The sequence below is a fragment of the Serratia sp. T13T92 genome (genome assembly GCF_047530105.1).
Lineage (GTDB): Bacteria > Pseudomonadota > Gammaproteobacteria > Enterobacterales > Enterobacteriaceae > Chania > Chania fonticola.
In genome coordinates, this window is record NZ_JBLJAK010000040.1 from 1 (window position 1) to 43298 (window position 43298).

A 43298-nucleotide genomic window follows, 5' to 3' on the forward strand; every position below is an offset into this window, starting at 1 on the left:
CAAAGAGAGAGTGTGTGCGGCGATGCGAAAACTGCTGCAACTGGCCTATGGTGTGGTGAAATCAGGAAAGACATTTAATGCGGAAATACCGCTTGCCGGATAGCCGACAAGACGGTATCTCTCCCACTGTAAAGGTTGGAGATCACATTAATACGGGTTTGGGGAGAGGGAGCAAGTCCAGAGCCGCTGTCAGGTACAGGTGCCAAAATGTAGCACGTTTAGTCCCCTCTCAATGATGTTGGGTAAGTGAGGTTTGCCAATTAAGGTTACCGTTGCCCCTCACACCAACCCTCTCCCACTGTAGAGGTTGGAGATCACATCAATACGGGTTTGGGGGAGAGGGAGCAAGTCCAGAGCCGCTGTCAGGTACAGGTGCCAAAATGTAGCACGTTTAGTCCCCTCTCCCTTTGGGAGAGGGTTAGGGTGAGGGGAGATTGCTGCGCGCATTTCTTCGCTTAGCCGACAAAAATCAAGTATGGGGGGAGTTTGCCTCTCCCTGCTTTGTCACGTCTGTAGCACGCCAAACCCCTCAAACTGTGTTGCCGATCACATAATCGCCAGGCTAATTTAACTGACTGTTTTTAAGAGATAATTTCCTAGGCTCCGGCTTTGACTTCGTCCCAACAGCGGTATAGCATTTATTTGAAATGCAATTTCGCATATTGAAATACAAAGAACATAAAACATGCAGTTCACCATAAGGGAGAAGCAGTATGAGAGTGAGCTATACCGAGTTAAAACAGCAATTCAAACGCGTGCTGCTGGCACGAGGCGTGGCGGAACCCACCGCGGATGAGTGTGCCACCCTGTTCGCCGATACCACCGAAAGCGGCGTCTATTCCCACGGGGTCAACCGCTTCCCACGTTTTATTCAGCAGTTGGACGCGGGTGATATCGTGCCTGGCGCCGAACCGAGCAAGCTGCTGTCGTTAGGCGCAATCGAACAGTGGGATGCCCATCAGGGCATTGGCAACCTGACCGCCCGCAAGATGATGGATCGTGCTATGCAGTTGGCGGATCAACACGGAATCGGCCTGGTGGCGTTGCGTAATGCCAACCACTGGATGCGTGGCGGAGGTTACGGCTGGCAAGCGGCAGAAAAAGGTTATATCGGCATTTGCTGGACCAACTCGATCGCCGTCATGCCGCCTTGGGGGGCTAAAGAGTGCCGTATCGGCACTAACCCGCTGATCGTCGCCGTGCCGAGTAATCCCATCACCATGGTAGATATGTCGATGTCGATGTTCTCCTACGGCGCGCTGGAAATGAACCGCCTGGCGGGCAAAAAACTGGCGGTAGACGGCGGTTTCGATAACGACGGCAACCTGACGCGCGATCCGGCCATCATCGAGGAAAATCGGCGTATCTTGCCGATGGGCTATTGGAAGGGGTCTGCGCTGTCGATAGTGCTGGATATGATCGCTACCCTGCTCTCTGGAGGTTCATCGGTCGCTGAAGTTACCGAAGATAACCGCGATGAATACGGCATTTCGCAGGTGTTTATCGCCATTGAGATCGACCGCCTGATCGACGGCAAAACCCGTGATGAAAAACTGCAGCGCATTATGGATTACGTTACCAGCGCCGAGCGTGATAACCCAGAAGTCGCCATTCGCTTGCCGGGCCACCGCTTCCCGCACGTCCGCGCCGAAAATCAACGCGATGGCATCCCGGTAGACGATCGGGTCTGGGCCCGCATTCAGGCACTTTAAGGAGCAGTTATGATCTTCGGCCATATTGCCCATACGGCAGCAGAACACTATCCCCCGGCGATTGCCAAAGCCGTGGCCTATTTGCAGAACACCGACTTTACCGCCCTGTCTGCTGGGCGTTATGAGGATCCTGAAACCGGTTATGTGGTACAGGTGCTGGATCTTCACACGCAACATAAAGATGAGTTGCGCCCTGAAGTACACCGCAAAAATATCGACGTGCAGTTCCTGGTAAGTGGTACTGAATTAATAGGCGTTGCGGCGGACAGAGGAAACAACGTTATTCATCAGGAATTATTAGCGCAGCGCGACATTATTTTCTATCGGGATGTGGAAGACGAATCCTGGTTAACCATGCAGCCCGGTAATTTTGCGGTATTTTATCCGCAAGATGTCCATCGCCCTGCATGTATTAATCAAACGCCCTGCGATATCAGAAAGGTGGTGGTGAAAATACCGATAACATTACTTTCCAGCACGATGAAATAAAGACTGTCTCATAACGTGAATTTAGCCGTTTCATTGATTGCGATAATATCAGGTGAAAAATATGGAAAACACAACGCCGGGCTTTATTATTGGTGCTTATCCTTGCGCCCCTTCATTTCATCAGCTCGAACGTGAAAAGGAAGTTCAATTCTGGGATCGGCTGGCTGAACTGCCGCTGATCCGTGGGCTGGAGCAACCTTGTCTGGACGATCTGCATCCTTATGGTGACGATTTCTTGCTTAAGCAGATCCCCAACCACTGGCAACTGGTGCTTACCGCGGTAATGGGGACTATGCAACGACGCGGCAGCGGGCGGGATTTTGGCCTCGCCGCCCGTAATGAGGAAGAGCGCCAGGCAGCGGTGGATTATATCCGTTCAATACATGACAAAGTTAAGCGAACCAACGATCGCGCCGGTCGCCAACAGGTGGTAGCCCTGGAGCTTCAATCGGCCCCCAACCGGCAGGAAAAAGACAGTGCGGCGGCGCGGCAGGCTTTCATTGCCTCATTGGAAGACATTGCCGGTTTGCACTGGGAATGCGATTTGGTGATTGAGCACTGCGATGCGCTGACCGGGCCCATGCCACGCAAGGGTTTCCTGACGCTGGAAGATGAGATCATCGCGGCGCAGGCGATAAACCGCCACTTTGGCGATACGCTAACCCTGGCCATCAACTGGGGCCGTTCTGCTATTGAGGGGCATAATAACCATCTACCTTTGCAACAGGTGAAACAGTGCCAACAGGCAGGGTTATTAAGCGCCCTGATGTTCTCCGGCACCGCCAGCCACGGTGCTTATGGCGAATGGGAGGATACTCATGCGCCCTTTGCCCCATTCGATGGCAGCCATTATGTTTGCCATGAATCATTAATGACGCTGGACAGTGCGCGGCAATTATTTAATCAGGCTCCGCTGGCAGAATTAAACTATGCCGGTATCAAATTACTGTCCACCTCGGCACAAGAGAGCGTTGAGCAACGGATCGCTATTATCAAGGATGGTATCAACGCCCTGGCGCTAAGCAGTGGCCTGATCACGACACCAATAAAATAGAACATCAAATAATACCCATTAAAACGGTAAACAATAATACGGATTTATTCCGAGCCCCCTACTTATGCGAAGGTATCAATAACATGAATACTGCTTCTGTTGCTGTTAACCAAAGTCAGACCATACCCAAATTACGCTGGCTGAGAATTGTGCCGCCTATTCTGATTACCTGCATTATTTCTTATATGGACCGCGTTAATATCGCCTTCGCCATGCCTGGTGGCATGGACGCCGAATTGGGGATCACCGCCTCAATGGCCGGATTGGCGGGCGGCATCTTCTTTATCGGTTATCTGTTCCTGCAAGTGCCCGGCGGTAAGCTGGCGGTTAACGGTAACGGCAAGAAGTTTATTGGCTGGTCACTGCTGGCCTGGGCGGTGATCTCGGTGCTGACCGGTTTGGTGACCAATCAATACCAACTGCTGTTCCTGCGTTTTGCCCTGGGTGTTTCCGAAGGCGGTATGCTACCGGTGGTGCTGACCATGATCAGCAACTGGTTCCCAGACAAGGAACGGGGCCGTGCCAACGCCATCGTGATCATGTTCGTGCCGATCGCCGGTATCCTCACCGCCCCGCTATCCGGCTGGATCATCACCGCCTGGGACTGGCGCATGCTGTTCCTGGTGGAAGGTGGCCTGTCACTGGTGGTAATGGCGTTATGGTGCTTCACCATCAGCAACCGCCCACAGGAAGCGAAGTGGATTTCGCAGGCAGAAAAAGACTACCTGATCAAAACCCTGCATGACGAACAACTGCTGATCAAAGGCAAAACGGTGCGCAATGCTTCGCTGCGACGCGTGCTGGGCGACCGGATCATGTGGCAACTGATCCTGGTTAACTTCTTCTACCAAACCGGGATCTACGGCTACACCCTGTGGCTGCCCACCATTCTGAAGGGCCTGACCAACGGCAATATGGAACAAGTGGGCTGGCTTGCCGTGCTGCCCTACATTGGTGCCATTTTCGGCATGCTGATCGTTTCCACCTTGTCCGATCGTACCGGTAAACGCAAAGTCTTCGTTGCCCTGCCGCTGGCCTGCTTTGCTATTTGCATGGCGCTTTCCGTGCTGCTGAAAGATCACATCTGGTGGTCTTATGCCGCGTTAGTCGGCTGCGGCGTGTTTATTCAGGCGGCGGCCGGTGTGTTCTGGACTATTCCCCCCAAATTATTCAACGCCGAAGTGGCCGGTGGCGCACGCGGCGTGATCAATGCCTTGGGCAACCTCGGTGGCTTCTGCGGCCCCTATATGGTCGGCGTGCTGATCACTCTGTTCAACAAGGACGTTGGCGTTTATAGCCTGGCTGCCTCACTGGCGATCGCCGCACTGCTGGCGCTGATGTTACCCAACAAATGCGACCAGGTCGCCGGGAGCGAGCAATGAAATACTGGCTAGGGCTCGATTGCGGCGGCACCTTTATCAAGGCCGGATTGTATGACGCCGAGGGTAAAGAACTGGGCATTGCCCGCCGTAATCTGGCAATTGTTGCCCCACAGCCTGGTTGGGCGGAGCGGGATATGCCCGCGCTATGGCAAACCGCCGCCAGCGTGATCCGTGAGGTGTTGGAACACAACGGTATCGCTGCGGCAGCCGTTCAGGGGCTGGGGATTTCGGCCCAGGGCAAAGGCGTGTTCCTGTTAGATAAACAGGGGCAACCGCTGGGTAACGCTATTCTGTCTTCCGATCAGCGGGCACTGGCTCAGGTGATGGCCTGGCAACAAGCGGGCATGCCGCAAGACCTGTACGAGCAAACTCGCCAAACCCTATGGACCGGCCATCCAGTTTCGCTGCTGCGCTGGATCAAGCAGCATCAACCCGAGCGTTACGCCAAGATCGGCAGCGTGCTGATGGCGCATGACTACCTGCGTTACTGCCTAACGGACGAACTGGCCTGTGAAGAAACCAATATCTCCGAATCCAATCTGTATCAGATGGAGCGCGGCTGTTATGACCCGGCGCTGGCACAGCTGCTTGGCATCGGCGAGATCATGTCAGCCCTACCGCCGATTGTCGGTTCTGCCGAGATCGCCGGGCGCGTTAGTGCTGAAGCCGCGGCGTTGACCGGCTTGCAAGTCGGCACCCCGGTGGTAGGCGGTTTGTTTGACGTGGTATCCACCGCACTCTGTGCCGGGCTGCAGGATGAAACCCGACTCAATGCGGTGATGGGCACCTGGTCGGTCACTAGTGGTATCACCGCGACAATCACTTCCGACTCCGGCTATCCGTTCGTTTATGGCCGCCACGCCGAGCAAGGCAAATACATCGTCCACGAAGCCAGCCCTACCTCCGCCGCCAATCTGGAGTGGTTTTGCCAGCAATGGGGCTTGCAAGACTACGCGCAGCTCAACCGTTGGGTGGCTGACCTACCCAAGGCTGGCAGCCAGTTGCTGTTTGCCCCCTTCCTTTATGGCTCCAACGCCGGGCTGGGATTGAGTGCCAGCTTCTACGGTATGCAGGCCTTCCATCAACGAGAACACCTGGTACAGGCGATTTTCGAGGGCGTGGTGTTCTGCCATATGACCCATCTGAATCGTATGCGGCAACGTTTCCCCCAGACCAAGGCGCTGCGCGTCACCGGGGGGCCTGCTAAATCGGCTCCCTGGATGCAAATGTTTGCCGACGTCAGCGGCTTACCGGTTGAGCTCCCGCAGGTGGAGGAAACCGGCTGTTTAGGTGCAGCGATGGCTGCCATGGTGGGCACCGGCGCTTTCAGCGACTTTGCCGCCGCGCAGCGGGCATTGGCTCCACGCATCGAAACCGTTCTGCCAGATCCCGCCGCTCAGGATGCATACCACCGTAAATACCAACGTTATCAGGCGCTGGTTGCCACGCTACAAACGCTGCAACACGGCGACTTTCAGGAGGCTTTATGACCATCAAACCGCGCCTGCAATTGGCGCTCGATCACACCCGGCTGGATGCCGCTCTGCAAACGGTCGACCGCCTACATCCGTACGTCGACATCATCGAGGCGGGCACCATTTTATGCATCAGCGCCGGGATCCAGGCAGTGAGCGCCCTGCGTGAACGTTGCCCGCAACATACGCTGGTCGCCGATCTGAAGGTGGCCGATGCCGGAGCTACCCTGGCCGAACAGGCTTTTTCGCAGGGAGCCAACTGGATGACAGTGATATGCGCAGCCCCCTTGGCCACCATGGCTAGCGCGTTGGAGGTGGCCGAACGCTACCGGGGCGAAATCCAGATCGAACTGTTTGGCCGCTGGACGTTGGAAGATGCCAAAGCCTGGCGCGATCTGGGTATCAAACAGGCGATTTACCACCGGGGCCGCGATGCACAGGCCAGCGGGCAAACCTGGGGCCAACAGGATCTGGACACCATGAAGGCGCTGTCCGATCTGGGGGTTGAGCTTTCGGTTACCGGCGGGATCGTCCCGGCCGATTTGCCGCTGTTTAAAGACATCGCCGTGACGGCGTTTATTGCCGGGCGTGCGCTGGCCGAGGCTGCCGATCCGGTGGTGGCCGCACGTCAGTTCCATACCGCCATTGATGACATTTGGAGATCTTGATATGCGCCAGCATCCGTTGGGAATTTACGAAAAAGCGCTGCCGAAACATCTGAGCTGGCCGGAGCGGCTGGCATTGGCCAAGGCCTGCGGCTTTGATTTTGTCGAGATGTCGGTTGATGAAAGTGATGAACGGCTGGCACGACTGAGCTGGAGCAAAGAGCAGCGGCTTTCGCTGGTCAGCGCCATGTTGGAAACCGGCATCAGCATTCCCTCCATGTGCCTTTCCGGCCATCGCCGCTTTCCTTTCGGCAGCCATGATGAGGCCACGCGGCAACAGGCTTATCTGATCATGGAACAGGCGATCCAGTTGGCCAAAGACGTTGGCATCCGCACCATTCAGTTGGCGGGTTATGACGTGTATTACGAACAGCAGGATGAAGGAACCCTCGCCCGCTTTGCCGAGGGTATGCAATGGGCGGTGGAACGTGCCGCTGCCGCGCAGGTGATGCTGGCGGTCGAAATTATGGATACCGAATTCATGAGTTCCATCAGCAAGTGGAAAAGCTGGGATGCCCTGCTGGCTTCCCCTTGGTTCACGGTATATCCAGACGTTGGCAACCTCAGCGCCTGGGGTAACGACGTAGCGGAAGAATTGCATCTCGGTATTGACCGCATCGCGGCCATTCATCTCAAAGACACCTTCCCGGTCACTGAGACGTCACCGGGCCAGTTCCGCGATGTGCCATTCGGTGAAGGCTGTGTGGATTTTGTCGCCCTGTTCCGCACGCTGAAACAGCTCAACTATCGCGGTGCATTCCTGATAGAGATGTGGACCGAAAAGGCCGACGAACCGGTTGCCGAGATCGTGCAAGCCCGCCGTTGGATTGAACAGCAAATGCAGCAAGGAGGAATGACATGCTAACTCTGCCACAGCTTAAACAGCAGGTATTGGAGGCCAACCTCGACCTACCGCGCCACAAGCTGGTGACCTTTACCTGGGGTAACGTCAGCGCCGTTGACCGTGAACGCGGGTTGGTGGTGATCAAACCTTCCGGCGTGGAATATGCGCATATGCAGGTGGAGGATATGGTGGTGGTCAATCTGGCTGATGGCCAACGCATTAAGGGCAGTAAGAAACCCTCTTCGGATACCGCTACCCATCTGGCCCTATACCGCGAATTTGCCGACATCGGCGGCATCGTGCATACCCATTCACGCCATGCCACTATCTGGGCGCAGGCCGGGTTGGATATCCCTGCCTGGGGCACCACTCATGCCGACTATTTCTACGGTGCGATCCCTTGTACCCGGTTGATGACCGCAGACGAGATCGAGCACGATTATGAACTGGATACCGGCAAGGTGATTATTGAAACCTTCCGCCAGCGCGGCATCAACCCAAGCGCCATCCCGGCGGTGCTGGTCAACGCCCACGGGCCGTTTGCATGGGGCAAGGATGCGCATGACGCAGTTCACAACGCAGTCGTGCTGGAAGAGATTGCCTATATGGGGATTTTTTCACGGCAGTTGACGCCGGGGCTTGGCAACATGCAGCAGGTGTTGTTGGATAAGCATTACCTACGTAAGCACGGCAAGAACGCCTATTACGGCCAATAGCGGGTTGAGTAAATGGGCGCAGCATGCGGCGCCCCTACGGTCGAATATGTGAGAGCTCTAGCTAAAAAAATGCCAGCCACTGTGAAGTGGCTGGCATTGTGTTTTTCCAACAGTGATATTACAGCGCGCGCAGGATCGCTTCCACGCTGGCCTTGGCATCGCCAAACAGCATCTGGGTGTTCTCTTTAAAGAACAGCGGGTTCTGCACACCGGCATAACCGGTATTCATCGAGCGTTTGAACGCGATAACGTTTTGCGCTTTCCACACTTCCAGCACTGGCATACCAGCAATTGGGCTGCGCGGATCTTCCAACGCCGCCGGGTTCACCGTGTCGTTGGCACCAATGACCAGGACGGTATCGGTGTCCGGGAAGTCATCGTTGATTTCGTCCATTTCCAGCACCACATCGTACGGCACACGGGCTTCCGCCAGCAGCACGTTCATGTGGCCCGGTAAACGGCCCGCCACCGGGTGAATACCAAAGCGCACCTTGATACCGCGCGCGCGCAGCTTCTCGGTAATTTCCGCGACCGGATACTGCGCCTGTGCCACCGCCATGCCGTAGCCTGGGGTGATGATCACCGAGGTGGAGTTACGCAGCTGTTCAGCCACTTCTTCCGCCGTGGTTTCGCGGTATTCGCCCATCTCTTCTGCGTCGCCGGTTGAGGAACCATCGGTACCAAAACCACCGGCAATCACGCTGATAAACGAACGGTTCATCGCTTTACACATGATGTACGACAGGATCGCACCGGAAGAACCGACCAGCGCACCGGTCACGATCAGCAGGTCGTTGCTCAGCATAAAGCCTGCCGCCGCTGCTGCCCAACCGGAGTAGGAGTTCAGCATCGACACCACCACCGGCATGTCTGCCCCACCGATTGACGCCACCAGATGCCAGCCGAAGCCAAGAGCAATCACGGTCATGATCAACAGTGCGAACACTTCCCAACCAACGCTGTTGGTACGAACGAACAGCACCATCAGCAGGAAGGAAACCACCAGGGTAGCCAGGTTCAGCTTGTGACGGTTAGGCAACATCAGCGGCTTGGAAGAGATAATGCCGCGCAGTTTGCCAAAGGCCACGATAGAACCGGTAAAGGTCACCGCACCGATGAAGATACCGAGGAACACTTCGGTAAGATGGATATTTTCCATCACCGGTTCCATGGCGATCGTGCCGTGATCCAGGTAGCTGTTGAAGCCGACCAGCACCGCAGCCAGACCCACGAAGCTGTGCAGCACCGCCACCAGCTCTGGCATTTCGGTCATTTCGACCTTCTTGGCCAGATACACGCCGATGGAACCACCGATGATCATCGCGATAATGATCCAGCCCACGTTACCGGAATCCGGCCCGAGGATGGTGGCGATCAGCGCGATCGCCATCCCAGCCACGCCGAACAGGTTACCCTGCTTGGACGTTTCATGGCGCGAAAGACCGGCCAGGCTGAAAATAAACAGAATAGCGGCAACAATGTATGCAGCTGTAACTAATCCACCAGACATTTTTGCTACCCCTTAGTTTTTGCGGAACATCTTCAGCATGCGCTGAGTGACGGTGAATCCACCAAAAATGTTGATGCTGGCGATCAGTACCGCGACAAAGGAGAGGAAACTCACCCAGCCGCCATGACCAATCTGCAACAACGCACCGACCACGATAATCCCTGAGATCGCGTTAGTGACCGACATCAACGGGGTATGCAATGCATGGCTGACGTTCCAGACCACGTAGTAACCCACCACGCAGGCCAGCGCAAACACGGTAAAGTGAGACAGGAACTCTTTCGGCGCCGAATTGGCAAACCAGCCGAACAGGATGATCGCCAGTGCGATCAGGCCGTATTTCACCATTGGTGAGGTTGGTTTCTTTTCAACTTTCTCGATTGGTGCGGCGGCAGCCTGCTTCGGCTGGGCAGATACCTGGATTGGCGGTGCTGGCCAGGTGACTTCGCCATCGCGAACCACGGTCACGCCGCGGATCACGGTGTCTTCGAAGTCGATATCGATTTCGCCGTTTTTCTCTTTCGACAACAGCTTCAGCAGGTTCACCAGGTTGGTGCCGTAAAGCTGTGAGGACTGCGTCGGCAAGCGGCTTGGCAGATCGGTATAGCCGATAATCTTCACGCCGTTTTCGGTGACGGTCACCTGATCGGCCACGGTCAGCTCACAGTTGCCACCGGTTTGCGCGGCCAGATCGACAATCACGCTGCCCGGCTTCATGGAAGCCACCATCTCTTTGGTAATAAGCTTTGGTGCCGGGCGGCCAGGGATCAGCGCGGTGGTCACGATAATGTCCACTTCCTCTGCCTGAGCGGCAAACAACGCCATTTCCGCTTTGATAAAGGCTTCAGACATCACTTTGGCATAGCCATCGCCGCTGCCTGCTTCTTCCTCAAAGTCCAGCTCGAGGAATTCTGCGCCCATACTCTGCACTTGCTCTTTCACTTCCGGGCGGGTGTCGAAGGCGCGAACGATCGCCCCCAGGCTACCAGCCGCACCGATAGCGGCCAAGCCAGCAACCCCAGCACCGATGATCATCACTTTGGCCGGGGGAACTTTACCGGCGGCGGTGATCTGGCCGGTGAAGAAACGCCCGAACTCGTGCGCTGCCTCAACGATAGCGCGATAGCCTGCGATATTGGCCATTGAGCTCAGCGCATCCAGGGACTGCGCACGTGAAATACGTGGCACAGAATCCATGGCCATAGCGGTCACGTTGCGGGCCGCCAGCTTCGCCATCAATTCTGGGTTTTGTGCAGGCCAGATAAAGCTGACTAACGTACTGCCTTCACGCATTAACGCAATTTCTTCCTCAAGAGGTGCGTTAACCTTCAGGATCAGATCCGATTGCCACACATCGGCTGTATCGGTAATTGTCGCCCCTGCAGCTTGATAAGCTGCATCTTCAAAGCTTGCCAGTTTTCCCGCCGCGCTTTCGATCGCAACGGTAAAGCCCAGTTTCAGCAGCTGTTCTACCGTTTTCGGCGTTGCTGCAACTCGGGCTTCATTGGCCAACCGTTCTCTTGGTACACCAATACGCATAATGTTCCCTTCTCACCTGTTCTGATGATGTTTATTATCGTCTTACCCATAGCGATAGCACCGGCTGGCAAGTTTTTTATCAGCCTTGCCTGTCTGCAAATTAAGGTGCCACCTATAACCTACTGAAAATGTGATCGATGATCCATAATTGCTTACGTTTACCCGTCAGTTTTTACATAAAAATTCAGCTAAGGCTATGACAAATCTCAAATCTGGATGCAAAAACTGCCTGGAAGGCCCTTTTCAACGCACTATTGTGCAGAACCAGCCCTAGGCCATTTCCTGTCAGCCGCGGAAAGCGAGCATAAAAGTTATAAAATTGTGAATAATTAACATTAATGAGATTAAACGCTTTATTATTGAAACTTATAACCCGTTGGCCCAATGTGACTCACCTACTGTGGCTCGGCTTTGTCGCATCGCATCACATAAAATGCTGAGACACCTGCCAAGGTTACATGGCATAATCTGCGGCTGAATTACACCTAAACTGTTCAGCACGTTATAAACGTTACTGCGCTTGGCGAAAGGATTTTTTATGAAGCTGAAGACCACGATCATCGCATCAGCCTTGTTATCACTTACTGCGCTGTCTGTGCATGCCGCGCAAGAGTTAACTCCTGAGAAAGCAGCGGCCATCAAGCCGTTTGATCGCATCACCATTACCGGCCGTTTTATTGCCATCAACGAAGCTGCCGATGCCGTATCCCGCCGTGCAGATAAAATGGGGGCCGACGCCTTCTATATCCAGGACATCAACAACAGCAACAATGGCGGCAACTGGCGCGTCACCGCAGACGTCTATCATAAAGATGCCCCAGAAGTCAGCAAAGAGACCAAGTACCGCGTGATTAACGGTGTGAAAGAGCTGCCGAAGGACGAAGCCTTCCTGCTTGAACCTTACGATACCGTGACCGTCAGCGGCTTCTACCGCAGCCAGCCAGACATCAACGACGCCATCTCCAAAGCCGCACAGAAGAAAGGCGCTGCCTCGTTCTTTATCGTGCGTCAGGTGGATGCCAACCAGGGCGGCAACCAGTTCATCACCGCTTATATCTATAAAGCCGATGCGCCGAAACGTGTGGTGCAGAGCCCGGATGCCGTACCTGCCGATTCTGAAGCCGGTAAAGCCATGCTGGCTGCTGGTGGTGCAGAAGCCGCCAAGGTCGAGATCCCAGGCGTTGCCTCTTCCGGCTCACCAGCCCGCGACGTTGGCCGCTTCTTCGAAACTCAGACCTCTACCGGCCAGCGTTACACTGTAACCTTGCCGAACGGCACCAAGATCCAGGAAGTGAATAACGTCACCGCCGCGCAGATGGTGCCGTTTGATTCCGTGACCTTTACCGGCCACTTCAACAGCATGACCGACGTCTCTACCGAAGTGGCCAAACGTGCCGCAGAGAAAGGCGCCAAGTACTACCATGTGACCCGCCAGTGGCAGAACAAGAGCGGCGGCAACCTGACCGTCAGCGCCGATCTGTTCAAATAATCCCTGCTGTCACCTCGATCGAAGGGCTGCCACTGTGCAGCCCTTTTTTATACCGCTGCTGAATAAGTTTTTACTCATCGCGCATAACCAATCATTGCATCCGCAAGCATCTCCCCTTAGAATTTGCGCCAATTTTTAGCTCCATTGCCTGCCCTTGCGGTAATTGCCATGACGTTATGGCTGGCCTGCACGGAACGCATAGTTGTTTATTCTGTCTCGGGATCCATCATTGGAAAGAAAACTTGGTCTTACCGCGTTAACCGCCTTGGTGCTCAGCTCAATGCTGGGCGCAGGCGTCTTTAGCCTGCCGCAGAATATGGCCGAGGTTGCCAGCCCGGCGGCCTTGCTGATTGGTTGGGCCATCACCGGCGTCGGTATTCTGTTCCTGGCCTTTGCCATGTTGCTGCTGACACGCCTACGCCCCGACCTGGACGGTGGCATCTTCACCTACGCCAAAGAAGGCTTTGGCGAACTGGTGGGCTTTTGCTCTGCGTGGGGTTACTGGCTGTGTGCGGTGATCGCCAACGTTTCTTATCTGGTGATCGTGTTTGCCGCACTGAGCCTGTTTACTGACCGCAGCGGCACGGTGATCCTGGGTGATGGCAATACCTGGCAGGCGCTGATCGCCGAATCCTTGTTGCTGTGGATCGTCCATGCCTTGGTATTGCGTGGCGTGCAAACGGCGGCCAGCATCAATCTGGTGGCCACCCTCGCCAAATTGCTGCCCCTTGGCCTGTTTGCCGTGCTGGCCGCTATCGCGTTCCGCATGGAGACCTTCACCCTGGATTTCCACGGCGTTGCTCTTGGTACGCCAGTCTGGCAACAGGTTAAAGACACCATGTTGATCACCCTGTGGGTGTTTATCGGTGTTGAAGGTGCTGTGGTAGTTTCCGCCCGTGCCCGGCAGAAAAAGGACGTTGGCCGCGCCACCATGCTGGCCGTGATTTCCGCTTTGGCGGTGTATCTGGTGATCACCCTGCTTTCGCTCGGCGTAGTGCCACGCAGTGAGCTGGCTGAAATGCGTAACCCGTCAATGGCGGTGCTGATGGTTGACCTGATCGGCCCTTGGGGTGATGTGATCATCGCCACTGGCCTGATCGTTTCGGTGTGCGGGGCCTACCTCAGCTGGACCATCATGGCGGCCGAAGTGCCTCTGCTGGCCGCTCAACACGGCGCATTCCCCAAAATTTTCCGCAAGCAAAACCAGAACCACGCCCCGTCAGCCTCTTTGTGGTTAACCAATGGTGCGGTGCAAATTGCGCTGGTGATTATCTGGCTGACCGGTAGCAACTACAACTCGCTGCTGACCATCGCTTCCGAGATGATTCTGGTGCCGTATTTCCTGGTGGGAGCCTTCCTGTTCAAGGTGGCCCGTCAGCGGCAAGACAAGCGGCTGATTTTCGCCGCCAGCGGTGCCTGCCTGTATGGGCTGTGGCTACTCTATGCTTCAGGTCTGATGCACCTGTTGATGTCGGTGCTGCTGTATGCACCTGGCTTGCTGGTGTTTATGTATGCCCGCAGTGGACATCAGGATGTGAAATTGCTCAACCGACTAGAGAAAAGCACCGTTATGCTGCTGTTGGCCGCAACCCTGCCGGCCGGATGGTTTATGTTGCATTGATCGACCATTAACGGATTGCTGGATTGGCCATAGGGGGCACTGCATACGGCTAACCTACTGATTATTCAGGCGGGCGCAGCATGCAGCGCCCCTACGTTTTGAGCCGGTGCTGAATGTCTGCCTCACCCGGTTAATTGCCAGCCACCGGTTGGGCGTTAATGGTGATCCGCTCACCCACCTGCGTCACTATCACCGATTCGCCGCACTCTTTCTCAATAGCGACCAACTGCTCCGCCGCCAGCGGATACGGCAGTTGAATATCAAACACCACCAACTGCTGCTGCCGGGCCAGATCGATCAGGCGAACAATGTTGACCTCATCGCTGACCTGCGTCGAAACCACCTGTAACGCCAACTCTTTCAACTGATCCTGACGTGAGCGTGAGTCTGCCTCGCGCGATTTCACGACCATGCCAAAAATGGGCATCACGCCATAGATTGCATCGATAAAGCGCCACTGCTTCTTGCAGGAGGCAGATAAAAAATGGGTGTAGTCAAAACAGACTCTCTCACTGCGCGCGACGAATGCAAGATGATCGTTGTTCATCTTCGTTACCCTTCTGGTGGCCAGTGCTGAAATGTCATCGATGGCAAGCGTTATCCGCTTTCTGACGTATAATGGCATAATTACCTTAATGTTTACCAGTTTGCTCTGGAGCTTTACTCGATGGTCTCTCACAACTCGGCCCCTGTGCTGATCACCGGCGGTGCCCGCAGAATTGGGCTGGCTCTGGCCAAGTCGTTCTTACAGCGAGGCGTTCCGGTCATTATTGCCTATCGCAGTGAATACCCGGCTTTAGCCGAACTCCAAGACCTTGGCGCGATCTGCCTGCAGGGCGATTTCTCTGCCCACGAAGGGATTTATCGTTTTGCCGATCAGGTAAAACAGGTTGCTCCCAAGCTGCGTGCCGTGATCCATAACGCCAGTGCCTGGTTGGCAGAATCGGCCGAGACTCCACCTGAACAGGTAATGGCTTCGATGCTTCAGATCCACGTTTACACGCCCTACCTGTTAAACCAACTGCTGGAGCCCTGCCTGCTTGGCCAAGGGCAAGCCGGTGCCGATATCATCCATCTGACGGATTATGTGGTGGAGAAAGGCAGCGACAAGCACATTGCCTATGCAGCCAGCAAGGCCGCGCTGGACAATATGACCCGTTCCTTTGCCCGCAAACTGGCCCCCGACGTCAAAGTCAATGCCATCGCCCCGGCTCTGATTATGTTCAACACCGGCGATGATGAAGCCTATCGCCAGCAGGCGCTGACCAAATCCCTGATGCAGATCGCCCCAGGGGAAAGTGAAGTGGTCAATCTGGTTGATTATCTGATGGGCAGCCGCTACGTCACCGGGCGCACTCACGGCGTGGATGGCGGGCGACCGCTGCGCTGAATAATGGGCATGGCGCAACACCGAGCAGCGCGCTATGCTGGATGCCGTTTTTCCTATAAAACCACCCTATTATGACTAAAATTGTTTTTGTAGAAGACGATCCTGAAGTGGGCAAACTGATTGCCGCCTATCTGGGCAAACATGACATTGACGTCATCATCGAACCCCGTGGCGATACGGCACAGGCCTGTATTGAGCGGGAACAGCCAGACCTGGTGCTGTTGGATATCATGCTGCCCGGCAAGGACGGCATGACGCTATGCCGCGATCTGCGCCCGGTTTATCCTGGCCCGATCGTGTTGCTCACCTCACTGGACAGCGATATGAATCACATCCTGTCATTGGAAATGGGTGCGCATGACTACATCCTCAAGACCACGCCGCCTGCTGTGCTGCTGGCTCGCCTGCGTTTACACCTGCGCCAACACGGTAGCAACCAGCCAAAAGAAGAACAAACCCAGAACATCACCCAACATAATGCCGTGCATTTTGGTTTGCTGTGCATCGATCCGGTCAACCGCCAGGTGACACTGGGGGAAGAGATCGTCACCCTTTCCACCTCGGATTTCGATCTGCTGTGGGAGTTGGCAACCCATGCCGGGCAGATCATGGCCCGTGAAGCGTTGCTGCAAAACCTGCGCGGCGTCAGCTACGACGGTATGGATCGCAGCATCGATGTGGCCATCTCACGCTTGCGCCGCAAGCTGTATGACAATGCCCTGGAGCCGTTTCGCATCAAGACCGTGCGCAACAAAGGCTATCTGTTTGCCCCCAACGCCTGGGCATCGGTGCAACAATGAGAAAACTGTTCGTGCAGTTCTTTTTACTGCTGTTCGTCTGCTTTCTGGTGATGGCGATGCTGGTTGGCCTGGTTTACAAGGTCACCGCCGAACGTGCCGGGCGCCAATCAATGGACGACCTGATGAAGAGTTCGCTGTATCTGATGCGCAGCGAGCTGCGGGAGATCCCGCTAAAGGACTGGAACAAAACCATCGCCACCCTGGATTTAAACCTGTCGTTCAAACTGCATATCGAGCCGCTCGGTAAGCAGAACCTGAATGAAGATCTCACCAAGCGTCTGCACATGGGAGAGATTATTGCGCTGGACGATCGCTACACCTTTATGCAGCGCATTCCCCGTAGCCACTACGTGCTGGTCGTTGGCCCCATCCCTTATCTGTTTTATCTGCACCAGATGCGCATTCTGGATTTGGTGCTGCTGATTTTTATCGGCTTGTCGCTGGCCCTGCCGGTGTTCCTGTGGATGCGCCCGCATTGGCAAGACTTGCTGAAACTGGAAAATGCCGCCCAACGTCTGGGGGCCGGACATCTCGATGAGCGTACACACTTTGTACCCACCTCGAGCCTTTACCGGCTTGGCGTCGCCTTTAATCAGATGGCCGATAACGTCAACACGCTGATCGTCAGTAAAAAACAGCTGATTGACGGTATTGCCCATGAGCTGAGGACTCCGCTGGTACGCCTGCGCTACCGGTTGGCCATGAGCGATAACCTGACCGACGGCGAGCAACAGGCGTTGAATCGGGATATCGGCCAGCTAGAGTCCCTGATCGACGAGCTATTGACCTATGCGCGTCTGGATCGTCCTCAGGTAGCCTTGAATATTGAGCCTATCGATTTGCCCGGCTGGCTACAGGATAAGGTGGCCGATATCCAGTTGATCCACCCAGAGCGCGACATTGAGCTGAACATCCCACATGTCGGTGACTTTGGCGGTGTCGATCTGCGGCTGATGGAACGCGTGTTAGACAACCTGGTCAACAATGGCCTGCGCTATAGCGAACGGCGTTTACGCGTCGGCCTGTGGTTTGACGGTGACGCCGCATGCCTGCAGGTGGAAGACGATGGCCCAGGCATTCCCCCAGAAGAACGCGAACGGGTATTCGAACCCTTCGTCCGCCTCGATCCCAGCCGCGATCGCGCTACCGGCGGCTGCGGGCTTGGATTGGCGATCGTGCATTCCATCGCCGTGGCTTATCAAGGCCAGGTCTTTGTGGAGGCGAGCTCTTTGGGCGGCGCCAGTTTCCGCTTCTGCTGGCCGATTAAACCCCCTTTAGATACCAAAACAGAGCCGGCATAACGATCCGGCCCCGTTGGCTCAACGGATCCACTATGGAGTTGAACAAATGACATCTGCATCATCCTCTACGGCCTACGGCCAACTTCGCGCCCTATTCACCCGCCTTTCGCGTTTTGACCACCTCTCGGCCATCAGCGGCTGGGATATGCAAACCATGATGCCGCCAGGTGGCAATAAGGCGCGTTCCGAAGCCCTGGCGGAATTGAGCGTGTTGAAGCATCAAATCCTGACGGCACAGAAAACGGGTGAACTGCTCGACCGCGCGCAACAAGAAGCGCTGGATGAATTTGACCGTGCCAACCTGCTCGAAATGCGCCGCCAATATGATAATGCCGTGCTGGTGCCAGAAGCGCTGGTCGAAGCCAAATCCCTTGCAGGTGCGCGCTGCGAACATGCCTGGCGAGTACAACGTCCGGCCAATGACTGGGAAGGCTTTAGCGATAACCTACGTCAGGTGGTCAAACTGAGCCGTGAAGAAGCGCAGATCCGCGCACAGGCGGCGGGTGTCAGCCGTTATGATGCGTTGCTCAATCTGTATGAACCTGGCATGCGCAGCAGCGATCTGGACCGTATCTTTGGCGATCTGAAAACCTGGTTGCCCGACCTATTGCAAAAGGTGGTTGCCAAACAGCAGCAGGAGCCTTGCCTGATCCCGCAAGGTCCGTTCGATGTCGACACCCAGCGTAAGCTGAGCCTGAGCGTGATGAAGCTGCTCGGCTTTGACTTCGACGGCGGCCGGGTTGACGTTAGTGCTCATCCGTTCTGCGGCGGCGTGCCGGAAGACGTGCGTATCACCACTCGCTACAACGAGAAAGAGTTCCTTACCGCGCTGCTTGGCATCGTGCATGAAACCGGGCACGCTCGTTACGAACAGAACCTGCCGCGTGAGTGGCTGGGCCAGCCCGTGGCGCAAGCTCGGTCAACGGCGATCCACGAATCACAAAGCCTGTTCTTTGAAATGCAGCTGGCTCGCGGGAGTGATTTCCTGAAAGTTCTGCGGCCGCTGATCGTCAATCAGTTTGGTGAACAACCGGCCCTGGAAGAAAGCAACTTTATTCGCCTTAATCAGCGGGTGAAGCCTGGCCTGATCCGCGTCGATGCCGACGAGGTCAGCTACCCTGCCCATGTGATATTGCGCTATGAAATCGAGCGTGCGTTGATTGAGGGCGAGATCGAGGTAGAAGATATTCCAGCACTATGGAATGAGAAGATGCAAAGCTACCTTGGCCTGGATACCGTGGGCGATTATCGCAACGGTTGTATGCAGGACATCCACTGGACGGACGGTGCCTTTGGTTACTTCCCAACTTACACCTTGGGTGCGATGTATGCGGCCCAACTGTTCGACAGTGCACGCAACGCAATGCCAAAACTGAGCGAAGATATTGCTGCCGGTAATTTAACCGCGCTATTCCATTGGTTACAGCAAAATATCTGGCGTCATGCCAGCCGTTACCCTACCGATACGTTGATCACCAACGCCACGGGTAAGACGTTAGACCCAAGCTATTTCCGCCGGCATCTGGAAAGCCGTTACCTGTAATCTCCGCCCCCTCCGTACGTTAAGGTGTTACTGGTATAGCTTAACGTACGGATTTGAAAAATAGAGTCCACATGACCCTAACCATCAATGTGTTACTTGAAAATCGCCTGGCTGCCGGGGCGGATAAAGCGTTAATCGCCAAAGCTGGATTGAGCCTGTTAGTGCGGGATGAATCCCACAGCGTACTTTTTGATACCGGGCCGGACGGCAGTTTTTTAAAAAATGCTGCTCAAATGGGGATCAGCCTCGACAACCTGACCGCTACCGTGCTCTCTCATGGCCATTACGATCACAGTGGTGGCGTACCCTGGTTGCCCGATAACAGCAGAATAATTTGCCACCCCGGCGTGCAAGACGTGCGCTATGCCGCCGTTAATCTTCTGGGCCGCGTAAAGAAAATCAAACGTCTATCGCCGGAAGTGGATTACTCGCGCCACGCCATGGAGCTGACCCGAACCCCGGTGCAAATCAGTGAGCGATTCATCTGGTCTGGTGAAATCGAGGTAGCAGCCCCAAAAGCCTACGGCATTATTGAAAATGCCCAACAGTCCCCTGATTACATCGCCGATGAAGGAGTGCTGATTTATAAATCCGATCGAGGTTTGATTATCATCACTGGCTGCGGCCACCGCGGAATAATCAATATTGTGCGGCACTGCCAGAAGATCACTGGTATCGATAAGATCCACGCGCTGATTGGCGGCTTTCACCTGAGATATGCCTCACCGCTGCGATTATTGCAGGTACAGCGTTTTCTCAAACAAATCAAACCCGAGAAAGTGATGGGCTGCCATTGCACCGGCCCTTGGGGGCAATTGTGGTTGCCTAATACGATTAGCCCGGCGACGGGGGATAGGATCACGTTAGAGTAATCCTCTAGTTAGGGTCGGAAAGGCGTAATTCCTCTTTACTATCCGAACCGTTAATGATTGATTAGAACTCCGATGATACACTGTATCAGTGGTGAGTCAGGCGGCGAATACTAAGGAGGAGTAATTATGACATGGAGTTACTATTTAAAAAACATAGGCTGGGCCATTTTCTTTCTAGTCTTGGTCATATATGACTGGAATAAAAACCCAGAAAACGACAAGATGCAATTACTACTTGCAGTAAGTATACCAAGTACGCTCCTCTATCCATTCTGTAAGATAGGCGTTGAAACCTTAGCCTTGAGATTCACAAGAAAAGAATTTTGGCACCGAGGTTTGTTTAAAGACACTAGTGGCAAGAGTGGCTTATATGCACTATATTATCTTTTTTGCTTTATTTTCGCCATGCCCATTAGTGTGATATATATCATATATCTACTGGCTATTAAAAAGGTCACATAAGCGACCTTTTTATTGTTATTTAACTTAAATATTTAATGCATTGTTTATTTTACTAACAAATTTATCGTCAACAAAAACACCGACCAACGTCATGATTATAGCATACCCTAAGATTCCAATCGGCGTGCCAAGTATGATACTATACGCAAAGGCGGTTAATATGGATGCTGCAATACCAACCTCAATAGTCTCAACCTTCAAAAAGAAAGGACGCCAGTTATCAGTATTATATCCCTTCTTAAATTCAATGAGTAAGTCATATCCATCCAGTCCTTTAGCGGTAAGATAAAACGCCTTACTAAACTTTGCCAAGTTACGTGCTAATTGATCACGATTAACCGATTCTAGAGCCTTAGCAACCGCCTCACGATCTTTGACACTAAACTTTTTATTTAGCACATCCTTATACTTCTCAAATGCTTTTAACGCCTCATCTGCATTTCTGAGTTTTTTTCCCTTGGCAGCATCAGCCAGTTCCTTTGCAATTTTGGCTGATTGTTCGCCAAATTTTTCAGTGACTTCCTTGTAGAAGTTTGCAGTAGTTTTCAAAGCATCCTTAACACGGTCTTCTTCGGCCTTGGTTTCTGCCTCTTGTTTAGCTTTGGTGTTAGCCTGTTGCTGGTTTTGTACATCCGCCAGCGTTTTTCTGGCGTTATTGAGTACGTTCTCCGCGTTGGCTTTATCCTTTTTTGCCTGTTCAAGGCGGTTTGCCGCGCGATTTGCCGATTCTCTCGCGGCATTCATCTGATTTATTGCAGTATCACGTTCTCTCGTCAAATTTGAGATCAAATCCATCGCGCCATTAAACTCGGCCCACCACGCCTGTTTTCCGTAATCAACCTCGGTGTTCCATTTAACAAAGTTATCCAGCAAATCATCATGTTTTTTCCTTTTAGCTTCGGCCTGAGCCGCTTTAGACTCATAGTCACGGGCACTATTTTCAGCAATCGCTTTATCATTAGCGGCCTGATTAATACGACCATTCGCATCATTCAGCGCATTTTGGGCGGTTTGTTCGTTTTGACGCGCATCATTTACAGTACGTAACAGACCCGCTTCGGTAGTAAGATCTAAATCTTTGAGCCGATTGACTTCATTTTCTTTTTGACGCTGTTCATGTTCCAGTTGCTCTAACCTTTGTTTTGCCGCATCGATATCCGCTTGAATAGTTTTCACCTGTTCCAGCGTTTTTCCCATTTCCTTTCTGTTTAAGGATTGCTGTTCCCTAACCCACGGAGTAGGCTTCTCTCTCGAATAGAACCAATCTTCATTATTCCGTTTCAAGTATTCTTGTTGTACTCTCCTTTTACTGGCTTCATAACGCAGAACGGTTAGGCGTTCTTTACTTACTTTAAGCTTACTGATAATGGCGTTAAGGTTCGCTTTTTCTATTATAGTCTGATTATTTTTCGCTAACTGGCCGTTTAACTCATCAATATCCTGTTGCATTTCCTTAATTTGATTATCAAGATCTTTGACCTTGCTCGCGGCAAACTCAATAGCCTTATCAGAGTCTTGGCGGTAACTTTCTTTGGCTTCATTACTGAATGGGACAACATCATCATCTTCCGGATCAAAAGCGCTTATCGGTTTATTGATATCAGAAATCTTCTGATCCCACAGATGCGTAATGTTACTGAGTTCTTTTTGTCTCTCCGGTAAGCGATTACCAGACCACGCTTCAACCACCATGTTACCATCTGACAGATCAAACCCACGCTGCCAGCCATCACCATTCCAGTAATACCCCATTGAAGTCAAAACATCGCGTTCGTACTGTGTTGTATCTTCATATCGAGCCATCATTAAATTTCCTTTTCAAATAATAGACGGATTTCAGTGATATCAACCGTATTTAAATACGGCCTTATCCACCTTATGGCGCCTCTTTTCGCTCGTCAATATGAATGGAAATCATTCTCATTTATATGCGTACCACTACGCAAAATAAGATATTCATCAAACTGGTGTCAAATTGGCTATGTCACTTAATTAGCCCTTAATAGCCAGCGATGTTCCATAGTGCACCCCCTTCCCCAGAGCACCGGAGTTGCAGGTTGGTGGATTACAATACTCATAATGTATGTTGTAACTAAAGAGTGATAGGACAGACCAATAAAGCTCGCCTAGCCTACCGTTCCACAAGTTCTGCACTCGTACATTAGGTTACACGCCGAAACCAATCACTCACGGAAAGTATTCTTCGGTTTGCATAAGATTATTTCAACGGCCCCGCAGTGGGGTTACAAACCAACAGACATTTGAGGATCTACCGATGAAAAAAGTATTAGCTCTGGTTGTTGCCGCTGCAATGGGCTTGTCATCTATCGCGTTCGCAGCTGAAGCTGCCGCTCCTGCTGCTGCACCAGCTGCCACGACTCAGACAGCACCGGCTAAAACTACTCACGTGAAAAAACATCACGCGAAGAAAACCACCGAGCAAAAAGCTCAGGCAGCCAAAAAGCACCACAAAGCCAGCGGCAAAAAAGCCCCGGCCCAGAAAGCTCAAGCAGCTAAAAAGCATCACAAAAAATCCAGCAAAAAATCAGCAACTCCGGCTGCCTGATAGTCAACCGGCGTGAGGCACCCCTCACCTGTTCTGGTAAGTGTTGTCCAACACCCGGTTCGCCGGGTGTTTTTTCATCGGGGGGTTGTCTATGCTGCGTCGCTATCGGTTCGAAATCATCCTTGGCACCCTGATCGTTTGCGGGCTTATCGCCAGCTTTTTTTATCTGTAATCTCCGATTTTTCTCAGGAAATTATCGGAAAATCAATCACCGACCATCTACACAGCGGCTAAATCAGTCTATAGTTAGCATTCAGTGTGTCTATGGATGATCCGAATTTGTCAGGCAAGAAACCTATGCGCATCTCTGTTTTACTGTTGTTGTGCTCATTTCCTTTGGCTTTATCCCATTCTGCGCATGCTGATAGCCCTTCCGAGGCGTCTGCGGCCGATCAAACCCGTCTGTTTTTTGGCAAAGACGACCGAATTAAAGTCACCGAAACCAGCGGTTGGCCGTGGCAGGCCATTGGTCAGGTAGAAACCGCCAGTGGCAACCTGTGTACCGCTACGCTGATCTCCCCCCATCTGGCGCTCACCGCTGGCCACTGCGTACTGGCCCCTCCCGGCAATCTTGATAAGGCCGTGGCGCTGCGCTTTATTTCCGGTAGCAAAGGCTGGCAATACCAGACGGAAAATATCGAAACGCTGGTCGATAAGTCATTAGGTAAAAAGCTGAAGGCGGATGGTGACGGCTGGATCGTGCCACCGGCGGCGGCAGCGTATGATTTTGCGTTGATCAGGTTAAAAGATAACAAGCCGCTGGCGATTAAACCGTTGCCATTATGGCAAGGTGACGGAAAAGCGTTAACGCAAACCTTAAAGCTGGCAAAGCGCCTGGTCACTCAGGCCGGTTATCCAGAAGATCATCTGGACGATCTGTACAGCCATCAAAATTGTAAAGTCACCGGTTGGGCGCAACAAGGCGTGTTATCACACCAGTGCGACACCTTACCCGGTGACAGCGGCTCCCCATTGATCTTGAAGACCGCCGAAGGCTGGCGACTTATCGCTATCCAAAGTTCTGCACCCGCAGCACAAGACCGCTACCGTGCCGATAACCGCGCGCTGTCAGTTACCGGCATTCGCGATGCATTGGATCTCTTAGCCGCCGGTAAGTGACTCCTCCGAACAGCGCAGGCCACCGTTATCCCACTGGAGGGTAATGGTGGCGGGCAAACTGTGCTGCAATACCCTATCAACGTTTGGCCCATCGGTTTGCTGATAAAAGGTGCTGGCCTGCTCCAGTGATGAACCACCACGCATTTTACGCTCGATCAGCCTTGCCCGCAGTTGCTGTGCTGGTGCCTGAATAAATAGCGTTAAGTCGCTGTGGCGTGCCAGATCGCGCCAACCTGGATCATCAAGTAACAACCAGTTACCTTCTACGATCGTTACCGGTGCGGTCACCTCGATCGCGTTGGGCACCGGATCGTGCAATACGCGATCGTAGGTAGGCCAGAATGGCCGTGGTTGATCGAGTGAAGCCAACGCTAACTCGAGCTGCTGACGATCAAAGGTTTCTGGCATTCCTTTCTTGCTGCGCAACCCTTGTGCATCAAGCCAGGAGTTAGGACGGTGAAAGCCGTCCATCGGCAGAGTTTGCAATGCCGGTAATTCATCATGCTGTGCCGATAAATGCTGCCAGAAGGCCGTCAGCGTCGATTTACCACTGCCGGGAGGTGCCGCCAGGAATACCACCAGGCGCCCTCCCTTTTGCTGCTGCTTTTGGGCCAACAGGCGCAGCAAAGGTAAGTGCACCAGCTCGACCTCCTCATCGGTAAAGAAGGCATCGATCGTCAGCCCATTAACAGTTAGCGCTATTTTCATTGGTCAGTTCCTTTAACAGCGAAGTCACCGCCAGCGTTAATCCGGTTTTAATCATGTTGCCGTAGCGCTCGGTATTAAAAACCTCAAAGCTGGAAAACTTCATCTTTCTTATCGCACTGAAAAGCTGTTCGTTTTCCGTAATGGCGTTAAGGTTGGCAATAAAATCAAAGGTCATTTCATCATGAAAGCTCAGCGAGCTATTTTCCGCCTGCACATGCTGGCTAAATTGTGAAAGACAGATGATATCGGCATAAACGGTTTTTTTGATTTTCCCTAATGCGTACAATAAGCGTAGGGAGACATCCATATTGTCCAATGGGCCGGATTTTGCCAACAATGGCTTTACCGCATATTCGAGTATGTCGGGATCGTTATTGACAAACACCTGTGGCAAATAGGTTTTGACAGCAGAAAATAAAATCTCATTTGCCTTCTGTAACCAACTAAGCAATTGTTCCTGCTCGTCCAGTTGTTCAATTATTTCATCTTCTGTCAACGTTTTCATTCGTCCTACGATACCATCAATGCAAGTGTAATGTATGAATTCTATTACACGATCCGTCGGTACCATTAATCATAAGGGTTTCTGTGCTCAAGTACCCCTCTTTTTGTTTTATTCCGCCGATAATGTCACCTTTGGTTATCCCGGTTGCCGAAAAAATCACCTCATCACTGGCGATCAGAGCATTGAGCGGCAAAATGGTGTTAATCTCAATTCCCATGTTGCTGCAGCGCCGCCGTTCTTCCTGCGCCAGTATTCTGTGCTCTGGCGTATCGCCTTTCGCCTGGCAGAAATCGATCAGCTCGGCTTGCATATCTCCGCCCAGCAGACGCACCGCACAGGCCGATATGACCCCTTCCGGCGCGCCCCCCAAGGTATACATGATGTCGGCTTCACCACCTGGTAGGCAGGTCATCAGGCTGGCGGCCACGTCACCGTCAGGAATGGCAAAAATCTTAACCCCCAGCTCCTGCGCCTGTTGGCGGATCAGTCCATGGCGCGGTTTATCCAGCGTGATCATTCGTAGTTGATGCAATGGCTTACCCAATGCCTGCGCTACTTGCCGCAGATTTTGCTCCAGAGGCAACCGCAAATCTATAGCCCCTTTAGCTCCTGGCCCCACCACCATCTTGCGCATATACATGTCTGGGGCATGCAACAAAGCATTGTGTGGGGCAAAGGCGATCACGGCCAGCGCATTATATTGGCCCATGGCCACCATCCGCGTGCCTTCGATAGGATCAACAGCAATGTCCACTGCCGGGCCATTCCCGCTCCCCAACCGCTCACCGATATACAGCATGGGAGCCTGATCGATTTCGCCTTCACCGATCACAATCTGCCCCTGCATGGCCATACCGCTCAGTTGCTGACGCATGGCCGCGACGGCCACCCCATCAATTTGATTTTTATCACCACAGCCCAGCAGCGGCCAGGCAGCCAATGCAGCCTGTTGAGTGGTGCGTACAATGTCATAAGCCAGCGATTTCATCGGCAGTTATACTCCTGTTTCCACGCCAAAATGTTGCAGCAGGAAACGCTCGGCCTGTTCGTTCCACACGCCGTGGCTTTCAGCCACCAGTTCCGCCAGGCGGGCATAGAATGGGTCTGTTTTCCCGAGCTCTGGGAAATCGGCAATCGCGGTTAACGGCATGGTGGCAAAGTTATAGATCAGCTTTTTCCCGCCGGGGATCGAAGGTAGATTGATGATGGTTTCCGGCACGGCATCCAGCCCACCTATATGGGTGATCATCACCGAAGGATTAATGCGGCCTTCAGCGGTCAGTTGCAGCGCCTCCAACATATCTCCCGTCGAGCCCCCCGAAGTGCCCACGACATGTGTGGATGCATAATGCACGTTGTAAAAGTTAAACGGCACTTTGAATTCACTGTCGGTTGGGCCCGCAAAGAAATTCAGGCAACCGTCTTCAGCCAGCAGATCATCCCCCAGCACCAGCACATCGGCCACCGCAGCATAAACGAAAACATCGTCAAAGCCGTGGCCCTGCGTCAGGTCGCGTAAGGCAGCCACCGGGTCGGCAACCTTGCTGCTGTTGAAATACACCAGTTCAACGCCTTTTTCACTCGCTACGCTTTCCGGCAATAGCAATCTGGCTCGCGCCAAACGCGCCTCGTCGATATCCACGACCACTACCCGCGCAGGGCGGATGTTGCCGTTGATGGCATAATCGATCGCACCAATGCCCATCGGCCCGGCACTGGCCAATAACGCCACGTTGCCGCCGGGTTTGATCCCCATGCGATGCTCATAGACATATTGCGTCGTATGGTAATTGGCATGGTAGGCACCTATGATGCAGCACATCGGTTCTGCCAAAGAGGCCGCCGCAAAATAGCTGCCTTCATACGGTAATACACAACCTAGCTCCACAGCCTGCTGTGGAATAATCATATAGGTGGCATTGCCGCCGAAAAACTCGTAGCTATAACCCGCCGAATAACCACTCGGCAATCCCATCGCCGGTTGCAGCACAAAACGTTGCCCAGCCCGGTAGCGTTGCTGTAGGTTTTTGCCCACCTGCTCAATGATCCCGGCACATTCATGGCCAGTGATCGCCGGATGTTCGGCAACGTCATCAGGTACCCGCTTGTGGTTAGCCCCCAATTTGGCGGCCTTCCAGGTAGACAGGCACACACTGTCGGAAATGACCTTAACCAACAGTTCATCATCACCTAGTGGCGGTAATTCAAACTCACGCAGGCGAACGTCGTTTTGGCCATAAATAGAGGCGGCTTGGGTTTTCATACGGCTTCCTTTTCTGAGTTTGTGGCAACCAGTTGTTCCAACAAACGATCGAGATTGCTGTCACCGAGATAATTGCTGATCAATACTTTGGGTTTATCGCTCACCCGTTCGGCTCGCCCTTCCAGGCTAGAGTGCGTCACAATCAGGTCGGCTTCCGGCGGAATATTTTCAATGGCGTAGTGCTTCACGCTGATCGGCACCCCGGCTTTCTCCAAACGTTTACGGAAGGTGGTTGCTCCCATCGCGCTGGAACCCATGCCTGCATCACAAACAAATGCGATGTGGCGGATCGGTTGTGTTTGCCCTTTGCCCGCAGCTTTCAAGGCTTTCACCTGCCGCTGTGAGTCATCAAAACCGTCTTCGGTCGCCTGTTTTTTCTCGGTTTTCAGGATCAGTGTTGCAATCAGGAACGAAACCAGTGTCCCGGCGGCGACGCCCGCCAAGGTACCAGCAAAGCCACCACGCGGCGTCAGAGCCAGATAGGCAAAAATTGAACCCGGGCTTGGCCCGGCAACCAAACCAGCACCCATCAGATCAAACACGTAGATCCCCGCCATGCCGCCGGCAATCATGGCAATGATCATCAGCGGCTTCATCAGCACATATGGGAAGTAGAGTTCGTGAATACCCCCGAGGAAGTGGATAATCATCGCGCCCGGTGCCGACTTTTTGCTCATACCTTGGCCAAATAGCGAAAACGCTAGCAGGATACCAAGCCCAGGCCCAGGGTTAGAGGCCACCATAAAGAACACCGAACGACCATTCACCGCCGTATCCTGCATGCCCAGCGGGTAATACACCCCCTGATCGATGGCGTTATTCAGAAATAGCACCTTCGCCGGTTCGTTGATAATCGACAGCAGCGGTAGGTATCCAGTCGCTACCAGAGATTCAATGCCAGCACGTACCAAATGGTTAGCCTGCTGTACCGCTGGGCCAATCACCTCGTAGGCAAACAGGCACAAGAACATGCCGGCAATCCCCAGAGAGAAGTTATTGACCACCATCTCAAAGCCAGCGGGGATACGCTTATCCAGCTTGGTGTCGATATATTTGATGATCACCCCGCCCAGCGGACCCATTACCATCGCACCGATGAACATGGGAATATCGGCCCCTACAATCACGCCGATGGTGCCAATCCCCCCCATCACCGCGCCACGTTTTTCCGCGATCAGGTAGCCACCGGTGGAACCGATCATCAGCGGTAGTAAATAGGTGATCATCGGCCCGACCAGTTGCCCAAAGTGGGCGTTAGGCATCCAACCGGTGGGAATAAACAGTGCCGTAATAAATCCCCACGCAATAAATGCGCCGATATTAGGGATTACCATAGCCGTCAGGAACCCGCCAAAAGCTTGCACTCTGGCTCGCATTGTTTTATTGGCCATTATATTGATCCTTGAGTGTGTAAAATCAGAAGCGCTGAATGATTTCTTTTATTTCTGATACTTTAGTTGCCTGAGTAAGCTGTTCAATTGCCTGGTCATCGCAGAACATTTCACTCAATAACTGGATGGCATTGATATGACTGTCGGCATCTTTCGCCGCCAGGCCAATTAACACTTTCACCTGCGGATTGTCATCATTGAAATATACCCCCTGCGGCAATACCGTTAGGGTTAATGCCGTGCCCAAAGCCCCTTCTTCCGGACGTGCATGGGGCATAGCCACTTCCGGCGTAAGAATATAATATGCGCCATTATTTTGCGTACTGTGTTTTATAGCCGCCACATAGCGCGGCTCAACGATATTATTTTGCAGCAGACAGCTCATCGATAAATCAATAGCCTGCTGCCAGTCGCAATCTTGCTGGTGAACGGTAAATGCATTTTCCGGGAAGTAATCTATCAATCCATTCATGTGTTTTTCCTATCGTTATTCCAAGAGGATTGGGAATTGCTTTGCAGCTTATGGAGTAATAATGGGAAACGCAATCCGATGCCATTTTGTGATTGAAATCACTTTTAATGTGAAATACATTGCAATTGAAGATCTGGTTCACAAAAAAATGATGGGACTTCTTTAATTATAAATTTGTCAATATTGAAAATGTGATTCAAATTGCATTTAATTAATTTTATAATAATCACCATATTGTGATTTAAATCACTTTACTGGTATTGCCAATCAATCAAAACAACAAGAATTACTCAACACCCCGTTCCCCACTCGCCATAAACCGCTTTGGCGTGGTGCCGGTATACTGGCGGAAAAAGGCGATAAACGCGCTGTCGCTAGAGAAGGCCAGCCGCTGCGCAACCGCGCTCACGGAAGGCAATTGCGCCAGTAACTCAATGGCGTGCATCAAACGCCATTGCTGGCACCACTGCTGATAGCTCAGCCCGGTTTCCCGCAGGAAAATTCGCGTTAGCGTTTTAGGATGCAGATTGATCGCCTTCGCCAATACCACCAGCCCGGGTAGTTGTTCAACGCCGTTTAAACCGTCAACCCAGGCCGTAACTCGCGGATCGCTCGGTAGCATCAAACTGGTATTTTCCTGCTCCGCCATGCTCAGTTCATTGCGCAAGACTCGTAATAAATCTTCCGCCTGGGGGTTCTGCTGCGCATAGTCAAGCGGCCAATGTGCGATGCGTTCTATCACCGCTGCCAGTAACGGATTGGCGGCCAACACCGCACTGTGCGGCATTGCCAGCATCGCGGCATCCGCAAAATAAAGCGAACGGTAAGCCACCTGCCCGCGCAGTTGCACGCGGTGTCGCACCCCGCTCGGTATCCAGATAATGCGCGTTGGCGGCAGGATCAGCCAGCGTTCGGCTAACGTCACCGTCATACAACCGCGTGGAGCATAGAGGATCTGGGCCCGTTGATGCTGATGTTCGCCAGAATCATGATCCGCCAGCTCGGCACTAATTCCCACCACCGGAGCGGAGTAACTATCCGGATCAAACACCTGATATTGCAGAATCAGCGCCATACCATAGTCCTATTCTCATTGTTTTTTGTTCTGATGATTGTAATCGAACAATCACCATCTCCCTATACTGGCGATACTTTTTAGGGAGAATGTCATGTCCGTCAAAAATCTACCTCTGCCACTGATCATCGTGATGATCATGGCACCACAAATCCTGGAAACGCTCTATAGCCCGGCGTTAACCGCTATCCGCTTTGATTACCAGATCGATGCCACGCAGGCCAGCCACACCCTGTCGGTCTATTTTTTCGCCTTCGCTTTCGGCGTGGCGTTTTGGGGAACGATCAGTGACAAATATGGCCGTAGAACCGCCATGCTCGCCGGTTTGGTGCTGTATACGGCCGGAGCCTTGCTGGCGTTGCTGAGCAACTCTTTCACGTTGCTCATCGTCTCACGCGCCATTATCGCCTTTGGTGCGGCCGTCGGTTCTGTGGTGACACAGACCATGCTACGCGATGTCTATCAGGGGCAGGCGTTAGGAAAGATGTTTGCGGTAATTGGCATGGCATTGTCGATAAGCCCGGTAGTGGGTATGTTTAGCGGCGGAATGCTGGTGTTTTGGGGCGGTCGCATGGCCATTTTCTCCGCGCAAGCAGGATTGGCGCTGTTGCTGCTGATCTGGTGCTGGCGAGCGCTGCCAGAAACCCGCCAGCAAACCGCCGGTATCGCTTTACTCCCCTGTTTGCAGGAGATGCTGCGCGATAGGCAAATCTGGTGCTCGGCGTTGCTGGTTGCCAGTTTTAACATCATGGCGTTCAGCTACTTCAGTCTGGTCCCGTTTATTTTTGAAACCTTGGGGCTGACCAGCGAGCAGTTTGGTTATTCGGGGATTGTTTTGGCCTTTGGCAGCCTGTGCGGCGCAGCGGCAAACCGCTACCTTCTGCAAAAAGGATTATGCGCTTACCGGCAGATCCAAATGGCCAGCCTGTTGGCCCTGTTGGCCGCTGTTGCTGCATGGTATTGGCAGGCAAGTCTGATGATCCTGCTGCCCTGTATGGCGGTGACCGTGGCCTTTGGCTTGGCCATTCCCAATATTCTCAGCCAGGCCCTGAAGCATTACCGCAACCGGCTGGGTGCTGCCGGTGCGATATTGGGGTTACTCTATTATCTACTGATCGCTGGAGGCCTGGCACTGGCCGCCATGGGCCAGCACCTGCCGTTAACGCTGCTGGGATGTAGCTTGTTAAGCCTCACCTGTTCAGCAAGGCTTAAAGGTTACGCAGAAAGCTGATCGATGGTCTGCAAGATACGCTTCTCAGAAATCGGGTAAGGCGTACCCAACTGCTGCGCGAACAGGCTGACGCGCAACTCCTCGATCATCCAGCGTACCGCCTTCACCTCTTCATCCTGCAGGCGTTTTGGCGGCAGCTTGTTCAGCCACTGCTGCCACGCCTGTTGGACCTGCTCCACCCGGATCATCTGAGCGCGATCGCGGTGCGGATCGATCGCCAGTTTCTCCAGGCGGCGCTCAATCGCTTGCAGATAACGCAAGGTGTCCGACAGGCGGCTCCAACCATTATTGGTGACAAAACCGCGGTAAACCAGGCCATTAAGCTGGGCCTTGATGTCGGACAGCGCCAACGCCAACGAGATATCAACGCGCCCTTTCAGGCGTTTGTTGATATTGAACACCGTCGTTAGGATCTGTTCCACCTGTTTGGCCACACCCACCACGGTTTCGTTCAGCTCGGCCCGCACCAACTCTTGCAGCCGAGCAAAGTTCTCTTCCGCCCACACCGGCCCGCCATGTTCGGCAATCAGCTTGTCGATGCCACAGGAGATACAGTCGTCGATCAGATCCAGCACTTTGCCATATGGGTTGAAATACAGCCCAAGCTTGGCCTTGTTCGGCAACTTCTCATGCAGATATTTGATCGGCGAAGGGATGTTCAACAGCAACAAACGGCGCGTACCTTGCCACATGGCCTGCTGCTGCTCCTGTTCGCTGTCAAACAGGCGGATGGCTACGCTGTCTTTTTCGTCCACCAGCGCCGGGTAAGCCTTGACCGAGTAACCGCCACGCTTCTGCTCATAAAACTCAGGCAGTTTGCCAAAGCTCCAGATATGCAGATTGCTCTGTTCCAGGCCATCATCAGCCACGGCCGACAGCGTCTCTTGCACCTTATCTTTGAGCTGGGCCCGCAACGCGGCCAGATCTTTGCCTTCGCGCAGGGTTTTGTGTTTCTCACCCACCACGCGGAAGGTCATTTTCAGATGATCGGGCACCTGATCCCACTGCCAATCCTCACGTGACACTGTCACGCCGGTCATGCGACGTAGCTCGCGTTCCAGTGAATCCAGCAGCGGCATTTCCAACGGCGTTGCCCGGCCAAGGAAAGCTTCAGCGTAGTTCGGTGCTGGCACAAAATTGCGGCGCATCGGCTTAGGCAACGATTTGATCAGCGCGATCACCAGTTCACGGCGGATACCGGGGATTTGCCACTCAAAACCGGCCTCTTCCACCTGATTGAGGATCGGTAACGGGATGTGCACTGTCACGCCATCGGCGTCGGTGCCCGGCTCAAACTGGTAGGTCAGGCGAAGCTTGAGGTTGCCCTGATACCAGTAGTTCGGATAATCCAGCGCGCTGACCTTATTGGCTCCGTCCTTGATCAACATCTCTTTTTCGAAGTTGAGCAGCTCAGCGTTCTGCTTCCCGGCGGTTTTCCACCACTGGTCAAAATGACGCCCGGACACCACGTCACTCGGAATACGCTGATCGTAGAAACTGAACAGCGTCTCGTCATCCACCAGAATGTCCCGGCGGCGCGATTTGTGTTCCAGCTCTTCTACTTCGGCACGCAGCTTCAGGTTGGCGGCGAAGAACGGGTGCCGCGTTTGCCAGTCACCTTCCACCAGCGCATGGCGGATAAACAGTTCACGGCACAGCAGCGGATCGATGGTGCTGTAATTCACCGGGCGAGCCGCGACGATCGGCAACCCAAACAGCGTGACCTTTTCGCTGGCCATCACCGCGCCCTGGGATTTGGACCAGTGCGGTTCGCTGTAATGATGCTTGACCAGGTGCTGAGCCATCGGCTCAATCCATTCTGGTTCGATACGCGCGGCTATACGGCCCCACAGGCGGCTGGTTTCCACCAGTTCTGCCACCATCGTCCATTTCGGCGGCTTCTTGAACAGCCCGGAGCCAGGGAAGATTGAGAAACGGGCGTTGCGCGCACCGGTAAACTCTTGCTTATCCGCATCCTTCTGGCCAATGTGCGAAAGCAGGCCGCTCAGCAGCGCGGTATGCACGCTGCGATAATCCGAAGGCACGCTATTGACCGGCAGGCCCAGCTCTTTCACTACCTGGCGTAGTTGGGTGTAGATATCCTGCCATTCACGTACCCGCAGATAGTTGAGGAAATCGTTGCGGCACAGGCGGCGGAACTGGCTGGAAGAGTTTTCCTTCTGTTGCTCTTTCAGGTAATCCCACAGGTTGACGAACGCCATAAAATCGGAGTCTTTGTCGGCGAAGCGGCGGTGTTTTTCATCGGAGGCCTGTTGCTTATCCATTGGCCGCTCACGCGGATCCTGGATCGACAACGCCGAGGTGATGATCATCATCTCACGCACGCTGCCACTTTTCTGGGCTTCCAACACCATTCGCGCCAAACGTGGGTCGATCGGCAACTGCGCCAACTGACGGCCCTGTGGGGTCAGTTGATAGTGGCCGTTTTCCGCAGTTTTGATCGCCCCCAACTCTTCCAACAGGCGCACGCCGTCCTGAATATTGCGGTTATCAGGTGCTTCGACAAACGGGAAGGCGGCAATATCGCCCAATCCCAGCGAGGTCATCTGCAAAATGACCGAGGCCAGGTTGGTTCGCAGAATTTCCGGATCGGTAAACGCCGGGCGAGACAGGAAATCCTGCTCCGAGAACAGGCGGATACAGATACCGTCCGAAACACGCCCACAGCGGCCCTTACGCTGGTTGGCTGAAGCCTGCGAAACTGGCTCGATCGGCAAACGCTGCACTTTGGTACGGAAGCTGTAGCGGCTGATACGCGCCGTACCTGGGTCGATAACGTATTTAATACCCGGCACGGTCAGCGAGGTTTCCGCCACGTTGGTCGCCAGCACGATGCGGCGGCCGTGGTGCGACTGGAACACCCGATTCTGTTCACTGTTGGACAGGCGGGCATACAGCGGCAGCACCTCGGTGTGCGGCAGGTTGAGCTTGGTCAACGCATCGGCGGTGTCACGGATTTCACGCTCACCGCTCATAAAGATCAGGATATCGCCTGGCCCTTCACGCCCCAATTCGTCCACCGCGTCGAAGATGGCCTGAAGCTGATCGCGTTCGGTATCATCGGCGTCGTCCACCACCGGCCGATAACGCACCTCCACGGGATAGGTACGGCCAGAAACCTCAATGATCGGCGCATTGTTGAAGTGGCGAGAAAAGCGCTGCGGATCAATGGTGGCAGAGGTGATGATCACCTTCAGATCCGGGCGTTTTGGTAACAGCTCCCGCAGGTAACCCAGGATGAAATCGATGTTCAGGCTGCGCTCGTGCGCCTCATCGATGATCAAGGTGTCGTACTGCATCAGCAGGCGATCCTGCTGGATTTCGGCCAGCAAGATCCCGTCGGTCATCAGTTTGACCAGGGTATTTTCACCCACCTGATCGTTGAAGCGCACCTTGTAGCCGACGCTGCCACCCAGCGGGGTTTCCAGCTCATCGGCAATGCGGTTGGCAACGGTGCGTGCAGCCAGGCGGCGCGGTTGCGTGTGGCCAATCAGGCCTTTGACGCCGCGCCCTAACTCCAGGCAGATTTTCGGTAGCTGCGTGGTCTTGCCGGAGCCGGTTTCACCCGCCACGATCACCACTTGATGATCGCGGATGGCGGCAAGAATGTCCTGTTTCTTCTGGCTGACAGGCAAGCTTTCAGGGTAAGTGATTTTCGGGCACGAGGCTGCGCGGGAGCGCACCTTCTGCAAGGCTTGCTCGATATCACCCGCTATTTCTGTGGCAACCGCCTGTTGAGCTTCGGGGCTTTTGACTTTGCGCGCACCTTGCAACCGGCGTTGCAGGCGCTGCTGATCACGGAGCATCAAGTCACCCAGTTGGGATGACAATGCCGCGAGCGTAGATTTCACGTTCGGTGTTCCTTGTTTCTTCGCAGCTACTGGTTAACGTCAGGGACTAGGTTTGATGTTATAGCTGACGTGTAGGTGCCAATAACTGCGTTTATTAAATTAGGTTTATCGATTTTTTGACTTAGCGCAGCAGGATACCACAATGGCATTTCTCCCCATAATCCATCCGTTTAGCCTGGATTTTCTTGTTCAATAAAATCGAACGTAGATCTCGAAATATTCCGCTATCCCTGTTGGAACAATGTGAATAGAGTGTACCTCATGCAACGGGCAACCAGCCCTGATGTCACAGTCAACATGAAAGGAATTTTCGATGAGCAAAGTATTGGTTCTAAAATCCAGCATCCTGGCTACTTATTCTCAATCTAACCAACTGGCTGATTTTTTCGTTGAGCAGTGGGCCAATACTCACAGCAACGATACCATCACCGTACGTGACCTGGCTGCACAACCGATCCCTGTGCTGGATGGCGAACTGGTTGGCGCAATGCGTCCTTCAGATGCCCCGCTGACCCCACGCCAGAAAGAAGCACTGGCCCTGTCAGACGAACTGATTGCCGAGCTGCAAGCCAACGATACTATCGTTATCGCCGCGCCGATGTACAACTTCAACATCCCAACTCAGTTGAAGAATTATTTTGACCTGATTGCCCGTGCCGGCGTCACCTTCCGTTACACCGAGAACGGCCCGGAAGGCTTGGTGAAAAACAAACGCGCCATCATTCTGACCAGCCGTGGCGGCATCCATAAAGGCACCCCAACCGACCTGGTAGAACCTTACCTGCGTCTGTTCCTGGGCTTTATCGGTATTACCGAGGTTGAGTTCGTATTTGCCGAAGGGATTGCCTACGGTCCAGACGTTGCGACCAAAGCCCAGGCCGATGCCAAAGCGTTACTGGCCGAAGTGATCGCCGCTTAAATAGCGATACCAGGGCGCAGAGATTGCGCTCTGGGAAGTGAAACACACCTGCAAAATCCGTTTTACCCTCAGAACAATAAGCCGTTTAAATTCCGTTGCGCGCCTAAGGCGCGCTTTTTTATTTCTGCAACCACTGACCGTTAATGCCACGGACATATTCCCCTGCTGGCGCTCGTGTCACCAGCTTCTGCCCGGCCATCCGCGCGACTTCATCGATGGCGATATGATTGCTGGCGGCCACCTGCTGATATTTCTCGGCGCGCCCGGCATTGATTTTTTTCACCAACGCCTGAGTCTCCGCATCCTGCTTCACCGGAGCGATATAACCACTGAGCGTTTCGCCCACCCGCCCCTGCTGCTTGGCTTCATCCAGCGTCAACGCCTGAGCCATCCCGCTGAATAACCAACCGGCGGCAATCAACCACAGATAATGCTTTTTCATGCTGGCTCCTAGAACAGACCGCTTTGGTCTTTCAGCAGGTTCTCAACGTCCTTATCCACTTTGATATGGATCTCATGCTCAATTTTGACGTTCATATTGATGGTGATGGGATCTTTAGGCGTCGCCACCTCAATGCGCGGTACACAACCGCTCAGCAAGGATGCGCCCAACACGGCTGCCAGCAATGGCCCTGTCGCGTTCTTCATTGTTGTTCCTCGGGTTTAGAGAGCGCCTGCTCCAGCCACTCTTGTAAATTGTCGCCAAAGCGCAGGCTGCGCCACAGCTGAAACACGTTTTCCTGATGGCTATAGTTAAGGATAACCTCACGCTTGGCATTTTTCTGCGGATTTACGCCATCGATATGCGCCTTTAGCGTCAGTTCGCCCAGGTTATCGAGATCGACCCGCGCCTTTGAGCGGTTGATTTCCATGTAGCGCAGCCAGTCGATGGCGGCACCGGTGGCTAAGTTATTGCTGCCAATGGCATCGGCCATATCTTTATCCAGCCGCAGCGTCATGACCCCCGCATTGGCGATCCAGCCGTTTTGCACCAGCCATTTGGGGTGGTTGAGGAACAGAGGTAACTCACCGTTGATGCGGCCAGACATGGCGAACTGCTTTGGCTTGAGCGCGGTAAACAGCGCGCTGAGGTCGATTTGATCCAGTTTGAGCACCGCCGCATCATGCTGCGGCATACGTAATGCCGAAAGGCTGATATGACCGTTGAGCATATCTACACCGATATTGCTCAACGTCAACGGATACGCCTCGCTGTACGGATAGGTGCCTTGCAGATCGGCGGTAATATTCTGCATCTCAAACAGCGTCTTGATGGATTTGATGCGCAGCATGATCGGCCTTTTGGCCCCAAGCTGCCACAGGTGGTTCTTAAACCGATAGGGCAAGACAAAATCCAACCCGCTCAATTCGCCGTCTTGCAGCCACATGCCACCATTGCGCACCACCCAGTGGCCACCAGCTTCAAACCCCTGCACTCGTGCCGCCGAGAATGCCGACTGTGCATAGAACTCACCCGCGCGCAGTTTGATGTTCAGATCGGGTGAAATCAGCGGTTGGAATACCGTTAACGACTGTTTTGGCCACCAGCCTTCCCCGCGCAGACGCTCGCCATCCCAGCGGCCACGCAACTTGATTGGCCCAATCTGCTCGGCCTGCAACGCGCCTTGCCATTGGAAACTGTCTGGCCCCGTACCTTGCAACTGCAAATCCAGCACCGAAGCTGGCAAATAACTGCCTGCACCAAAACTGGTTTTGTCAGCCACCAGTTGCACACCGCCGGTAAGGCTCGGTGCTTTGACATCCCGCTGCCACTTGATCGGCTGGCTTAGCGTCATGCGCGGCGTCGCGACCGTGACCATGCCGTATTTCAACCGATCAAAACCGGTAGAAAGACGATCCAGGGTGATGCTGGTGTCCTGCCAACGCCCACTGCCTGCGACATCCCATGCAGCTTGTAGTGGCGGTAACTTGCCGTTACCCCAAGAACGCCATTGCCACTGACCATGGTCTGGCCAGAAATCTTGTGCCTGACCGTCCAGATGCAGCTTGAAGCGCCCCCAGTAACTTTCGCTGGCGCTGATAATCGCCTGCAAACGGCCAGTGATCCCAAGAGCGGTGACTTTTACCCCAGCCAGCGGCAGCCGAGCCTCTTCCAGCTTCATATCCGGTGCCGGGCTGCCCCAGGCGCGCAGTAAAGATCCCGGCTGTAGCACCAGCGTTGGGTTAAGGATCGAGCCGCTGATAATGCCGGGGATTGACGCCGTAAGCGAGAGATTGGCCAGGTTTGCCTGCCCGGTAAGCTGGAATCCCAGATCGCTGTTGGTCAGGCTCAGGCTACCAGGCCCCAACGTCAGCACCGCGTTGCCCTTGCCGTTGTGCCCGGCGGTGATTACGTTCAAACGTGCGGTAATTTGGGTTTCGTCAAACCCCTGGCTCCAGTCATGCAACGCCACATTCAATCCACCACTGAGCGGTTGCTCCAGGTAAGGCCAGCGCCATTCCCCTTTTTCGATGCTGATCTGTTTTGGCGTTAATGCCCAGGGGAGAGTAGCCAACGGTTGGTCGCTGCCCTTTTCCGTCAGGGTCAACACCCCCTGCTGCTGTTGCCAATGCAAATCCAGCAACAAGGGTTTTTCCAGATAGGCAGTTTGTATCTCACCTTGCAACGCCCCTTGGGTTGGTAAACTGTCCATATCCAGCGGTATGGTGACTTTGCCTGTCAGTTGAACAGGAACCGTGCTGTTGGGTGGCGTGATGCTAAGCTTGCTTAACGTCAGTTGCTGATGTTCATCCAACTGTGCCTCGGCGGTGACATTCTTGCCTTGATAATGCAGCCGTTGGCCAGTGGCCACAGATGACAGCTGCAATTTGCCGGCATAGGCTTGCCATGGGGTGAGAGTGAGAAGATTGATGTTCAGGTCAAACGGCGGCAGCATCGCTTGCAGTTGGTCTAGCGTTAACGGCGCGCTGTCACCCTCGGCGGCGGGCAATTTTGACAGGCAGGCGGTATCGACGTCCGCTCGTTCGCTCTTTAAATGCCAATTGCCCATCTGGTAAGAGAGTTGCAGTTCACTGACATTGGCTATGGCACAGCCTTGGGCGCTGAACTTCAGCCCATCAAGATACAAAGATCCCTGATGCCAGCGCAACGGCCCTTGTAAAACCAGTTGGCTACCCTGCGGCAACCAAGGAGCGATCGCTCGCGGCAACCAACGCGGCAGGGTTTGCCATAGCGTTAAGAGCAACAGGGCGATACCCACCACGATCGCTACGAATACTTTTAATCTCTTTGTCATTAAGCGCAGGTTTAGTTCCTGATAAACATCGATTAGCCAGGCGCAATGATGACACGGATCCCCTGGCAGGTGAAGGTGAACCCATCTCATCATTTATAGAGCAGGTTTCGCAATTTTGATATTTACCCAGTGAATATAGAAAATGGCTAATACACTGATTATCAGCATAAAACCCTAAAAGACCTGCGCCGCCACAGGGCGCTAAACCATTGTCGTATTTGGCAAAATATGTTAATTTGATCACATAATCACGCGGGAGAAACCACGATGAAAATGGCGATTTACAGCACCAAACAGTATGACCGTAAGTATCTTGAATTGGTAAATCAGCAGTTTGGTTATGAGCTGGAGTTTTTCGACTTTCTGCTAAGCAAGAAAACCGCCAAAACGGCTATCGGCTGTAAGGCCGTGTGCATCTTCGTCAATGACGACGGTAGCCGGGAAGTGCTGGAAGAGCTGGCTGCGCTTGGGGTCGAGATCCTCGCCCTGCGTTGTGCCGGGTTCAATAACGTCGATCTGGATGCGGCGAAAGAGCTGGGTATCAAGGTGGTGCGCGTTCCGGCTTATTCACCAGAAGCCGTAGCCGAGCACGCCGTGGGCATGATGATGTGCCTGAACCGCCGCATTCATCGTGCTTATCAGCGCACCCGCGATGCCAACTTCTCGCTGGAAGGGCTGATCGGCTTCAATATGCATAACCGCACCGCCGGGGTGATTGGCACCGGTAAGATCGGCGTAGCCACCATGCGTATTCTGAAAGGCTTTGGCATGAAGCTCTTGGCCTACGACCCCTACCCAAGCGCGCAGGCGTTAGAGCTGGGTGCCGAATATGTCGATCTTAAAACGCTGTATGCCCAGGCGGACGTGATCACCCTGCACTGTCCGTTAACGCCGGAAAACCATCACCTGCTGAATGCGGACGCGTTTTCCATGATGAAGGACGGCGTGATGGTGATTAACACCAGCCGCGGTGCCTTGATCGACTCCTCCGCCGCCATCGATGCCCTCAAACAGCAAAAGATTGGTGCGCTGGGGATGGACGTATACGAGAACGAACGCGACCTGTTCTTTGAAGACAAATCCAACGACGTGATCCAGGACGACGTTTTCCGCCGCCTGTCCGCCTGCCATAACGTGCTGTTTACCGGCCACCAGGCGTTCCTGACGGAAGAGGCGTTGACCAGTATCTCGCAAACCACGTTGAAAAATATTGAACAGCTTGCACGGGGTGAAGCCTGCCCCAATCAGCTTAATGCCTAATACTTTGGGGCGTACTTTACGTCCCTAACACTCTCAACCTTTTCGTAGGGGCGCTGCATGCTGCGCCCGTTTATCTTCTGGAAACAATAATGAAAAAACTGATCCCTTTAGCAATGGCCTGTGCTCTATTGGCTGGCTGTGGTTCCGCTCAAACCAAACAACAAACCGTAGTAGAAAGCGATCTGCTGCATCATAACTTTGTGTTGCAAAGCGTGGATGGTGTGGCAGTTGAGGCGAAACAAGGCAGCGGCCCGAGCATTGAGTTCGGCGAGAAAATGAATATTTCCGGGTCTATGTGCAACCGTTTCTTCGGCCAGGGCCAGTTAGAAAACGGCGTACTGACGGTGAAAAACCTCGCCACGACCCGCATGATGTGCGCGGATCCACAACGTAACCAATGGGATCAAACCATCGGAACGCTGCTGGCTAACGGTGCAAAAGTCTCACTCAATGGCCAACAGCTGACCCTGAGCGGCAGCGATCACCAACTGGTGTATACCCTGAAAGACTGGGTTAACTAATTATCCCCCCTCACCAGCTCCCTCTCCCAAAGGGAGAGGGAGCTGGTACGGTGATGTAGGTAACAATGGTTGCCAACCTGTAACACCTTACGTCCGGGATAAAATGGCCTTACCGGGCACAGGCTCCACCGCCCAGCGCCGACTCTTCGCACTGTTTGCCGTTCGGCATCTGACACATTCTGAGCGTATCGCCGTTGAGCGAATGGGCAATGGTGGTTACTCCGCCCACGCTGGCACAGCTTTCGCTGGTAGGTATCGCACCAATATTGGCACTGGTGGCGATCTGCTGTGGTTCTTGGTTGTTATTGCTGCTGCAGGCAGCCAAAGAGAGTATGGCGCCGGCAAGCAGCCATTTTGCTGAGATCATTATTCGTACCCCTGAACCGAAACGATGCTGTGTAATTTTGCCATTGCTGATAACCCGAGCCACTGGAACGATGGGCCCGTTTGGTTATCTTTGATGTCCACCCGTTGAGCTTCAAGTTGCCGCCTATTCATCTCATCAACAAGCGGCAACCGGAAAGACAACTTTAGTAATCTAGCTTGTTAGCTTAATAATAGAAATATGATTAGCCATTAATTTGGCTTTTTTTTGAGCTGAAAGCATTTTAGCTCCCGATCAGTGCCCTGCCGACTTGGAGAGCAGATTGATCACCAGCACCCCGGCAATAATCAGCCCCATACCAACCACCGCAGGCAAATCCAGCTTCTGCTGGTAAATAAACACCGCGGCAATAGACACCAGCACGATCCCCAACCCGGACCAGATGGCATAGACAATCCCCAGCGGCATGGTTTTTACCACCATCGAAAGCCCCCAAAATGCTACCGCGTAACCCAACACGACAAACACCGATGGCCACAAGCGGGTAAACCCTTCAGAGGCTTTCAGCAAGGTGGTGGCGATCACTTCGGCGATAATCGCCATAGCTAAATAGATAAATGCGGTCATTTTCAACTTCTTCTTTCTGTTTCGCGTCACATCAATATGAGACGCGGAGATTAAATTAGCGTTACATCGCGGCAACGCTTTGCCATTACGCTGCAAATAGTAATTATTTTTTAACGAAATATCACCTTACATCCGGATTTTGTGCGCCACACAAATGCGATAAAGCACAAATAACCCCCTCTGTTAGACTTTACTGGGCTTTGTTGAATAATTCGGATTTAGATAAAAGCGCCTCTCGTCACTGATTTCCTCAGGCAATCCGCACACTTTCTGGCATCCCTGCACGCGTCATTTTGTTTAAGGCACGGATCATGGCCATAGTT

Annotated in this window: 39 protein-coding genes; 22 read left to right on the forward strand and 17 right to left on the reverse strand. The window is 53.5% G+C overall.

Annotated features, from left to right (window positions below):
- Positions 1-713 precede the first annotated feature (713 nt).
- The 8 genes from yiaK to araD all read left to right on the forward strand — a co-directional run bounded on the left by yiaK (position 714) and on the right by araD (position 8337).
- Positions 714-1712, forward strand: a complete 999-nt coding sequence (gene yiaK, locus ACMV5I_RS23825; RefSeq protein ID WP_414825447.1) for a 3-dehydro-L-gulonate 2-dehydrogenase — start codon at positions 714-716, stop codon at positions 1710-1712.
- A gap of 9 nt (positions 1713-1721) precedes the next feature.
- Positions 1722-2201 (forward strand): YhcH/YjgK/YiaL family protein, encoded by a 480-nt coding sequence (locus ACMV5I_RS23830; protein ID WP_202811095.1) that lies wholly within the window; start codon positions 1722-1724, stop codon positions 2199-2201.
- Positions 2202-2262: 61 nt separating this feature from the next.
- Positions 2263-3255 (forward strand): DUF4862 family protein, encoded by a 993-nt coding sequence (locus ACMV5I_RS23835; RefSeq protein ID WP_414825448.1) that lies wholly within the window; start codon positions 2263-2265, stop codon positions 3253-3255.
- A gap of 83 nt (positions 3256-3338) precedes the next feature.
- The gene (locus tag ACMV5I_RS23840; protein WP_024486651.1) at positions 3339-4637 is read left to right on the forward strand and encodes an MFS transporter; all 1299 of its coding nucleotides are present in this window, start codon (positions 3339-3341) and stop codon (positions 4635-4637) included.
- Positions 4634-6127, forward strand: a complete 1494-nt coding sequence (locus tag ACMV5I_RS23845; RefSeq protein WP_414825449.1) for an FGGY-family carbohydrate kinase — start codon at positions 4634-4636, stop codon at positions 6125-6127. The genes ACMV5I_RS23840 and ACMV5I_RS23845 overlap by 4 nt, the downstream gene beginning before the upstream one ends.
- The gene (ulaD, locus tag ACMV5I_RS23850; protein ID WP_262185217.1) at positions 6124-6780 is read left to right on the forward strand and encodes a 3-keto-L-gulonate-6-phosphate decarboxylase UlaD; all 657 of its coding nucleotides are present in this window, start codon (positions 6124-6126) and stop codon (positions 6778-6780) included. The genes ACMV5I_RS23845 and ulaD overlap by 4 nt, the downstream gene beginning before the upstream one ends.
- Before the next feature lies 1 nt (position 6781).
- The gene (locus ACMV5I_RS23855) at positions 6782-7642 is read left to right on the forward strand and encodes an L-ribulose-5-phosphate 3-epimerase (RefSeq protein ID WP_174333355.1); all 861 of its coding nucleotides are present in this window, start codon (positions 6782-6784) and stop codon (positions 7640-7642) included.
- A complete protein-coding gene (araD, locus tag ACMV5I_RS23860) occupies positions 7636-8337 on the forward strand; it encodes an L-ribulose-5-phosphate 4-epimerase (protein WP_414825450.1) in 702 nt (233 codons plus the stop codon). Before ACMV5I_RS23855 ends, araD begins: the two co-directional genes overlap by 7 nt.
- 118 nt (positions 8338-8455) lie before the next feature.
- Here araD and pntB read toward each other — a convergent pair whose 3' ends face one another.
- Together pntB and pntA are read right to left on the reverse strand one after the other, a co-directional pair.
- Positions 8456-9847 carry a Re/Si-specific NAD(P)(+) transhydrogenase subunit beta gene (pntB, locus tag ACMV5I_RS23865; protein ID WP_414825451.1) on the reverse strand — a complete coding sequence of 464 codons (1392 nt, stop codon included), beginning with the start codon at positions 9845-9847 and terminating at the stop codon, positions 8456-8458.
- Between the two features lie 12 nt (positions 9848-9859).
- Positions 9860-11386: a Re/Si-specific NAD(P)(+) transhydrogenase subunit alpha gene (gene pntA / locus ACMV5I_RS23870; protein WP_121606935.1), complete on the reverse strand. Its 1527-nt coding sequence runs from the start codon at positions 11384-11386 to the stop codon at positions 9860-9862.
- 538 nt (positions 11387-11924) lie between these two features.
- Here pntA and ydgH point away from each other — a divergent pair.
- Positions 11925-12875, forward strand: coding sequence for a DUF1471 family protein YdgH (gene ydgH, locus ACMV5I_RS23875; RefSeq protein ID WP_021177865.1), 951 nt, complete (start codon positions 11925-11927; stop codon positions 12873-12875).
- Positions 12876-13104: 229 nt separating this feature from the next.
- On the forward strand, positions 13105-14496 hold the full coding sequence (locus ACMV5I_RS23880) for an amino acid permease (protein ID WP_024486778.1): 1392 nt from the start codon (positions 13105-13107) through the stop codon (positions 14494-14496).
- 130 nt (positions 14497-14626) lie between these two features.
- On the opposite strand, the gene ACMV5I_RS23885 is transcribed toward ACMV5I_RS23880, so the two are convergent.
- Positions 14627-15043, reverse strand: coding sequence for a hypothetical protein (locus tag ACMV5I_RS23885; RefSeq protein WP_121606936.1), 417 nt, complete (start codon positions 15041-15043; stop codon positions 14627-14629).
- A 120-nt stretch (positions 15044-15163) separates the two neighbouring features.
- Between ACMV5I_RS23885 and folM the strand changes: the two genes are divergently transcribed.
- From folM to ACMV5I_RS23915, 6 genes are all read left to right on the forward strand, one after another.
- Positions 15164-15886 carry a dihydromonapterin reductase gene (gene folM / locus ACMV5I_RS23890; RefSeq protein ID WP_024486780.1) on the forward strand — a complete coding sequence of 241 codons (723 nt, stop codon included), beginning with the start codon at positions 15164-15166 and terminating at the stop codon, positions 15884-15886.
- A 71-nt stretch (positions 15887-15957) separates the two neighbouring features.
- On the forward strand, positions 15958-16686 hold the full coding sequence (gene rstA, locus ACMV5I_RS23895) for a two-component system response regulator RstA (RefSeq protein WP_046808275.1): 729 nt from the start codon (positions 15958-15960) through the stop codon (positions 16684-16686).
- Complete coding sequence (gene rstB, locus ACMV5I_RS23900) at positions 16683-17987, forward strand: two-component system sensor histidine kinase RstB (RefSeq protein WP_021806503.1); 1305 nt, start codon at positions 16683-16685, stop codon at positions 17985-17987. Before rstA ends, rstB begins: the two co-directional genes overlap by 4 nt.
- Before the next feature lie 46 nt (positions 17988-18033).
- Positions 18034-19530, forward strand: coding sequence for a carboxypeptidase M32 (locus tag ACMV5I_RS23905; protein ID WP_414825452.1), 1497 nt, complete (start codon positions 18034-18036; stop codon positions 19528-19530).
- 71 nt (positions 19531-19601) lie between these two features.
- Positions 19602-20402 (forward strand): MBL fold metallo-hydrolase, encoded by an 801-nt coding sequence (locus ACMV5I_RS23910; protein ID WP_414825453.1) that lies wholly within the window; start codon positions 19602-19604, stop codon positions 20400-20402.
- A gap of 222 nt (positions 20403-20624) precedes the next feature.
- Positions 20625-20864: a colicin E1 family microcin immunity protein gene (locus ACMV5I_RS23915; RefSeq protein ID WP_414825461.1), complete on the forward strand. Its 240-nt coding sequence runs from the start codon at positions 20625-20627 to the stop codon at positions 20862-20864.
- A 24-nt stretch (positions 20865-20888) separates the two neighbouring features.
- Here the strand turns inward: ACMV5I_RS23915 and ACMV5I_RS23920 are convergent, their stop codons facing one another.
- A complete protein-coding gene (locus tag ACMV5I_RS23920; RefSeq protein ID WP_237736986.1) occupies positions 20889-22670 on the reverse strand; it encodes a colicin-like pore-forming protein in 1782 nt (593 codons plus the stop codon).
- A gap of 469 nt (positions 22671-23139) precedes the next feature.
- On the opposite strand from ACMV5I_RS23920, the gene asr reads away from it, so the two are divergent.
- A complete protein-coding gene (gene asr / locus ACMV5I_RS23925; protein ID WP_414825454.1) occupies positions 23140-23430 on the forward strand; it encodes an acid resistance repetitive basic protein Asr in 291 nt (96 codons plus the stop codon).
- A gap of 297 nt (positions 23431-23727) precedes the next feature.
- Entirely contained in the window at positions 23728-24549 is an 822-nt protein-coding gene (locus ACMV5I_RS23930) for a trypsin-like serine peptidase (RefSeq protein ID WP_065685760.1), read from the forward strand.
- Here the strand turns inward: ACMV5I_RS23930 and ACMV5I_RS23935 are convergent.
- From ACMV5I_RS23935 to ACMV5I_RS23965, 7 genes are all read right to left on the reverse strand, one after another.
- Positions 24532-25257: a nucleoside/nucleotide kinase family protein gene (locus ACMV5I_RS23935; RefSeq protein WP_121606943.1), complete on the reverse strand. Its 726-nt coding sequence runs from the start codon at positions 25255-25257 to the stop codon at positions 24532-24534. The genes ACMV5I_RS23930 and ACMV5I_RS23935 overlap by 18 nt on opposite strands.
- Positions 25235-25762, reverse strand: a complete 528-nt coding sequence (locus ACMV5I_RS23940; protein WP_024487034.1) for an MltR family transcriptional regulator — start codon at positions 25760-25762, stop codon at positions 25235-25237. Before ACMV5I_RS23940 ends, ACMV5I_RS23935 begins: the two co-directional genes overlap by 23 nt.
- 16 nt (positions 25763-25778) lie before the next feature.
- Positions 25779-26750, reverse strand: coding sequence for a class II fructose-bisphosphatase (gene glpX / locus ACMV5I_RS23945; protein WP_121606944.1), 972 nt, complete (start codon positions 26748-26750; stop codon positions 25779-25781).
- Positions 26751-26756: 6 nt separating this feature from the next.
- Positions 26757-28025 (reverse strand): zinc-binding dehydrogenase, encoded by a 1269-nt coding sequence (locus tag ACMV5I_RS23950; RefSeq protein WP_414825455.1) that lies wholly within the window; start codon positions 28023-28025, stop codon positions 26757-26759.
- Positions 28022-29416 carry a PTS mannitol transporter subunit IICB gene (locus ACMV5I_RS23955; protein WP_414825456.1) on the reverse strand — a complete coding sequence of 465 codons (1395 nt, stop codon included), beginning with the start codon at positions 29414-29416 and terminating at the stop codon, positions 28022-28024. The genes ACMV5I_RS23950 and ACMV5I_RS23955 overlap by 4 nt, the downstream gene beginning before the upstream one ends.
- A gap of 25 nt (positions 29417-29441) precedes the next feature.
- Positions 29442-29888: a PTS sugar transporter subunit IIA gene (locus ACMV5I_RS23960; RefSeq protein WP_414825457.1), complete on the reverse strand. Its 447-nt coding sequence runs from the start codon at positions 29886-29888 to the stop codon at positions 29442-29444.
- A gap of 286 nt (positions 29889-30174) precedes the next feature.
- Entirely contained in the window at positions 30175-30963 is a 789-nt protein-coding gene (locus ACMV5I_RS23965; RefSeq protein ID WP_414825458.1) for an AraC family transcriptional regulator, read from the reverse strand.
- 94 nt (positions 30964-31057) lie between these two features.
- On the opposite strand from ACMV5I_RS23965, the gene ACMV5I_RS23970 reads away from it, so the two are divergent.
- Positions 31058-32194, forward strand: a complete 1137-nt coding sequence (locus ACMV5I_RS23970) for an MFS transporter (RefSeq protein WP_414825459.1) — start codon at positions 31058-31060, stop codon at positions 32192-32194.
- On the opposite strand, the gene hrpA is transcribed toward ACMV5I_RS23970, so the two are convergent.
- Positions 32179-36066 carry an ATP-dependent RNA helicase HrpA gene (gene hrpA, locus ACMV5I_RS23975; RefSeq protein WP_202671828.1) on the reverse strand — a complete coding sequence of 1296 codons (3888 nt, stop codon included), beginning with the start codon at positions 36064-36066 and terminating at the stop codon, positions 32179-32181. The two genes, ACMV5I_RS23970 and hrpA, sit on opposite strands and share 16 nt — an antisense overlap.
- 313 nt (positions 36067-36379) lie before the next feature.
- Between hrpA and azoR the strand changes: the two genes are divergently transcribed.
- A complete protein-coding gene (azoR, locus tag ACMV5I_RS23980; protein WP_024486546.1) occupies positions 36380-36985 on the forward strand; it encodes an FMN-dependent NADH-azoreductase in 606 nt (201 codons plus the stop codon).
- Positions 36986-37103: 118 nt separating this feature from the next.
- Here azoR and ACMV5I_RS23985 read toward each other — a convergent pair whose 3' ends face one another.
- The 3 genes from ACMV5I_RS23985 to ACMV5I_RS23995 are packed head-to-tail and all read right to left on the reverse strand — an operon-like array spanning position 37104 to position 40242.
- A complete protein-coding gene (locus ACMV5I_RS23985) occupies positions 37104-37427 on the reverse strand; it encodes a YdbL family protein (RefSeq protein ID WP_024486547.1) in 324 nt (107 codons plus the stop codon).
- 8 nt (positions 37428-37435) lie between these two features.
- The gene (locus ACMV5I_RS23990) at positions 37436-37633 is read right to left on the reverse strand and encodes a YnbE family lipoprotein (RefSeq protein ID WP_024486548.1); all 198 of its coding nucleotides are present in this window, start codon (positions 37631-37633) and stop codon (positions 37436-37438) included.
- Positions 37630-40242 (reverse strand): YdbH family protein, encoded by a 2613-nt coding sequence (locus ACMV5I_RS23995; protein ID WP_414825460.1) that lies wholly within the window; start codon positions 40240-40242, stop codon positions 37630-37632. Before ACMV5I_RS23995 ends, ACMV5I_RS23990 begins: the two co-directional genes overlap by 4 nt.
- Positions 40243-40509: 267 nt before the next feature.
- Between ACMV5I_RS23995 and ACMV5I_RS24000 the strand changes: the two genes are divergently transcribed.
- Complete coding sequence (locus ACMV5I_RS24000; RefSeq protein WP_024486550.1) at positions 40510-41502, forward strand: 2-hydroxyacid dehydrogenase; 993 nt, start codon at positions 40510-40512, stop codon at positions 41500-41502.
- Positions 41503-41591: 89 nt separating this feature from the next.
- The gene (gene hslJ / locus ACMV5I_RS24005; protein WP_024486551.1) at positions 41592-42023 is read left to right on the forward strand and encodes a heat shock protein HslJ; all 432 of its coding nucleotides are present in this window, start codon (positions 41592-41594) and stop codon (positions 42021-42023) included.
- A 109-nt stretch (positions 42024-42132) separates the two neighbouring features.
- Here the strand turns inward: hslJ and ACMV5I_RS24010 are convergent, their stop codons facing one another.
- Positions 42133-42390 carry a DUF333 domain-containing protein gene (locus ACMV5I_RS24010; protein ID WP_024486552.1) on the reverse strand — a complete coding sequence of 86 codons (258 nt, stop codon included), beginning with the start codon at positions 42388-42390 and terminating at the stop codon, positions 42133-42135.
- Between the two features lie 252 nt (positions 42391-42642).
- The gene (locus ACMV5I_RS24015) at positions 42643-42975 is read right to left on the reverse strand and encodes an SMR family transporter (protein WP_021806525.1); all 333 of its coding nucleotides are present in this window, start codon (positions 42973-42975) and stop codon (positions 42643-42645) included.
- Positions 42976-43298: the final 323 nt, after the last annotated feature.

Excerpts from the sequence above, each read along its gene's own strand:
- yiaK (WP_414825447.1), top strand. The coding sequence starts at position 714 with ATGAGAGTGAGCTATACCGAGTTAAAACAGCAATTCAAACGCGTGCTG.
- ACMV5I_RS23830 (WP_202811095.1), top strand. The coding sequence starts at position 1,722 with ATGATCTTCGGCCATATTGCCCATACGGCAGCAGAACACTATCCCCCG.
- ACMV5I_RS23835 (WP_414825448.1), top strand. The coding sequence starts at position 2,263 with ATGGAAAACACAACGCCGGGCTTTATTATTGGTGCTTATCCTTGCGCC.
- ACMV5I_RS23840 (WP_024486651.1), top strand. The coding sequence starts at position 3,339 with ATGAATACTGCTTCTGTTGCTGTTAACCAAAGTCAGACCATACCCAAA.
- ACMV5I_RS23845 (WP_414825449.1), top strand. The coding sequence starts at position 4,634 with ATGAAATACTGGCTAGGGCTCGATTGCGGCGGCACCTTTATCAAGGCC.
- ulaD (WP_262185217.1), top strand. The coding sequence starts at position 6,124 with ATGACCATCAAACCGCGCCTGCAATTGGCGCTCGATCACACCCGGCTG.
- ACMV5I_RS23855 (WP_174333355.1), top strand. The coding sequence starts at position 6,782 with ATGCGCCAGCATCCGTTGGGAATTTACGAAAAAGCGCTGCCGAAACAT.
- araD (WP_414825450.1), top strand. The coding sequence starts at position 7,636 with ATGCTAACTCTGCCACAGCTTAAACAGCAGGTATTGGAGGCCAACCTC.
- pntB (WP_414825451.1), bottom strand. The coding sequence starts at position 9,847 with ATGTCTGGTGGATTAGTTACAGCTGCATACATTGTTGCCGCTATTCTG.
- pntA (WP_121606935.1), bottom strand. The coding sequence starts at position 11,386 with ATGCGTATTGGTGTACCAAGAGAACGGTTGGCCAATGAAGCCCGAGTT.
- ydgH (WP_021177865.1), top strand. The coding sequence starts at position 11,925 with ATGAAGCTGAAGACCACGATCATCGCATCAGCCTTGTTATCACTTACT.
- ACMV5I_RS23885 (WP_121606936.1), bottom strand. The coding sequence starts at position 15,043 with ATGAACAACGATCATCTTGCATTCGTCGCGCGCAGTGAGAGAGTCTGT.
- folM (WP_024486780.1), top strand. The coding sequence starts at position 15,164 with ATGGTCTCTCACAACTCGGCCCCTGTGCTGATCACCGGCGGTGCCCGC.
- rstA (WP_046808275.1), top strand. The coding sequence starts at position 15,958 with ATGACTAAAATTGTTTTTGTAGAAGACGATCCTGAAGTGGGCAAACTG.
- rstB (WP_021806503.1), top strand. The coding sequence starts at position 16,683 with ATGAGAAAACTGTTCGTGCAGTTCTTTTTACTGCTGTTCGTCTGCTTT.
- ACMV5I_RS23905 (WP_414825452.1), top strand. The coding sequence starts at position 18,034 with ATGACATCTGCATCATCCTCTACGGCCTACGGCCAACTTCGCGCCCTA.
- ACMV5I_RS23910 (WP_414825453.1), top strand. The coding sequence starts at position 19,602 with ATGACCCTAACCATCAATGTGTTACTTGAAAATCGCCTGGCTGCCGGG.
- ACMV5I_RS23915 (WP_414825461.1), top strand. The coding sequence starts at position 20,625 with ATGCAATTACTACTTGCAGTAAGTATACCAAGTACGCTCCTCTATCCA.
- ACMV5I_RS23920 (WP_237736986.1), bottom strand. The coding sequence starts at position 22,670 with ATGATGGCTCGATATGAAGATACAACACAGTACGAACGCGATGTTTTG.
- asr (WP_414825454.1), top strand. The coding sequence starts at position 23,140 with ATGAAAAAAGTATTAGCTCTGGTTGTTGCCGCTGCAATGGGCTTGTCA.
- ACMV5I_RS23930 (WP_065685760.1), top strand. The coding sequence starts at position 23,728 with ATGCGCATCTCTGTTTTACTGTTGTTGTGCTCATTTCCTTTGGCTTTA.
- ACMV5I_RS23935 (WP_121606943.1), bottom strand. The coding sequence starts at position 25,257 with ATGAAAATAGCGCTAACTGTTAATGGGCTGACGATCGATGCCTTCTTT.
- ACMV5I_RS23940 (WP_024487034.1), bottom strand. The coding sequence starts at position 25,762 with ATGAAAACGTTGACAGAAGATGAAATAATTGAACAACTGGACGAGCAG.
- glpX (WP_121606944.1), bottom strand. The coding sequence starts at position 26,750 with ATGAAATCGCTGGCTTATGACATTGTACGCACCACTCAACAGGCTGCA.
- ACMV5I_RS23950 (WP_414825455.1), bottom strand. The coding sequence starts at position 28,025 with ATGAAAACCCAAGCCGCCTCTATTTATGGCCAAAACGACGTTCGCCTG.
- ACMV5I_RS23955 (WP_414825456.1), bottom strand. The coding sequence starts at position 29,416 with ATGGCCAATAAAACAATGCGAGCCAGAGTGCAAGCTTTTGGCGGGTTC.
- ACMV5I_RS23960 (WP_414825457.1), bottom strand. The coding sequence starts at position 29,888 with ATGAATGGATTGATAGATTACTTCCCGGAAAATGCATTTACCGTTCAC.
- ACMV5I_RS23965 (WP_414825458.1), bottom strand. The coding sequence starts at position 30,963 with ATGGCGCTGATTCTGCAATATCAGGTGTTTGATCCGGATAGTTACTCC.
- ACMV5I_RS23970 (WP_414825459.1), top strand. The coding sequence starts at position 31,058 with ATGTCCGTCAAAAATCTACCTCTGCCACTGATCATCGTGATGATCATG.
- azoR (WP_024486546.1), top strand. The coding sequence starts at position 36,380 with ATGAGCAAAGTATTGGTTCTAAAATCCAGCATCCTGGCTACTTATTCT.
- ACMV5I_RS23985 (WP_024486547.1), bottom strand. The coding sequence starts at position 37,427 with ATGAAAAAGCATTATCTGTGGTTGATTGCCGCCGGTTGGTTATTCAGC.
- ACMV5I_RS23990 (WP_024486548.1), bottom strand. The coding sequence starts at position 37,633 with ATGAAGAACGCGACAGGGCCATTGCTGGCAGCCGTGTTGGGCGCATCC.
- ACMV5I_RS23995 (WP_414825460.1), bottom strand. The coding sequence starts at position 40,242 with ATGACAAAGAGATTAAAAGTATTCGTAGCGATCGTGGTGGGTATCGCC.
- ACMV5I_RS24000 (WP_024486550.1), top strand. The coding sequence starts at position 40,510 with ATGAAAATGGCGATTTACAGCACCAAACAGTATGACCGTAAGTATCTT.
- hslJ (WP_024486551.1), top strand. The coding sequence starts at position 41,592 with ATGAAAAAACTGATCCCTTTAGCAATGGCCTGTGCTCTATTGGCTGGC.
- ACMV5I_RS24010 (WP_024486552.1), bottom strand. The coding sequence starts at position 42,390 with ATGATCTCAGCAAAATGGCTGCTTGCCGGCGCCATACTCTCTTTGGCT.
- ACMV5I_RS24015 (WP_021806525.1), bottom strand. The coding sequence starts at position 42,975 with ATGACCGCATTTATCTATTTAGCTATGGCGATTATCGCCGAAGTGATC.